The sequence below is a fragment of the Ramlibacter sp. genome (assembly GCF_029866045.1).
Taxonomy (GTDB): Bacteria; Pseudomonadota; Gammaproteobacteria; order Burkholderiales; family Burkholderiaceae_C; genus Ramlibacter.
Map to the genome: position 1 here is coordinate 1 of NZ_JARXAB010000057.1, position 54,817 is coordinate 54,817.

Annotated in this window: 53 protein-coding genes and 1 pseudogene (1 of these 54 cut by a window edge); 22 read left to right on the forward strand and 32 right to left on the reverse strand. The window is 66.3% G+C overall.

Annotated features, from left to right (window positions below; all coding sequences use genetic code 11):
* The 4 genes and pseudogenes from QE494_RS06670 to QE494_RS06685 all read right to left on the reverse strand — a co-directional run.
* Positions 1–286, reverse strand: a pseudogene (locus QE494_RS06670) (hypothetical protein); the annotation flags it as partial.
* Positions 287–528: 242 nt separating this feature from the next.
* Positions 529–2,643 (reverse strand): acetate--CoA ligase family protein, encoded by a 2,115-nt coding sequence (locus tag QE494_RS06675; RefSeq protein ID WP_300042206.1) that lies wholly within the window; start codon positions 2,641–2,643, stop codon positions 529–531.
* A 14-nt stretch (positions 2,644–2,657) separates the two neighbouring features.
* Positions 2,658–3,446 (reverse strand): enoyl-CoA hydratase/isomerase family protein, encoded by a 789-nt coding sequence (locus QE494_RS06680; RefSeq protein WP_300042133.1) that lies wholly within the window; start codon positions 3,444–3,446, stop codon positions 2,658–2,660.
* 86 nt (positions 3,447–3,532) lie between these two features.
* Positions 3,533–4,561 carry a tripartite tricarboxylate transporter substrate binding protein gene (locus QE494_RS06685; RefSeq protein ID WP_300042134.1) on the reverse strand — a complete coding sequence of 343 codons (1,029 nt, stop codon included), beginning with the start codon at positions 4,559–4,561 and terminating at the stop codon, positions 3,533–3,535.
* 150 nt (positions 4,562–4,711) lie between these two features.
* Between QE494_RS06685 and QE494_RS06690 the strand changes: the two genes are divergently transcribed.
* A complete protein-coding gene (locus QE494_RS06690) occupies positions 4,712–5,497 on the forward strand; it encodes an IclR family transcriptional regulator (protein ID WP_300042135.1) in 786 nt (261 codons plus the stop codon).
* A gap of 39 nt (positions 5,498–5,536) precedes the next feature.
* Here QE494_RS06690 and QE494_RS06695 read toward each other — a convergent pair whose 3' ends face one another.
* The 12 genes from QE494_RS06695 to QE494_RS06750 all read right to left on the reverse strand — a co-directional run bounded on the left by QE494_RS06695 (position 5,537) and on the right by QE494_RS06750 (position 15,674).
* Positions 5,537–6,661, reverse strand: a complete 1,125-nt coding sequence (locus QE494_RS06695; protein WP_300042136.1) for a Fic family protein — start codon at positions 6,659–6,661, stop codon at positions 5,537–5,539.
* Positions 6,662–6,784: 123 nt separating this feature from the next.
* Complete coding sequence (locus tag QE494_RS06700) at positions 6,785–7,693, reverse strand: amidohydrolase (protein WP_300042137.1); 909 nt, start codon at positions 7,691–7,693, stop codon at positions 6,785–6,787.
* A gap of 23 nt (positions 7,694–7,716) precedes the next feature.
* Positions 7,717–8,361 carry a 3-oxoacid CoA-transferase subunit B gene (locus QE494_RS06705; protein ID WP_300042138.1) on the reverse strand — a complete coding sequence of 215 codons (645 nt, stop codon included), beginning with the start codon at positions 8,359–8,361 and terminating at the stop codon, positions 7,717–7,719.
* A complete protein-coding gene (locus QE494_RS06710; protein ID WP_300042139.1) occupies positions 8,358–9,053 on the reverse strand; it encodes a 3-oxoacid CoA-transferase subunit A in 696 nt (231 codons plus the stop codon). The genes QE494_RS06705 and QE494_RS06710 overlap by 4 nt, the downstream gene beginning before the upstream one ends.
* Positions 9,050–9,565, reverse strand: coding sequence for a DUF4286 family protein (locus QE494_RS06715; protein WP_300042140.1), 516 nt, complete (start codon positions 9,563–9,565; stop codon positions 9,050–9,052). The genes QE494_RS06710 and QE494_RS06715 overlap by 4 nt, the downstream gene beginning before the upstream one ends.
* 7 nt (positions 9,566–9,572) lie before the next feature.
* Positions 9,573–10,100 (reverse strand): carboxymuconolactone decarboxylase family protein, encoded by a 528-nt coding sequence (locus tag QE494_RS06720; RefSeq protein ID WP_300042141.1) that lies wholly within the window; start codon positions 10,098–10,100, stop codon positions 9,573–9,575.
* Positions 10,097–11,062, reverse strand: coding sequence for a tripartite tricarboxylate transporter substrate binding protein (locus QE494_RS06725; RefSeq protein WP_300042143.1), 966 nt, complete (start codon positions 11,060–11,062; stop codon positions 10,097–10,099). Before QE494_RS06725 ends, QE494_RS06720 begins: the two co-directional genes overlap by 4 nt.
* A gap of 33 nt (positions 11,063–11,095) precedes the next feature.
* Positions 11,096–11,893, reverse strand: coding sequence for an SDR family NAD(P)-dependent oxidoreductase (locus tag QE494_RS06730; protein WP_300042144.1), 798 nt, complete (start codon positions 11,891–11,893; stop codon positions 11,096–11,098).
* A 138-nt stretch (positions 11,894–12,031) separates the two neighbouring features.
* Positions 12,032–12,862 (reverse strand): urease accessory protein UreD, encoded by an 831-nt coding sequence (locus QE494_RS06735; RefSeq protein ID WP_300042145.1) that lies wholly within the window; start codon positions 12,860–12,862, stop codon positions 12,032–12,034.
* A gap of 17 nt (positions 12,863–12,879) precedes the next feature.
* Entirely contained in the window at positions 12,880–13,650 is a 771-nt protein-coding gene (locus tag QE494_RS06740) for an ABC transporter permease (protein ID WP_300042146.1), read from the reverse strand.
* Between the two features lie 168 nt (positions 13,651–13,818).
* Positions 13,819–14,637, reverse strand: a complete 819-nt coding sequence (locus QE494_RS06745) for an ABC transporter ATP-binding protein (RefSeq protein WP_300042147.1) — start codon at positions 14,635–14,637, stop codon at positions 13,819–13,821.
* Complete coding sequence (locus QE494_RS06750; RefSeq protein ID WP_300042148.1) at positions 14,637–15,674, reverse strand: ABC transporter substrate-binding protein; 1,038 nt, start codon at positions 15,672–15,674, stop codon at positions 14,637–14,639. Before QE494_RS06750 ends, QE494_RS06745 begins: the two co-directional genes overlap by 1 nt.
* A gap of 284 nt (positions 15,675–15,958) precedes the next feature.
* Here QE494_RS06750 and QE494_RS06755 point away from each other — a divergent pair, with 284 nt between their 5' ends.
* Positions 15,959–16,225 carry a GlsB/YeaQ/YmgE family stress response membrane protein gene (locus QE494_RS06755; RefSeq protein WP_300042149.1) on the forward strand — a complete coding sequence of 89 codons (267 nt, stop codon included), beginning with the start codon at positions 15,959–15,961 and terminating at the stop codon, positions 16,223–16,225.
* A gap of 73 nt (positions 16,226–16,298) precedes the next feature.
* Here QE494_RS06755 and QE494_RS06760 read toward each other — a convergent pair whose 3' ends face one another.
* The 4 genes from QE494_RS06760 to puuE all read right to left on the reverse strand — a co-directional run bounded on the left by QE494_RS06760 (position 16,299) and on the right by puuE (position 21,348).
* A complete protein-coding gene (locus QE494_RS06760) occupies positions 16,299–17,039 on the reverse strand; it encodes a GntR family transcriptional regulator (RefSeq protein ID WP_300042150.1) in 741 nt (246 codons plus the stop codon).
* Between the two features lie 250 nt (positions 17,040–17,289).
* Positions 17,290–18,525 carry a M20/M25/M40 family metallo-hydrolase gene (locus QE494_RS06765; RefSeq protein WP_300042151.1) on the reverse strand — a complete coding sequence of 412 codons (1,236 nt, stop codon included), beginning with the start codon at positions 18,523–18,525 and terminating at the stop codon, positions 17,290–17,292.
* Positions 18,526–18,620: 95 nt separating this feature from the next.
* Positions 18,621–20,408 (reverse strand): 2-oxo-4-hydroxy-4-carboxy-5-ureidoimidazoline decarboxylase, encoded by a 1,788-nt coding sequence (gene uraD / locus QE494_RS06770; protein WP_300042152.1) that lies wholly within the window; start codon positions 20,406–20,408, stop codon positions 18,621–18,623.
* A 4-nt stretch (positions 20,409–20,412) separates the two neighbouring features.
* Positions 20,413–21,348 (reverse strand): allantoinase PuuE, encoded by a 936-nt coding sequence (gene puuE, locus QE494_RS06775; RefSeq protein ID WP_300042207.1) that lies wholly within the window; start codon positions 21,346–21,348, stop codon positions 20,413–20,415.
* 133 nt (positions 21,349–21,481) lie between these two features.
* On the opposite strand from puuE, the gene uraH reads away from it, so the two are divergent.
* From uraH to QE494_RS06790, 3 genes are all read left to right on the forward strand, one after another.
* Positions 21,482–21,835, forward strand: coding sequence for a hydroxyisourate hydrolase (gene uraH, locus QE494_RS06780; protein WP_300042153.1), 354 nt, complete (start codon positions 21,482–21,484; stop codon positions 21,833–21,835).
* Between the two features lie 85 nt (positions 21,836–21,920).
* A complete protein-coding gene (vapB, locus tag QE494_RS06785; protein WP_300042154.1) occupies positions 21,921–22,154 on the forward strand; it encodes a type II toxin-antitoxin system VapB family antitoxin in 234 nt (77 codons plus the stop codon).
* Positions 22,154–22,603 carry a type II toxin-antitoxin system VapC family toxin gene (locus QE494_RS06790; RefSeq protein ID WP_300042155.1) on the forward strand — a complete coding sequence of 150 codons (450 nt, stop codon included), beginning with the start codon at positions 22,154–22,156 and terminating at the stop codon, positions 22,601–22,603. Before vapB ends, QE494_RS06790 begins: the two co-directional genes overlap by 1 nt.
* 58 nt (positions 22,604–22,661) lie before the next feature.
* Here the strand turns inward: QE494_RS06790 and QE494_RS06795 are convergent, their stop codons facing one another.
* Entirely contained in the window at positions 22,662–23,096 is a 435-nt protein-coding gene (locus tag QE494_RS06795) for a hypothetical protein (RefSeq protein WP_300042208.1), read from the reverse strand.
* A 611-nt stretch (positions 23,097–23,707) separates the two neighbouring features.
* Here QE494_RS06795 and xdhC point away from each other — a divergent pair.
* Both xdhC and QE494_RS06805 read left to right on the forward strand, forming a co-directional pair.
* Positions 23,708–24,601, forward strand: coding sequence for a xanthine dehydrogenase accessory protein XdhC (gene xdhC / locus QE494_RS06800; protein ID WP_300042156.1), 894 nt, complete (start codon positions 23,708–23,710; stop codon positions 24,599–24,601).
* A 169-nt stretch (positions 24,602–24,770) separates the two neighbouring features.
* Positions 24,771–25,979 carry a urate hydroxylase PuuD gene (locus QE494_RS06805; RefSeq protein ID WP_300042157.1) on the forward strand — a complete coding sequence of 403 codons (1,209 nt, stop codon included), beginning with the start codon at positions 24,771–24,773 and terminating at the stop codon, positions 25,977–25,979.
* A gap of 17 nt (positions 25,980–25,996) precedes the next feature.
* Here the strand turns inward: QE494_RS06805 and QE494_RS06810 are convergent, their stop codons facing one another.
* Positions 25,997–27,313 (reverse strand): hypothetical protein, encoded by a 1,317-nt coding sequence (locus QE494_RS06810; protein WP_300042158.1) that lies wholly within the window; start codon positions 27,311–27,313, stop codon positions 25,997–25,999.
* A gap of 66 nt (positions 27,314–27,379) precedes the next feature.
* Here QE494_RS06810 and QE494_RS06815 point away from each other — a divergent pair, with 66 nt between their 5' ends.
* Positions 27,380–27,610, forward strand: a complete 231-nt coding sequence (locus QE494_RS06815) for a hypothetical protein (protein ID WP_300042159.1) — start codon at positions 27,380–27,382, stop codon at positions 27,608–27,610.
* Between the two features lie 319 nt (positions 27,611–27,929).
* On the opposite strand, the gene xdhB is transcribed toward QE494_RS06815, so the two are convergent.
* A complete protein-coding gene (xdhB, locus tag QE494_RS06820) occupies positions 27,930–30,311 on the reverse strand; it encodes a xanthine dehydrogenase molybdopterin binding subunit (protein ID WP_300042160.1) in 2,382 nt (793 codons plus the stop codon).
* Positions 30,308–31,867 (reverse strand): xanthine dehydrogenase small subunit, encoded by a 1,560-nt coding sequence (gene xdhA, locus QE494_RS06825; RefSeq protein WP_300042161.1) that lies wholly within the window; start codon positions 31,865–31,867, stop codon positions 30,308–30,310. Before xdhA ends, xdhB begins: the two co-directional genes overlap by 4 nt.
* A 295-nt stretch (positions 31,868–32,162) precedes the next feature.
* Here xdhA and QE494_RS06830 point away from each other — a divergent pair, with 295 nt between their 5' ends.
* From QE494_RS06830 to QE494_RS06845, 4 genes are read left to right on the forward strand one after another with little or no spacing between them, the layout of a single operon-like run.
* A complete protein-coding gene (locus QE494_RS06830; protein WP_300042209.1) occupies positions 32,163–33,683 on the forward strand; it encodes an ABC transporter ATP-binding protein in 1,521 nt (506 codons plus the stop codon).
* Positions 33,670–34,755, forward strand: a complete 1,086-nt coding sequence (locus tag QE494_RS06835) for an ABC transporter permease (RefSeq protein ID WP_300042162.1) — start codon at positions 33,670–33,672, stop codon at positions 34,753–34,755. Before QE494_RS06830 ends, QE494_RS06835 begins: the two co-directional genes overlap by 14 nt.
* Positions 34,755–35,675: an ABC transporter permease gene (locus QE494_RS06840; protein WP_300042163.1), complete on the forward strand. Its 921-nt coding sequence runs from the start codon at positions 34,755–34,757 to the stop codon at positions 35,673–35,675. The genes QE494_RS06835 and QE494_RS06840 overlap by 1 nt, the downstream gene beginning before the upstream one ends.
* A 53-nt stretch (positions 35,676–35,728) precedes the next feature.
* Positions 35,729–36,877: a BMP family ABC transporter substrate-binding protein gene (locus QE494_RS06845; protein ID WP_300042164.1), complete on the forward strand. Its 1,149-nt coding sequence runs from the start codon at positions 35,729–35,731 to the stop codon at positions 36,875–36,877.
* Positions 36,878–37,003: 126 nt separating this feature from the next.
* Here QE494_RS06845 and dmpG read toward each other — a convergent pair whose 3' ends face one another.
* Genes dmpG through QE494_RS06880 form a run of 7 tightly spaced genes read right to left on the reverse strand, consistent with a single transcriptional unit; the run spans position 37,004 to position 44,236 of the window.
* Positions 37,004–38,044 carry a 4-hydroxy-2-oxovalerate aldolase gene (gene dmpG, locus QE494_RS06850; protein ID WP_300042165.1) on the reverse strand — a complete coding sequence of 347 codons (1,041 nt, stop codon included), beginning with the start codon at positions 38,042–38,044 and terminating at the stop codon, positions 37,004–37,006.
* Between the two features lie 10 nt (positions 38,045–38,054).
* Positions 38,055–38,996 (reverse strand): acetaldehyde dehydrogenase (acetylating), encoded by a 942-nt coding sequence (locus tag QE494_RS06855; RefSeq protein ID WP_300042166.1) that lies wholly within the window; start codon positions 38,994–38,996, stop codon positions 38,055–38,057.
* A 10-nt stretch (positions 38,997–39,006) separates the two neighbouring features.
* Complete coding sequence (locus tag QE494_RS06860) at positions 39,007–39,792, reverse strand: 2-keto-4-pentenoate hydratase (protein ID WP_300042167.1); 786 nt, start codon at positions 39,790–39,792, stop codon at positions 39,007–39,009.
* Between the two features lie 39 nt (positions 39,793–39,831).
* Positions 39,832–40,851 (reverse strand): amidohydrolase family protein, encoded by a 1,020-nt coding sequence (locus QE494_RS06865; protein ID WP_300042168.1) that lies wholly within the window; start codon positions 40,849–40,851, stop codon positions 39,832–39,834.
* A complete protein-coding gene (locus tag QE494_RS06870) occupies positions 40,848–42,524 on the reverse strand; it encodes an FAD-dependent oxidoreductase (protein ID WP_300042169.1) in 1,677 nt (558 codons plus the stop codon). Before QE494_RS06870 ends, QE494_RS06865 begins: the two co-directional genes overlap by 4 nt.
* A 2-nt stretch (positions 42,525–42,526) precedes the next feature.
* On the reverse strand, positions 42,527–43,594 hold the full coding sequence (locus tag QE494_RS06875) for a hypothetical protein (RefSeq protein ID WP_300042170.1): 1,068 nt from the start codon (positions 43,592–43,594) through the stop codon (positions 42,527–42,529).
* 24 nt (positions 43,595–43,618) lie between these two features.
* Positions 43,619–44,236 carry a MarR family winged helix-turn-helix transcriptional regulator gene (locus QE494_RS06880; protein WP_300042171.1) on the reverse strand — a complete coding sequence of 206 codons (618 nt, stop codon included), beginning with the start codon at positions 44,234–44,236 and terminating at the stop codon, positions 43,619–43,621.
* A gap of 213 nt (positions 44,237–44,449) precedes the next feature.
* Here QE494_RS06880 and QE494_RS06885 point away from each other — a divergent pair, with 213 nt between their 5' ends.
* From QE494_RS06885 to QE494_RS06915, 7 genes are read left to right on the forward strand one after another with little or no spacing between them, the layout of a single operon-like run.
* Positions 44,450–45,430 (forward strand): tripartite tricarboxylate transporter substrate binding protein, encoded by a 981-nt coding sequence (locus QE494_RS06885; protein WP_300042172.1) that lies wholly within the window; start codon positions 44,450–44,452, stop codon positions 45,428–45,430.
* Positions 45,427–46,770 (forward strand): aromatic ring-hydroxylating dioxygenase subunit alpha, encoded by a 1,344-nt coding sequence (locus tag QE494_RS06890; RefSeq protein ID WP_300042173.1) that lies wholly within the window; start codon positions 45,427–45,429, stop codon positions 46,768–46,770. The genes QE494_RS06885 and QE494_RS06890 overlap by 4 nt, the downstream gene beginning before the upstream one ends.
* Positions 46,767–47,291 (forward strand): aromatic-ring-hydroxylating dioxygenase subunit beta, encoded by a 525-nt coding sequence (locus QE494_RS06895; RefSeq protein ID WP_300042174.1) that lies wholly within the window; start codon positions 46,767–46,769, stop codon positions 47,289–47,291. Before QE494_RS06890 ends, QE494_RS06895 begins: the two co-directional genes overlap by 4 nt.
* Before the next feature lie 25 nt (positions 47,292–47,316).
* Complete coding sequence (locus QE494_RS06900) at positions 47,317–48,141, forward strand: alpha/beta fold hydrolase (protein ID WP_300042175.1); 825 nt, start codon at positions 47,317–47,319, stop codon at positions 48,139–48,141.
* A gap of 7 nt (positions 48,142–48,148) precedes the next feature.
* Complete coding sequence (locus tag QE494_RS06905) at positions 48,149–49,126, forward strand: PdxA family protein (protein ID WP_300042176.1); 978 nt, start codon at positions 48,149–48,151, stop codon at positions 49,124–49,126.
* 18 nt (positions 49,127–49,144) lie between these two features.
* On the forward strand, positions 49,145–49,885 hold the full coding sequence (locus QE494_RS06910) for an SDR family NAD(P)-dependent oxidoreductase (protein WP_300042177.1): 741 nt from the start codon (positions 49,145–49,147) through the stop codon (positions 49,883–49,885).
* 7 nt (positions 49,886–49,892) lie between these two features.
* Positions 49,893–50,867, forward strand: coding sequence for a DMT family transporter (locus QE494_RS06915; RefSeq protein WP_300042178.1), 975 nt, complete (start codon positions 49,893–49,895; stop codon positions 50,865–50,867).
* A gap of 92 nt (positions 50,868–50,959) precedes the next feature.
* Here QE494_RS06915 and QE494_RS06920 read toward each other — a convergent pair whose 3' ends face one another.
* Positions 50,960–51,496: a DUF411 domain-containing protein gene (locus QE494_RS06920; RefSeq protein WP_300042179.1), complete on the reverse strand. Its 537-nt coding sequence runs from the start codon at positions 51,494–51,496 to the stop codon at positions 50,960–50,962.
* Positions 51,497–52,201: 705 nt separating this feature from the next.
* Here QE494_RS06920 and QE494_RS06925 point away from each other — a divergent pair.
* From QE494_RS06925 to guaD, 3 genes are all read left to right on the forward strand, one after another.
* Positions 52,202–53,269: an adenosine deaminase gene (locus QE494_RS06925; protein WP_300042180.1), complete on the forward strand. Its 1,068-nt coding sequence runs from the start codon at positions 52,202–52,204 to the stop codon at positions 53,267–53,269.
* Positions 53,270–53,359: 90 nt separating this feature from the next.
* Positions 53,360–54,469, forward strand: a complete 1,110-nt coding sequence (locus QE494_RS06930) for a BMP family ABC transporter substrate-binding protein (RefSeq protein ID WP_300042181.1) — start codon at positions 53,360–53,362, stop codon at positions 54,467–54,469.
* A gap of 4 nt (positions 54,470–54,473) precedes the next feature.
* Positions 54,474–54,817, forward strand: the beginning of a protein-coding gene (guaD, locus tag QE494_RS06935; protein ID WP_300042182.1) for a guanine deaminase. It continues 1,000 nt past the right edge of the window; only the first 344 of its 1,344 coding nucleotides appear in the window; the start codon lies at positions 54,474–54,476; the stop codon falls past the right edge of the window.

Here is a 54,817-nt window from a genome sequence, read left to right on the forward strand (position 1 = left end):
GTGCGAGTGCGTTCTGTTCGAAGTCGCCCGTGTTGGTGAGCCGACCGCGCTTGCGCTCGGCCTCGGCGGCGTGCGCCTCGCGCAGACAGGTGGACAGGTTCTCGGCGGTCTGGCCCTCACGGCAGGCGCGCAGCTCCTGGCGGTGGTTGCCGGAGTTGTCCAGGCGGGGCCCGGCGGTTTTCGCCGCTGCGCCTGAGGCTGCGCTCGGTTGACCCGTGGTGCTCGTGCTGCCGGCGCCTCCAGCCGCCTGCGCACTGCCGGCGCAGGCGGCCACAATTGCGGCCATCAGCAGCAGCCTGCGCGGCGATGCGCCAGGGTGGCGCGCAGAGCGGCGTGCAGGACGGAAGAATTCGGCGTGAACAAAACGAGAAGGGGACAGGACAATCCGGCGCATGCGCTCGCTCCCTAGGCTGGTGAGCCGGCCAGTCTAGGAAGCGCATGAATTCGCGCCTGTCGGAGGCCGCCCTATCACCCAGGCGGGTGCGGCGTCGGCGGGCTGTCAGCGTGTCTTGATCAGGCAGCGCTGTCTCAGCGCACCAGCACCGCCACGCCATCGGCCGCCCGTACCCCCTGGCCCCGGGGCAGCACGAACAGCGGGTTGATCTCGGCTTCGGCCAGTCGCTCGCCCAGCTGCGCCGCCATGTGCGAGAAGGCGACCACCGCGTCGGCCAGTGCCTCCACATCGGCTGGCGGCCGACCCCGGAAGCCATCGAGCAAGGGCCAGGTCTTGAGCGCATGCGCCATGGCCAGGGCCTCCTCGCGGTCCAGCCCGCCCTCGGGCGGCAGCAGCCGCAAGCTGGTGTCCTGGAACAGTTCTGCGGTCACGCCGCCCATGCCCAAGAGAATGGCCGTGCCCAGTGGGTCTCGGCGCAGGCCCAGAATCAGTTCGGTACCACCGACCACGCACTCCTGCACCAGGAAGCGGGTCGGGCGATCGCCGGTGTGGGTCTGCACCTCGTTGGCCATCCGGTCCAGGCGGTCGCCGATCTGCGCCGCGTCCACGCCCACCGCCACCCCTCCTACATCGCTTTTGTGCGTGATCTCGGACGAGAGGATCTTGAGCACTACCCGGCCTCCAAGTTCAGTCGCGGCCGCCTGTGCCTCTTGCGCCGAGTGCACCACCCGCTCGCGGGTACCGGTCACGCCGAAGGCGGCAAAGAGTTGTTTGGCCTGCGCTTCGTCAAGTGCGCCGGCAGGCAGCGAAGGGAGCAGGGTAGGCGCTGACGCCGCGGCTGTGCCATCGCCCGAGGCGCGCAAGGCTTGCTTGTGCTGGTCTTGTAGGGCGTGGACCAGCCGCATGCCGTTCAAGGCGGCGGCGCAGCTCTCCGCTGCCGCATAAGCGGGCACGCCGCGCTCGGTGAGAAGCGCCGCCACATGGGGCGCGTGCGGGCTGACAAAGGCCAGGATCGGTTTGTCCGACAGCGGCAAGCAGTCCTGGATCGCACCCGCCATCAGCTCCGGCATGGCCAGGGCCGACGAGCCCACGATGATCACCAGCGCGTCGTAGCTGGGGCTGGCCTGCAGGGCCCGGATTGCGCCGCGCAGCAGGTCTGGCTGCAGGCCGGCCAAGGTGACGTCGATGGGGTTGCGGTCCAGTGCGGCATGGTCGCCCGTTTGCAGTGCGCGCAGGGCGGCTGCGGTGGCCTCGTCGGGGGCAGGCGCCTCGAAGCCGGAGACGCCCAGCGCGTCGGAAACGAGCGTGCCCGCACCGCCGGTGGAGGTGAGGATGGCGACGCGTTTGCCGCGCAGGTGGCGGCCGGTGGCCAAAGCGGCTGGGACGTCGAGCAGGTCGGCAAAAGTCTGGGCGCGGATCACGCCGGTCTGGGCGAACAGCGCGTCGTACATGCGGTCGGCACCGGCCATCGCGCCGGTGTGCGAGACCGCGGCGCGTGCGCCCGCCTCGGAGCGGCCGATCTTGAAGGCGACGATGGGCTTGCCTGCCGCCGCCGCGCGCCGTGCCGCAGCGCGAAAGCGTGCCGGGTCGCGGATCGCCTCGACATAAAGCGCGATCACCCGCGTGGCCGGGTCGTCCACCAGGGTGTCGATGAAATCAGCCAGTTCCAGGTCGACCTCATTGCTGGTGGACACCAGCTTGGACAGGCCAATGCCGCGCGCCGCTGCGCGCGAGAGCAAGGCGCCCAGGATGCCGCCGCTTTGCGACACCACGCCGATATGGCCAACGGGAAAGTGGTCCATCTCCAGCGCGCCGGAGGCCGACAGTACGATGCGGTCGGTCAGATTGACCAGGCCAATGGTGTTGGGGCCGAGGATGCGCATGCGCCCCGCGGCTTCGCGCAGTTGGGCCTGCCGGCGCGCACCGGCCTCGCCGGTTTCGGTATAGCCGCTGGCCAGCACGATGGCGGCGGCGCAGCCGCGCGCCGCCAGCTCGCGCACCGCCCCCTGCGCCCGCTCGGCACCTAGCAAAACGATAGCGACATCCGGCACCTCGGGCAGGGCGCCGATATCTGGGTAACAGGGCAGCGCGCCGATGCGATCGAGCTTGGGGTTGACCGGGTAGATCGCTCCTGCAAAGCCGTGCTTGAGGAGGTAAGACACCGGCCGCCCCGCCGTCTTGGTGGGGTCGCCGGAGGCACCGATGACGGCGACGCTTCGGGGCTTGAGCAGCCTGTCGATCGCGTCCATGGTCGGCGCCTCGTTCATGCCTGGGCCGTCTTGGCCAGGAAGGCGGTCACCGACTCGCGGTGCTCGGTGCTGGTGTAGCAGATGCCCTGGGCCTGGCTGCCCAGCGCGAAGACCTGCTGCGCCATCGACTCAAAACTCTGGTTAAGGATGCTCTTGGTCAGGGCCAGGGCGGTGGCCGAGCCGCGGCTCATCTCGCGTGCCCAGGCCTGGGCGTCGGCCAGCAGGGTTTCGTGGGCGGTCTTGCGGTCGGCGATGCCCAGGGCGAGGGCCTCGTCGACTTCGACCTTGCGGCCGGTGAAGATCAGTTCCTTGGCCTTGACCAGTCCGACGCGGCGCGGCAGGAAGTACATGCCGCCGCCGTCGGGGACGATGCCCCGGTGGATGTAGGACCAGGTGAAGCTGGCGCGCTCGCTGGCGATGACGAAGTCGCAGGCCAGTGCGGTGTCGGCTCCCAGACCCGAGGCCGCGCCGTTGACGGCGGCGATCACCGGCTTGGGCATCGTATGCAACAGCGTCTGGGTGCGATGCACCCGCAACTGGCGGTGCCAGCCGTTGAAGGCGATCTCGCCGGTGGGCGCGCTCATGCGCTGCTCCATGCCGGCAATGTCGCCGCCGGCGGAGAAGCCTTTGCCGGCGCCGGTGAGCACCAGGGCGCGGATGCCCTTGTCGGCGGCGACCCGCTCGAGCCCCTCGATCAGCGCGGTGCGAAGTGCGTCGCTGATCGCGTTGCGCTTGTCGGGGCGGTTGAGGGTGAGGGTGGCGATGCCACCGTCGATCTGGAGGTCAATGAGGGAGTCGTTCATGGCAGGAAGGGGTGATTGGCTGGGGGTCGACGGGTGGCTGGGGCGTGTTGGAGTGGGCGCGGTTCATCCCGCCCGTTTCATGCGTTTCATTCGGGCTTGACGTTGTTTTCCTTGACGATGCTGCGCCAGCGGGCTTCCTCGCGGCGCACATAGGTGTCGAGTTCCTCAGGCGAGCCGGCGCTGACCACCAGGCCTTCTTGCTCGATCTTGCGGCGGAATTCCTCCGACTGCGCCGCTCTCTTTACCGCCGCATTGAGCTTGGCAATCACGTCGGCAGGCGTGCCTGCCGGTGCGTAGATGCCGTACCAGCTCTCGACCGAGTAGCCGGTGACGGATTCAGCCACTGCTGGCACGCCTTTGAGTGCGGGTGAGCGCTCGGGGGTGGTGACCGCCAGTGCGCGCAACTTGCCGCCGTCGATCAGCGCGCCGACCGCGGACGAAGTGGCGAACATCACGTCTACCTGGCCACCGACCACGTCGGTGAGTGCCGGTCCCGCGCCCTTGTAGGGGATGTGGGTCATCTTGACCTTGGCCAGGTTGGTGAACATCTCGCCGGCCAAGTGGGCAGAGGTGCCGTTGCCCTGGGAGGCGTAGGAGACCTTCTCCGGGTTAGCCGCAGCGGCGACCACCACGTCCCTGACCGTCTTGAAGGGGCTGTTGGTGCGCACCACCAGCACATTGGGCCCGCGGCCGATCAGGATGACGGGCGCGAAGGCTTTGTCCGAGGCGTAGGGCAGCTTAGGCACCAGGCTGGGGTTGACCGCGTGCGCAAAGGAGGCAACCACCAGGGTGTAGCCGTCGGGCGCGCTCTTGGCGACCAGATCGGTCCCGATGACCGTGCCCGCGCCGGGCTTGTTGTCGATGACCACCGGTTGGCCCAGGGCCTGGCTCATGCCCACCCCCAAGGTGCGAGCGATCAGGTCGGTGCCGCCGCCGGGGGCGAAAGGCACGACCAGGCGCAGCGGCTTTTCCGGATAGGCCGCGAGGGCGCTGCCCGCCACGGACAAGGCCAACACGGCACAAGCGCGTGCGACCAAGGGGGCGAGGAACGCGGCGCAGAGCCACTGGAGGGCTCGGGCCAATGGCCTGTCTGAGTGGCGGCGAATGGACGTCATGGTCATGTCTCCGAGTGGTTGTCGTTGAAGGGCGTTGCTCGCCAGTGAACGGGGTTTAGCGGCAGCTGCAATCCAGTCACGAGCTTAGGGCCGCACCCGGGACACGGGGGGCCGATGATTTCAAAGAATGGAATTGCCTACACTGGCGCCATGACCCGACTCACCGCCGCCAAGCCCGGCCGCTCGCCGGCCAATCGCTCACTGGAGCGGGGCATCGCCTTGCTGCTCGCCTTCCGGCCTGGCTCCACCCTGCTGGGCAATCTGGAGCTGGCCGAGCGCACCGGATTGCCGCGGGCCACCGTCACCCGGCTGGCCCAGACGCTGGTGGGTGCCGGCCTGCTGCAGGCCGATCCCCGCAGCCGCGCCTACCGCCTGGCGCCCGCTGTCTTGAGCCTGGCCCACGCCATGCGGGCGGGCTCCTCCCTGCTGGCGGTGGCCGCGCCCTTGATGCGCGCCGCCGCGCAGACGCACCGCATCAACGTCGGCCTGGCCGCGCCCGACGGCGACGAGATGGTCTACCTCGAGTCCATCCGCTACAACCCCCGGCCCTCGCTGCGTTCGGTGGTGTCGGGCCAACGGGTGCCGATGGAGCTCACCTCACTGGGCCGCGCCTGTCTGGCGGGCGTTGGTGATACGCGTCGGGCCGAACTGCTGGCGCATTTGCGCATCACGCGCAAGGCGCAGTGGCGGCAGTTGGGGGCTGCCGTACGGCAGTCGATCGACGATGTGCATTCGAAGGGGTGGTGTGCGGCCAGCTGGCAGCCCGAGGTGGTCGCCGTTGCCACGCCGCTGCAATTCCAGGGTGCGGACTATGCCTTGAACATGAGCGTGACCACCGCCGCGGGGCCGGACGCAGAGGCCGAGCGGCTGGCGTTGCTGCTGCTGCAGTTGAAGCGCGAGCTGGAAGTGGCGTTGGCGCTGTCCGCCGCGCTGTGAGCGCGACCCGGGCAGGCGAGCTTCGTCACAGCGCGGGCTTCAGGTGGGCAGCGCGTTCACCTCGTAGGCCGTGCTGCGCCCGCCGCCTTCCATCTTGCGCAGCACGCCTTGCGCCAGCAGGTCATTGATATCGCGCAGCGCCGTGTCGGGCGAACACTTGGCCAGCGTCGCCCACTTCTGGCTGGTCAGCTTGCCCTCGAAGCCGTCCAGCAGCTTGTTCAGGAGCTTGACCTGACGCTCGTTCATCGGCGTCATGGCCCAGTGCTGCCAGAAGCGCGATGAGGTCAGCACCTTGTCCAGACTGGCGTGGGCCTGGTCGACCGCCCGATGCAGGGTGGCCAGAAACCAGGCCAGCCAGGCGGTCACGTCCATCCCCCCTTTTTGCGTCCGCTCGAGGATGGCGTAGTAGGCGCTGCGCTCACGCTGGATCTGGGCCGAGAGGCTGTAAAAGCGCTGCGGCGTACCGTCGGCGCGCGCCAGGAAAAGGTCGCCAATGGCACGGGCGATGCGGCCGTTGCCGTCGTCGAAGGGGTGAACCGTCACGAACCACAGGTGGGCCAAGGCCGCCTTGATCAGGGGGGGCTCGCCGCTGCCGCTATTGGCCCAGGCGAGAAAGCGCTGCATCTCGGCCTCGAGGCCTGGGGCGGGTGGGGCCTGGAAATGAACCCGTGGATGGCCATAGGCCCCCGACACCACCTGCATCGGCCCGCTGGCGTCGTCACGCCACGCGCCCACGCCAATCGGTGACAGGCCTGAGAACCCGGTAGGGAACAGCGCCGCATGCCAGCCAAACAGTCGCAGGGTGGTGAGGGGGTTGTCGCACCGCGCCGTGGCGTCAAGCACCATGTCCACCACGCCCTCCACATGACGATCAACCGGCGCCAGGGCGCCGATGTCGACCCCCAGGCGCCTGGCAATGGACGAACGCACCGACGCCACGTTGAGAAGCTCGCCTTCGATCTCACTCGTTTTGACCACATCGGCGGTCAAGTTGTCGAGGCTGGCCTGCTCCCTCAGGCCCATGCCGACATGGGCCAGGCGCCCGAGCAGCAGGCCCTGGGCGTGCCTGACTTCGGCCAAGGGGCCGGCCAGGGCTGCGAGGTCGAAGCGCCAAGCCGGCCAGTCTTGCGTCTGCCAGATATAGGCTTTATTTCCGCGAATCATGCGGAGATTTTGCTGGCTAATCCGGCCGTATGCAACTTATTCACCGTAGTAAATGCAGCGAATAAGAGGCTATTCACCGCAGCCACTGGCTCTGCGCTGTTGCCGCGCCCGCTGAGCGCGTTCTCAGACAGCGAAGCGGTACAAGGCCTGCGGGTTGTGGACCAGAAGCTTTTCCAGAGCGGCTGCGGAAGGCGCAATGCGCGCCAATGCATCCACCAGTTCGCCGTCGTCCGGCACATGGGTGTGGTTGGGATGGGGCCAGTCCAAGCCCCACAGGCACTGGTCGGGGAAGCGCTCCACAAGGCGAGCAGCCAGCAGGACGCCCGCCGGGTAGCCTTGCCCCGCCCGGCAAGTTGCGTCGATGCGGTCAATGCCGCTGACCTTCACGTGAAAGCCAGGTTGCTCGAGCAGCCCCATCAGGGCCTGGAAGTCCGTGTGCGACTCGCCCAGGCGCGCGTCGACGCGGCCCATGTGGTCGATCACCACCGGAACCCGGCTGGCCCGCAGCGCCTGGCCCACGGTGTGGACCAGCTCGCTCTCAAAGTGCACCTGCAGGTGCAGGCCCCTAGCGGCCAGACGCTCTGTCAGTGCCACCACCTCCTGCGGCGACTCGCCACCCACCAGGTGGCGCATGAAGTTGAAGCGCACGCCCCGAAAGCCCCGGTCGGCCAGGCGCTGGAGTTCGCGGTCGGTGACATCCAGCGTTACCCGGGCGATGCCGAGATAGCGCCCACCGCCGGCTTCGATCGCGTCTTCGACCACTCCGTTGTCATAGCCGTGATTGACCGTCTGCACGATGACGCAGCGCTCAATGCCCATGCGCTGATGCAGGGCGAAGAGGCGCTCTTTCGGCGCAGGCGCTGGCGCTGGGCCACGCTTCGGTCCATTCGCCTGCGCGTAGGGAAAGCGGTCGAGCGGTCCGAGCACGTGGACATGGGTGTCGCAACTGCCCGCAGGCAGCTTCAAGGCGGGAAGGCTGGGCGTGTCCAGATAGGTCTGGACGAAATCGGGCGCGTCGGATGCAGGGCTCATGGTCTGGGGGAGGAGGGTTGGCCTCAGGCCTGGATCTGCAGGCCGATCAGGCCTTGGAGTTCGGCAAGGTCCAGGCCCTCGGCGAGGTCGACCAGTTGCAGGCCCTGGGGGGTGCAGGCCAGTGTGGCCAGATCGGTGTAGACGCGCTTGACGCAGCCGACGCCAGTCAGCGGATACGTGCAGCGCTCGACGATTTTGCTGGCGCCTTGCTTGGTGAGCAGGTCCATCATGACCCAGGTCTGGCGGGCGCCAGTGGCCAGGTCCATCGCGCCGCCGACCGCGGGGATGGCGCCGGGCTCGCCGGTGCTCCAGTTGGCGAGGTCACCCGTGGCCGAGACCTGGAAGGCCCCAAGCACACAGATGTCGATATGCCCGCCGCGCATCATCGCGAAGCTGTCGGCATGGTGGAAGAACGCGCCACCGGGCAGCAGCGAGACGGGCTGCTTGCCGGCGTTGATCAGGTCATAGTCCTCGAGCCCCGGGGCTGGCGCAGGCCCCACGCCCAGGATGCCGTTCTCGCTTTGGAGGATCACCTCCCGGCCTGCCGGGATGTGGTTGGCCACCCGTGTGGGTTGGCCGATGCCCAGGTTCACGATGGCGCCGTCATGAATGTCGGCAGCCACGCGGCGGGCCAGTTCATCGGGGCCGCGGCGGCGGTAGGCGGTCATGGGCGCACCCCTCCGGCCTGCGTGGCCTTGCGTTCAACCCGGACCACCTGCTTGACGAAGATGCCCGGTGTCACGATGTGCTCGGGGTCTAGCGCGCCGAGTTCGACAATTTCGTGCACCGAGGCGACCGTCTTGCGTGCTGCCATGGCCATCACCGGTCCGAAGTTGCGTGCCGCCTTGCGGTAGGTGAGGTTGCCCCAACGGTCGCCGCGCTCGGCCTTGATCAGCGCGAGGTCGGCGTGGATCGGGTACTCGAGCACATAGTGACGGCCATTGATCTCGCGGGTCTCCTTGCCGCGGGACAGCTCGGTCCCGTAGGCGGTGGGGCAGAAGAAGGCGCCAATGCCTGCGCCCGCCGCCCGGATCCGCTCGGCCAGATTGCCCTGGGGCACCAACTCCAGTTCCACCTCTCCGCTGCGGTACAGGCTGTCAAAGACATGGCTGTCTGCCTGCCGGGGGAAGCTGCAGATCACCTTGCGCACCCGTCCGGCACGCAGCAAGGCGGCCAGACCCGCCTCGCCATTGCCGGCGTTGTTGTTCACCAGGGTCAGGTCCCTTGCGCCTTGTTCGATCAGTCCATCGATCAACTCGTTGGGAATGCCGGCGGTGCCAAAGCCCCCCACCATGACGGTGGCGCCATCCGGGACGCCTGAAAGCGCCTCGGCGACCGAGTTCGCTATCTTGTTGATCATGCCTTTGCGAAAGGGATGGCCTGGTGCATGGTGCGGATCGGTCCCTGGAACATCAGGCGCACGCGGTCGCTCCAGGGCGACCCGCGAACCGCCAGCCACTCGGGTCGCTCGAACGCAGCCAGCTCTCGCAGGTCGTAGCAGGCGAGAAAGCGCGTCGGCGAGCCCGGGAGCGCAAAGCGCCGCGCCCGGATCGTGCCGGGGACTCGTGCGAGGCCCGGGGCATGCTCGGTGTTGTACCAGGCGGTGAACTCCTCGAGGTTCTGATCGGCCACCCCGGTCTCCACCACGAAGTGATGGCTGGCGATGGCTGTGGGTGCGGCGCCGGGCACATCGAGCAGCAGGGTGAGCGCCCGCCACTGCAGGCCCGCGACGGGGGGCGGCTCGCCGTAGGCGTAGACGCGCCAGGCACTGTCATCCAAGGCGCGCCAGGCGGCCAGCCGGCCTGCAAGACTGGCAGGGAGAACGGGGGAGGGGCCTGTGCCCTGCGCCAGCCAGAAAGAGTCGGTGTTCATAGAAGGTTCAATGCTCCACGTTGAGTGCGACAAGAAAGCGCGAGACCATGTTGTAGGCAGCGACCGTGGCCACCAGTTCCACCAGCGTCTGGGCGTCGTAATGGCGCTGCAGTTGCTGCATGAGCGCGTCGGGGACACGAACGTCCCGGGTCATGGCATCGGTCAAGGCCAGCACCTGCGCCTCGTCGGGCGAGAAGGGGCCGGGCAGAGCCAGCTCCCGCACCGCCTCGATCTTGTCGTCCGGCACGCCCGCGCGCTGCGCATGCGGCACATGGGAGTCGAACTCGAAGGGAGCCTCGTTCAGCACGGCCACGCGCAGGATGATCAGCTCCCGCAGGTCGGCGGGGACCGAGGTGCGGTTGCGGACGGCGGTGAGCATGGCCTCCCAGCCCTGCGCGATCGGCGCGCTGTTCAGGAGCACTTGATACAGCAGTGAAATGCGGCCCCGCTCCTTGAGGATGCCGGCCTCGATGTCTGCCAGCTCCGGGCGGGTGCCCGGCACGACTGGAGGGACGCGGATGTCGGGATGGGTCATTGGTCCGCCGTGATGTTGCGGCTCTTGATCAGCCGGGCCCATTTCTCCGTGTCGGACTTGACCAGCGCGGCCAGCTCCTGCGGGGAGCTCGAGCGCGGCTCTGCCCCAGCCTGAAGCAGCTTCGCGGCTGCGGCCGGATCGGCCATGGCCTGCTGGACGGCCTTGCTCAGGGCGTCGAGTACCGCGGGCGGCGTCTTGGCTGAGGCGAACAGGCCATACCAGTTGTTGGTGTCCATCGCCCGTATGCCTTGCTCCTCGAATGTCTTGACATCGGGCAGGCCGGGATGGCGCTGGGGCGCGGCAATGCCCAGAGCCTTCAGGCGTCCGCCTTTGATCTGGCCCATGACGGCGGCGACGTCGGCGAAGGTGCCGGCCACCTGGCCCCCGAGCAGGTCATTGAGTGCCGGGGCCATGCCGTTGTAGGGGACGTGGATGAAGTCAATTCCTACCGCTGACTCCATCTGCGCGAGCGCCAGGTGGGGGATGCTGCCGCGCCCGGAGGACGCGATGGGCAGGCTCTCCTTGCGGCCCTTGGCTGCGGCCAAGAATTCGGTGATGTCCCGGGCGGGGTCCTTCATCGCGGTGACGAAGACCTCGACGTTGTTGGTCACCAGGGAGACGGGCGCGAAATCGCGCTGCATGTTGTAGGGCAGCTTCTCGTAGAGCGATTGGTTGATCGCCGCGGCACCCACACTCGTGATCCAGAGCGTGGAGCCGTCCGGGTCTGCGCGCAGCACCTCCGCTGCGCCGATGGCGCCATTGGCGCCTGGCTTGTTGTCGATGACGACAGTGCGCCCCAGCGCGCGCCCCAAAGGCTCGGCGATGGTCCGCGCAGTGAAGTCCACCGGCCCGCCTGGCGCGAAGGACACGACGATGCGCAGCGGCTTGGACGCGCTTTGGGCATGCAGCGAGGTCGCCATGACAAGCGCGGCAGCGGCCGCCAGCAGATGTCTCTTTTTCATGGGGTAGTTCCTGGAAAGACGGGTTGGTGGCGGTCAGTCGCAGCGCGCGATCATGCCGCCGTCGACCACGATTTCGGTGCCTGTGACGAAGCGTGCGTCTTCGCTGGCGAGGTACAACGCGGCACCGGCGGTGTCGCGTCCGTCGCCCATGAAGCCTAGCGGAATGCGGGACTGGCGCTGTGCCAGCAGGCCTTCGACGTCGCCGCCGGTGCGTTGCTTGGCAAGCCGGACTTCGACCATCGGTGTGTGAAGTTGCCCCGGCACCACCGTGTTGACCCGGATGCCATCGGGCGCGTGCTGGACAGCCACCACACGCGAGAACTGGATCACGCCTGCCTTCGTGGCGGCGTAGGCCACCTGGGCACTGCCCGTCCAGCGCATTCCCGAGGTGGAGGAGACGTTGACGATGGCACCCGAGCGCTTGGCGATCATGGTGGGCAAGGCGTACTTGCAGGTGAGGAAGATGCTCTTGAGGTTGAAGTCGATCTGGCTGTCCCAGACCTCCTCGCTCATTTCCACCGGGCCGCCCTTGGCCGAGCCGCCCACGTTGTTGATCAGGATGTCGAGGGTGCCGAATCGCTCGAGGCAGGTGGCGACCATGGCCTCGACGCTGGCCGCCTGGGTGACGTCGCAGGTGCAGGTGACGATGGAGCTTGCGGCGTCGCCTGCGCGCGCCAGTGTCTCGGCCAGACGTTCGGGCTCCAGGTCGACGGCCAGGACCTTGGCCCCTTCTTGCGCAAGGCGAACCGCCATCGCGCGTCCATTGCCCCAGCCCTCGCCCACGCAGCCTGCGCCGGTGACGATCGCCACCTTGTTTTCAAAACGTCTCATTGCCTGCCTTCTCTGTCCATCATTCAAGTGGATGGGAGTCTCGGTCATCCACCCCTGACTATCCAATCGGTATCTTCCATACCCGCCATTGGGATTTCGTAGGGTCGAGAGGCAGTTTGACCGCTGGAGCGCGGTGCCCTAAAGCGCCCAGGTCCTGGGCGGATTGGGCGCCAATTCCCACAGCGCTGGCCGCCAGGCGTTGCGCACCGCCTTGAGCAGGTCCATCGCCGGCTCCACCACCGGCGCCAGCACCCGCAGCACCACCACCCGCGGATGTGGACTGGTGGCCCCGGCCTGGGCGCGCAAGGGGTGGGTCTCGATCTGCTCGCGCGCGAGAGTCAGCGCGGCTTCCCGCGTTTCGCGCGGCAGGTCTGTGCCTGCCAGCAGATACAGCGTGGCCATGCAGCGATGACCGGCCAGGCCCAGCGGGCCGTCCATCAGGCGGGCATCGGAGGCGGCGATGCGTCCGCGCTCGAGCCACACGCCTTCGAGTTCCAGATGCTGCTGCAACTGGCCTGCGACGAAAGGCTGATTGGCGGCGGGCAGGCCCAGGGCGGTGACGTCCCAGCCGATCACCTGTGACCCGGGGGCCAGTTGCAGTTGCAGCCGGTTCTCAGCCTGGCAGCCGCTGTAGCACAGGGCTTCCATGGGCAACCACTCAAGCCTTGCGTTCTCGGCCAGCACCAGGCGCGCGTCCTGCACTGCGCGGTCGCCCTCGCTGCGATAAAAGCGGGTCGCGCCGGGCGTGGTCACCAGGCCGTGGGCACCTGCATCGACCTGCACCGAAATGTCCAAGCGGTCCCCCGCCACCAGGCCCGAGGGGGGATGCACCACCACGTTGTGGCAGATGCCCGGCCCTTCCGGGTGCAGGCTCTGCAGGATGCGCAGCGGCCCCTCGTGTTGGAACCGGGCATTTGTCCGCCCCGCCTGGCGCTCATAGTGCAGCGCCAGGCGCGCGTGCCAGGCCATTCGTGGACCGCCTTCGCTCAGTGGTTTTGCGAACCGCGGTGAGCCCAGGCCGTGGTGTGCTTCTCGATGTAGGAGAAGAGCTCGTACATCACCATAGCCATCGCGCCCACCACCACCAGACCGGCAAATGCCAGGCCCATCTGCATGGCCGAGCCGGCGGAGATCAGCAGGTAGCCGATGCCCTCGTTGGAGGCTGTCATCTCCGACACGGTGGTGCCGACGAAGGCCAGGGTGATCGCCACCTTGAGCGAGCCGTAGAAGTAGGGCATGGAGCGCGGGAGGCCGACCTTGATCAGGACGTCCCACCGCTTGGCACCCAGCACCCTGAGCACATCTTCCAGTTCGGGCTCCAGTGTGGCCAGGCCCGTAGCGATATTGACCATGATGGGAAAGAAGCAGATCAGAAAGGCGGTAAGGATGGCCGGCCCGACGCCAATGCCGAACCAGACCACCAGAATCGGCACGAAGGCCGCCTTGGGTAGGGCGTTAAAGCCCGTCATCAGCGGGTAGACCGCGGTGTAGGCGAGGCGCGAGCTGCCGATCAGGAAGCCCAGAAGCACGCCCACCACGATGGCGATGCCAAAGCCAGCCAGCGTCACCCACAGGGTCCGCCACGCATGGCCCGCGATCACGCCGCGGAACTCGACCATCTGTGACCAGATGCGCGCCGGGCTGGGAAAGACGAACTCCGATACGTTGAAGGCGCTGCACAGGCCCTGCCAGATCAGCAGGGTGATGACCAGCAGGATCCAGGGGGACCAGCGTTCGACCATTTTTGGTTTGCTCATAGGACCCCCACGCTTGTCATTTCATGTACATCGCTGCCCCCCGAGGGGGTGCGAGCTTGCTTGAGGCGGCTCGGCGCTACGCTCATAGGACCCCCACGCTCGGCACTTCGTGTTCTTCGCTGCCCCCCGAGGGGGCGCGAGCTTGCTTGAGGCGGCTCGGCGCTACGCTCATTTCGCCACCTCCACGCCCGTCTTGCGGATGGCGCCGATGTGTCCGCGCAACTCGTGGACGATGTCGGTGAACTTGGGCGTGTAGGTGATCTCGAGGTCGCGCGGGCGCGGCAGGTCGATCTCGCGGCGGACCACGAAGCGACCGGGGCTCTTGCTCATGACGTACACGGTGTCCGCCAGGAAGACCGACTCACGCAGGTCGTGCGTCACCAGGATCACGTTGAACTTTTGCTCGGTCCACAGGTCACGCAGGATGCACCACAGCTCCTCACGCGTGAAGGCGTCCAGCGCCCCGAAAGGCTCGTCAAGCAGCAGCATCTGCGGCTCATGAATCAGTGCGCGGCAGATGCTCGCACGCTGTTGCATGCCGCCGGAGAGCTGCCAGGGGAACTGGTCCTCGTAGCCGCCCAGGCCCACCTTGCGCAGCAAGGCGCGAGCGCGCTCTTCGTACTCGGCGCGCTTTTGCTTGTAGTTGGAGCGGTAGGGCTCCACGATTTCCAGCGGCAGCAGCACGTTGTCCACCGTGGTGCGCCAGGGCAGCAACGAGGGCGCCTGGAAGGCCATGCCCGAGATTTTCAGCGGGCCCGTCACAGGCGCACCAGCGATGTTCACCGTGCCCTTGGAGGGCATGCGAAGGCCGGTGGCCAGCTTCATGAAGGTCGACTTGCCGCAGCCCGAGGGCCCCACGATGGCGATGAACTCACCCTGGCGCACCTGCAGGTCGATGGCCTCGACCGCATAGTGCCCCTGGGCGAGCAATTCGTCGTTATAGGCGAGCCAGACGTCCTTGAAGTCGACGAAGTTCGCGGAACTCATTACTTCTTGGGAGCGGTCAGAATATTCAACTCGGCCTTCGTCGGCAGGAAGCCTCCGTTCCAGACGGCGTCGGCGTTGACACGGGTCTTGGTGGCAAAGGCATCGGAGACCTGAGACGCCATCAGCGACAGGCGGCCCTGGTTCAGGGCGCCAAACCCTTCGGCACGGGCGTCAGCGCTGTTGATGACCGTGTCGATGGCCAGTTGCAGACGACGGGTTTCAAGTTCAACGTTGATGATGCCGTCACGCTGCTTGACGAACTCGATCGCGGCAGCCGGGTTGGCCATCACGTCCTTGGCACCCTTGGTGAATGCCGACAGGAAAGCCTTCACCGCAGCCGGGTTCTCCCTGAGGATCTTGGGCGTGGCGATGATCACGTTGCCGTAGAGCTTCACGCCAAAGTCGGAGTAGGGGAGGATGGCCACGTCCTCGGCCTTCACGCCGCGTGCTTCCAGGTTGAGGAGCGAGGTGAAGGTGAAGCCGGTGATGGCATCGACATCACCGCGTGCCAGCATGGTCTCGCGCAGCGGCGGGTCCATCGAGATCCAGTTGACAGCGCCAACACTATTGGCCTTCTGGAAGATAGGGAAGGCGCGGCGACCGGCGTCGAACACCGGTGCGCCCAGCTTCTTGCCCGCCAGGTCCGCTGGGGTCTTGATGCCGGTCTTTTTGATCGACATCACCGAGGCCGGGGTGTTGTTGTAGACCACCATGATGGCGACCGGCTTGTTGGGTGCGTCAGGGTTGTTGGCGTGGAACTCCATCAAGGCTGCCAAATCGGCAAACCCCAGGTCGTAGGTGCCGGAGGCCACACGGGTGACCGCGCCGCCCGAGCCGTTGCCGGAGTCCACCGTCACGTCGAGCTTGGCATCCTTAAAGTAGCCCTTGGCCACCGGGAGCAGGAAGAAGGCTGCCGGGCCTTCAAAGCGCCAGTCAAGTTGGAACTTGATCGGAGTCAGGGCTTGGGCAGAAGCGCCCATGGCGGAGGCAGCCAGCGCCAGGGCGGCGGTGGCACGAAGGAAGAAGCGCTTGTTCATGGTGGACTCCTAAAGGCTTGGATGTGATAACGCGGGGAAGATAGCAAGAAAGATGCCGAAAACCCATCCGTGGAACCCCGAGCCAGGGATAGAGGGCCCACGTCCCACAGCCGGGCGAGGCCGCCGCGCACGGCCCACCTCATCGCAGGACTACGAGGTATGGCTTGGATTTTTTCGATAGTGGTCGCTCGCCTTGCCCCTGTGGGGCGAGGTCTGATGCCGGTGGTTCCTGGGCGGTCCGGGCGCCCGGCGCAAGCGGCCCTTCGCGGCCAAGGAGCATCAAAATGAACTTCCTGATCTGGCTCATCGTGGGTGGCATCGTTGGCTGGCTGGCCAGCCTCATCATGCGCACCGACGCGCAGCAGGGCATCTTGCTCAATGTGGCGGTGGGCATCGTCGGTGCCGTTGTCGGCGGCTGGGTGGTCTCGCCCCTGGTGGGCGTGGGCACCATCAACGAAAGCCTCAGCATTGGCTCGGTTCTGGTGTCCCTGGCCGGCGCGGTGCTCTTGCTGGCGGTCGTCAACCTGTTTCGTCGCGGTCGCATGCGCTGAACGACGAGACGCGGGCGCTTCGGCGCCGGCGGCCCGTCTGCGGTAATTTGCCATCTGCAGATATCCGGCCATTTCAGTCCCCTGCCTGCGGCTTGAGGATGGCAGCCAAGTCTGGCGCGCGCGGATCGAGGCGCAGATTGAGCTCGACGCTGGCCAGGTGCTGCTCCGTCAGCCGGGCAGCCGCCCGGGCGTCGTGCCGTTCGAGCGCGGCGACGATTTCTTCATGCTCGGCCTGGGAGTGCTCGGCCGAGTGGGACGACTGGTACATCAGCGCGATCAGCTGTGAGCGCGAGAGCAGGTCCGCGACCAGTTCGGCCAGCACTTCGTTGCCCTGCATGCGGGCCAGCACCACATGGAAGTCGGCCAGCAGGCGGGTGCGACCGGACACGTCCGAGCGCGCCACCGCGGCTCGCTCCTCTTGCAGGTGCGCGCGCAGCTGGGCCAACTGGACGTCGGTGATGCGGCTGGCCAGCTGCCGCACCAGGCTGCCCTCGACCATGCGCCTCACCTCAAACACTTGCCGCGCCTCTTCCACGCTGGGCGTCGCCACAAAGGCGCCGCGCGCGGGCTCCAGTGTGACCAGACGGTCCCGACTGAGCTGATTGAGGGCCTGCCGCACCACGGTGCGCGAAACCGAGAACACGTCCGCGATCTGCTGCTCCACCAATTTGGTGCCTGGCGCCAGCCTGCGCTCCACAATGGCCATCGTGATCGAAGTGACGATGCGGGCCGTGCTGCTGCCCTGCCCGCCGGCGGCGCGCGGGGCAGCGCCTGCAGAGACGGGGCGGGTGGAAGGGGCGGCGCGGGAGCTCATGGCGGGGTCGTGCTTGCGCGAAGTGTATACAAAATCTCAGGGCTCGATTACCTGGGCGTATCTCTGCCCCAGCGTCGACGGCCCCCTGTGAGATGCTCACTTCAGCGCATTCAGCTCTGTATACGATCACTCTGGGTGTGGACGCGCCCCACGTCGGTGCGCGTGCGCGACGGCCAACTTGCTCTCTTTGACGGGTTTGCCTGGTGATCAGGATCCCGCGGCGGATTTCGAGCACCGAGGGCGCCCCGCCTCACTGCAGCAAATCCCGCAGCGTCCGGGCAATGACCTTGGTCGCCCGGCGCAGGTCTTCCAGGTCCAGGCGCTCGTCGGCCCGTTTGGCGTGCGACTCCAGCACGGAGCGCGGCCCGGCGCCATAGATCACGCCCGGGATGCCGGCCTCGCCGTACAGGCGCACGTCGGTGTACAGGGGGGTGCCCATGGCGGGGATCGGCTGGCCAAACAGGGCCTGGCCGTGCTTCTGGATGGCGTCCACCAGCGGCTGGTTGCCCGCCAGGGGCTTGAGTGACCGTGCCAGTAGGATGCGGCGAATGTCCACCGTGATACCGGGGAAGGAGGCGGCCGCCTCCGCGATCACGCGGCGGATGTCCGCGTCCACTGCCACCGGGTCTTCTTCGGGGATCATCCGGCGATCGAGCTTGATCGCGACCTTGCCGGGCACCACGTTGGTGTTGGTGCCGCCCTCGATGCGGCCGACGTTGAGGTAGGGGTGCTCGATCCCGGCTACCTTCGAGGTGACCTGCTTGTACTTCAGGTTCTGTGCGTACAGGGCATTGAGGATGGTCACCGCGCCTTGCAGCGCGTCGATGCCGGTGTCGGGAATAGCGGCGTGGGCCATCTTGCCGTGCACCGTCACTTCCATTTGCAGGCAGCCGTTGTGGGCTGTCACCACCTCGTAGCTAAAGCCAGCGGCGATCATCAGGTCAGGTTTGGTGAGGCCGTTTTTCAGCAGCCAGCCCGGGCCCATCTCACCACCAAACTCTTCGTCGTAGGTGAAGTGCATTTCGACATTGCCTTTGAGCGGCGCGCCCGCGGCCTGCAGGGCCTCGAGCGCGCGTACCGCAAAGGTGAAGCTGGCGAAGTCGCCCTTGCTCACCGCTGTGGCGCGCCCGTAGATCTTGCCGTCCACGATCTCGCCGCCATAGGGGTCGTGGGTCCAGCCCTCGCCAGGCGGCACCACGTCGCCGTGGGCGTTGAGGGCGATGGTGCGACCGCCTGCTGCATAGGCGCGGCGCACGATCAGGTTGGTGATGGACTGCAGGCCGGCGGCCTTCACCTCGGCCTCGGGCACGGCGTGCTTTTCAGCCTGCAGGCCAAAGCCGGCGAGCAGTTCGGCGGTGCGCTCGGCGTGCGGCGCGTTGTTGCCCGGCGGCGTGTCGGTCGGCACCTGCACCAGCGCCTGCAGGAAGCGCACCTCTTCGTCGAAATGCTGGTCGATCCAGGCGTCGAGCTGGTCGTAGTCGGTCATTCTTCTTGTGCCTTGTGTGATCGGGTGATCGGGTGATCGGGTAATCAGGTGATCGGATATGGGCGATGGGCGTTGGGCGTTGGGCGTCCTGCGCCTCAAGCCATGTCCGTCGCCAGTTGGTCGAGCAGCCCTTGGAAGGCGTCTACCGCCAGTTGCATGTCGTCGCTGGTACTGCTCTCGAGCGGGTTGTGGCTGATGCCTGCGTTTTGCCCGCGTACGAAGAGCATGGCCTGGGGCATCAGCTCGTGCAGCTTCATCGCGTCGTGACCGGCGCCGGAGGGCAGCCGGTGCAGGGGCACACCCAGCGCGTCGACCGCGCGCTCCCAGCGTGCCTGCCACGCGGGGTGGCTGGGGGCGGCAGCGGCGCGCACGGTTTCCTCGAGGGAGTACCGCACACCCCGGCGTTCGCAAATCGCCTGCAGCTCGGCCAGTACATCGGCCACCAGCGCATCACGCTGGACGTCGGTGGGCGCACGCAGGTCCAGGGTGAACTGGCAGCGGCCCGGCACCACATTGGTCGAGCCATGGGGTACCTGCAAATAGCCCACGGTGCCCACCGAGTCGCCGTCTTGGGCGGCGCGCTGCTCGACGAAGAGCAGCAACTCGGCCACCGCGGCGGCGGCGTCGCGGCGGCGGTCCATCGGGGTGGTGCCAGCGTGGCTGGCCATGCCCTGCACCTCGCCGAGATAGCGCACGCTGCCGTTGATCGAGGTGACGATGCCCAGGGGCAGGTTCAGCTCATTGAGCACCGGGCCTTGTTCAATATGCACTTCGATAAAGCCGAGGTACTGGGTGGGGTCACGGCGAAGCTTCGCAATGTCTTCGATATGCAGGCCAGCCTGCTGCATGGCCTCGCGCATGGTCACGCCATAGGCGTCTTTCTGCTCCAGCCACGCCAAGTCGAACTGGCCCACCAGCGCGCCCGAGGCGAGGAAGGTGGCCTTGTAACGCTGGCCTTCTTCCTCGGCAAAGGCGACGAGCTCCAGGTCATAGGGCAGGCGCCGGCCTTGTGCAGCGAGTTCGGCCACGCAGGCGATGGGCACATAGATACCCAGGCGACCGTCGTACTTGCCGCCGTTGCGCACCGTGTCGTAGTGGCTGCCCGTCATCAAGGTCTTGGCGCCGGTCATGGCGCTGGTTTTCGCGGCGCGGTAGCGGCCCACCACATTGCCCACCGCGTCGATGTGCACCTCGTCGAAGCCTGCGTCAAGCATGTCCTGAGACAGTTGCTGGGCGCAGGCGCGGTGCGCCTCGGTGAGGTAGGTGACGGTGAGCTGGCCCTTCTCGGCAAAGCCCGGGTCGCTGTGCTGGGCGAGCTTTTCTTGCCAGTCCCACACGCGGTGGCCGAGCGTGGGCTCCACGCCGAACTTGTCGTTCAAACGAATCTCGGCAATGCGGTGGATGTTGCGCAAGCACTCCTCGCGCTCGTAGGCCACCGGGTGGGCCAGACGCCGCTCGAAGGTGGCGATGATCTCGGCGCGCGGCAGGCCCATGCCGCGAGGCCCGCGCACCGCGAGGATGAAGGGAAAGCCGAACTTGGCGTTGTAGTCGGCGTTGAGTTGCTGCAGCTGCGCGAACTCCGCCGGGCTGCAGTCGGTGAGGCCGGCCTTGCTCTGTTCGTTCGTGGATTCGGCGGTGAGGCTTTTGCTCACCATGGCCTTTCCGGCAAGTTCCGGGTGGGCGCGGATCAGGGCCAGTTGCTTGTCCAGGCCGCCTTCGCTGACCGCCTGGGCGCAGGCGTGTTTGAGGTGGGCCAGGGACCGGAGGGGGCGCTGCGCCATCGCCGCCTCGACCACCCAGGGCGAATGCTCGTAAAGCCCGTCCAGCAGCGCGGCGGCCTCGGCCGGCGTGGCAGCGTTGAGTTGATCGAGGGTGAGGGGCATGGTGTCAGGCCTTGTACGGATGCACCTGTTTCCAGTGCCGCGCGATGTCCAGGCGCTGGCACACCCAGACGCGGTCGTGCTTTTCGATGTGGTCCAAAAACTTCTGCAGCGCCACGATGCGGCCCGGGCGCCCGAGCAGCCGGCAGTGCATCCCGATGGACATCATCTTGGGCGCCTCGTCGCCTTCGGCGTAAAGGGCGTCGAAGCTGTCCTTCATGTACTGGAAGAAGGGGTCGGCGTGCGAGTAGCCCTGGGGCAGGGCGAAGCGCATGTCGTTGCAGTCAAGCGTGTAGGGCACTATCAATTGGCCAGCGTCGCTGCCATCGGTCTTTTTGACCTTCATCCAGAAGGGCAGGTCGTCGCCGTAGTAGTCGCTGTCGTACTCGAAGCCGCCGTAATCGGCCACCAGGCGATGCGTGTTGGGGCTGTCGCGGCCGGTGTACCAGCCCAGGGGCCGGTGGCCAGTGAGCTTTTTGAGGATCTCCATGGCCTCTGCCATGTGCGCGCGCTCCACCGCCTCGTCCACATGCTGGTAGTGGATCCACTTGAGGCCGTGGCAGGCGATCTCGTGGCCCAACTCCAGAAAGGCGGCGGTCACGTCGGGCGAGCGTTGCAGCGCGGTGCTCACGCCAAAGACGGTGAGCGGCAACTTGCGCTTCTCAAACTCGCGCAGGATGCGCCAGACGCCGGCGCGCGAGCCGTACTCGTAGATGCCGTCCATGCTCATATGCCGGTCGGGAAAGCTCGCCGGGTTGAACATTTCGGAGAGAAACTGTTCGCTGCCCGGGTCACCATGCAGGACGTTGTTCTCGCCGCCCTCCTCGTAATTGAGGACAAACTGGACGGCGATGCGGGCCCGGCCTGGCCACTGGGCGTGGGGCGGGTTGCGGCCGTAGCCGGCCAGGTCACGAGGGTAGGGGGCGGTGCTGTCGTAAATCATGATCGGGTCGGGGCTGGCACGTGGGTTGCGGCCAAGAATCAAGGAGGCTCCCCTCCTTTAGCAGCTTCCGGGCCATCATAAAGGAGACCTTCAAAGTGTATACACTTCTGTCCACCGCACTCGGAGAAACACCATGGGCCTGAGCACCCACGTCCTGGACACTATGCATGGCACGCCGGCCGCAGGCATGGGCGTGACCCTGTACCGCATGGGCCCGAGCGGCCCGGAACTCGTCAAGCACCTGGTGCTCAATGCCGACGGCCGCAACCCCGACGGCCCCTTGTACGACAACGCCACCTTGCGCGCTGGCCGCTACCGCCTCGTGTTCGAGGTGGCAGCCTATTTCCGCGCCCGGGGTGTGCAGCTGCCAGAGCCGCCTTTCCTGGAAGAGGTTCCGCTGGACTTCGGTGTGGCCGACGAGAAAGCCCACTACCATGTGCCGCTTTTGTGCAGCCCCTGGAGCTATTCGACGTACCGGGGGTCTTGAGCAGTTCGGGTACCGCCGGAGTCCTCTTACCGGGCGAGGAGGGGTGCCATATACTGTTGCCATATACGCATCTGCGGAGGGCAGCATGGTCATTTCTTCGGTGTTCACCAACAACCGCTCTCAGGCGGTTCGACTTCCCGCTGAGCTGCGTCTGCCCGATGGCGTCAAGCGCGTTCAGGTGCGCGCCGTCGGCCCTGACCGGGTGATCGCGCCGCTCAACCAGGTGTGGGACAGTTTCTTCCAGCAAACGTCAAAGGTCAGCGATGACTTCTTGGCGGAGCGTGCCGGGCAGGAGCAGTCTGACCGGGAGCCGCTCTAATGATCCGGTATCTGCTGGATACCAACATCGTCATCTACGTGATCAAGCGTCGGCCGCCGGAGGTTCTCGACACTTTCAACCGTCACGCCGCCCACATGGCGATGTCCGCCGTTACGCTGGCCGAACTGATGCATGGGGCGGAGAAGAGCGTCCGCACCGAGGAAAACCTCCTCGTCGTAGAAGATTTCGCCAGCCGGCTGGAAGTCTTGCCCTATGGCGCTCGCGCTGCGCAGCACTACGGACAGATCCGGGCCCGCCTAGAGCAATCGGGCCAGCCAATCGGCGTGAATGACCTGCATATCGCCGCCCACGCGCGCAGTGAGGGCCTCACCCTGGTGACCAACAACCTAGGCGAATTCAGCCGTGTGCCTGGTTTGCTGGTCGAGAACTGGGTGGTCGCCCCGTCACCTCCCAGCAGCACGGTGGCAAAGCGAGCTCGTAAGCGCTGACTCATAGGACCAAGCCCGCGTTTGCCACCCAGGTCAGCTCACCTCAAGCCGCCCCAGTTCAGTACTGCCCCTCACTGAGGGTGTCGAGTTGGAAGCGGCCGCTTTTGTCCCATAGCCAGACATCGGTATAGACCACCCCACCCATCCGGGTCGGCGCCGGATAAGGTGCGGCGGCGCGGACGGTGCGCTCGATCTCGGCGATGACTTCGGGCGCATGCCGGGGGGCGCGTTGCCAGCTCAAGGCCTGCACCTCGCCGCGGCCGTCCACTTCGACATCAAGCACGCCAATCGCGTAGAGCAGCGGCGGCAGCTTGCCTGCATAAATCCGGTGCTGGTTGCTGGCGTAAAGGTGCCGGGCCGCGTCTTTCCGGTAAGCCCTCGGCTCGGCGGCCTGGGAGGGGCTTGGCCGGACGATCTCGATCGGGGGGGGCAAGGAGGGCCGGAAGGGGGACGGGAAGGCGAGCGCATTGCCGGGTGCCACAGGGGACGCGATAGGGGGTGCGGCAGGGAGCGCGATGGCGGCTTCGGCAGGAGACTCTGTTTCGGGTTCGTCCGGGGCCTCTGCAAGGGGGGCTTTGGGGGGCTCTGTGGGGGGCTCTGTGGGGGGCTCTGTGGGGGGCGCGATCGTGGACGCGCTGGGGGGGACGATAGGCGGTGTGATGACGGGTGCGGTGGCGGGCGCGATAGGCGGCGCGACAGGCGGCGCGATGGGTGCGATGGGCGTTTCAGGCGCTGCAGGTGCTGCCTGAGCCGGCGGCACCGAGGGGGGCTGCGTGGTGGGCGCAGGCCTCGCCGCCCGCTCCGGTGCCGGTGCCGGTGCCGGAACCGTCTCGATGGGAGGCGCAGCCCCAGGGCTGGGCGCAGGGCTGGGCACGGGGGCTCGCAGGCTGGAGCAACCGGCGAGCAGGGCGCTTGCGGCCAGTGCCAAGCCAGCCAATACGCGGCTTCGGCGCTGTCCGGAGTAGGAAAGGGCAAGTGCAGACATCAGGACTCCAGGGGCGTGGCGGTCTGGCTCGGGCCGGCTTGGCAGCGGGTGGGGGGCCGACGGCGGGCGGACCGGGTTGCGGGTCAGAGCATACTTGGGCTCCCGTCCCGAACCTCTCCATGATTGCCCTGATCGACGCAATTACCGCACTCGCGCGTGGTTTGGCCTACGCTCCAGCCGTGTTGGTGCGCGTGCAAGCCACCGAGGGCTCGGTGCCACGCGAGGCCGGGGCCTGGATGGCGGTGTTCGCAGACCAGGTGGTGGGCACCATCGGCGGCGGCCACCTGGAGTTCGATGCCATCGCGCACGCCCGATCGCGCTGGCTGGCCGCCCCGGGCAGTTGGGCGCGGGAAAAGGCTGCCTTGTCGGCGCCCGCCGAAACCATCCCCGCCGACCCTGCCCCTTTTGAAACCCGCCGCTATCCCCTGGGCCCGACCCTGGGCCAATGCTGTGGCGGCGTGGTGCACCTCAGCTTCGAGGTTCTGGGCCCGCAGGACATTCCCGGCCTGCAGGCCCGGCTCACGCCCGCGCGCTGGCCATTGGCGCTGTTTGGTGGCGGTCATGTGGGCTGCGCTCTGGTGCGGGTGCTGACCACTCTGCCCTGCGCGCTCACCTGGGTCGACAGCCGCGAGGGCGTCTTCCCGGACGACCTGCCCGCTGGCGTGCGCTGCGAGCAGTCGGAGCCGGTGCAGGCAGCGGTCGACGATCTGGCTCCAGGCAGCGCAATACTGATCATGAGCTTCAGCCACGCCGAGGACCTGGACATCGTCGCCGCCTGCCTGCGCCGCCAGCGGGCGCGCTCAGACCTGGACTTCATTGGCCTCATTGGCAGCCGCACCAAATGGGCGACCTTTCGGCACCGATTGAGTGCCCGGGGCTTTACCGAAGCCGAGCTCGCGGGCGTGACCTGCCCGATCGGCCTGCCCGGGCTGCGTGGCAAGGAGCCCGAGGTGATTGCGGTCAGCGTGGCGGCGCAACTCCTGATGCGCCGCTCGGCCCCACCGCCGGCGTGATTTTGTGATGTCACCCGGGCCCGGCTCCCCTTAAACTCAGCCACATAAGTTCGGGTCGCAGCGGCGCCCGGTCTGTCCGGCTCGTCCGGCAGGCCTTTTGGTTCGCGGCCCTTTTTCTTCTGCTCAGAGCGCCCGCGGTGGTGAGCAGTCCTGAAGGCAACCTGCGTCCATGGAAAGCTACCTTCTCGACTGGGCCAACCTGCTGTTGCGGTGGCTGCATGTCATCACCGCCGTCGCCTGGGTCGGCTCCTCGTTTTACTTCGTCTTTCTCGACTCTTCCCTCACCGCGCCGGAGGACGAAGACCTCAAGCGCCAGGGCGTCTCCGGCGAGTTGTGGGCGGTGCACGGCGGGGGCTTCTACCACCCGGTGAAGTTTGCTGGCGCGCCGCCCAAGCTGCCTGGCCACCTGCACTGGTTCTACTGGGAGAGCTACACCACCTGGATGTCGGGCTTCGCGCTGCTGACCGTGTCCTACCTGTGGAACGCGCGCGCCTACCTGATCGACCCGGCCCGCATGGACTGGTCGCCTGCCGCGGCGGTGTCGGTGACGCTGGGCTTTCTGGTGGTGTTTTGGATCCTGTATGACCTGATCTGCCGCATCGTCGGCCAGCGCAAGAACGGTGATGCGATCGTGGGTGCGCTGGTTGCGGTGCTGGTGGTGGCAGCTTCCTGGCTGGCCTGCCAGTGGTTCGCTGGCCGCGCCGCCTTCCTGATCGTGGGCGCGATGATCGCCACCACCATGAGCGCCAACGTGGCGATGTGGATCATTCCCGGCCAGCGCAAGATGGTGGCGTCGATCAAGGCGGGCCAGCCGATCGACCCGATCCACGGCAAGATCGGTAAGCAGCGTAGCGTGCACAACACCTACTTCACCCTGCCGGTGCTGTTTGCGATGCTGTCCAACCACTACAGCTTCACCTGGAGCCACCCGCACAACTGGTTGGTGCTGGTGGGCATGATGTTCGCCGGCGCCGCCATTCGCCAGTTCTTCGTGCTGCGCCACGGCTGGAAGCTGGGCCGCAACAAGCACCCGGCGCCCCATGCGGCGGTGGGGGTGGTGGTCATTCTGGCCTTGCTCGCCTGGATGGCACCTTCGCCCTCGAAAGCCCCCGCCGCGCCGGCTTTAGCAGCCCCGGCTGCCGCGCCCACGATTGCCGAGGTGCGCGCCATCGTCGACCAGCGCTGCCTGCAATGCCACGGCGCGCAGGTGCAAATGAAGAACGTGCGGCTCGACTCCGACGATTCCCTGCGCCAGCACGCGCAGGCGGTCTACCAGCAGGTGGTGGTGACCCGACTCATGCCGATGAACAACAGCACTGGCCTGACCGAGGACGAGCGCGCCCGCATCGGCGCCTGGTTCAGCGCTGGGGCGCGTTGACGGGTCGGGGCGCTGGGTCAGCGATCGCGGCCGGGGTTCTGGACGCCCTCGAGCTGCCCGCGTTCCAGGCCTGTATCCGTTGGCCCAATCGCGATCGTGCCTAGGTTTTCGCCGGTGCTGGTACGGTCGTCCGTGCTTGTGTCGAGTGGTTGGGCCGTGTCCAGAAATTCGATGAGCGCCGCGGTATCCGCCCTGACCGAGGCAGCCTGCGCCGCTGCGTCGGTGGCGATGGTCCCGGTCTCTTCACCTGTGTCTTCGTCTTCTCCCAGCTCGCGTGTCTTTTTCCAATCCGTTCCCTGGGCCGATGTGGTCGAAGAGCTCGTGCTGGACGGCACGTAGGGCTCGTGCTTGATATAGAAGCGGCGCATCAGCACCACCGCTTCCATCTGGGCCACCAGATCGGTGTTTTTCTTGCCGCTCAGGCCCGGTAAGGCCATTTCCATGCGCAGCAGCCAGTGCTTGCCCTCGGACTGCCCGTGGCTCATCACCTTGAGAAGGTTGTTGAAATTCTCGGACTTGTCTGGCACGGCTTCGGCGTACTGCTTGATGAGGTCCATGCCCTTCCAGGCCATGCCCAGGCCCAGGCCCTCGGCGACGGTGCTGTTCTGCTTCTGGTTGCTCTGCTGTCGTATGGCATCCAGTTCCCGCTCTGCTTTTGGCTTTGTGCTCCCCTCTTCTGATTGGGGAAAGGCGACGCCATCCTGCGCTTTATTGAGCAAATGGAGCGCGACCTCGGCGCTGACCTGAGGGTCCCAGACCGCCACCATCCCGGCCACCACCATGCGCAGCAGGTCGGGCTGGAGGCAGTGCTCGTTTGTCGGGTCTCCGGCCTGCGCGCACAGGGTCTCGAGCAGGGCGATGGCTTGCTTGGGGGTGATGTGCTGGGAGCCGTTGCGCAGGGCCAGTTCGATGCCGGCCTGCATGTAGGGCCGCATGTCCTTACCCAGGGTCTCAATCCTGCCTTCCTTGGCATGCAGGTGCTTGAGGGCGACGTCGACCTTGCCCTTGAAGTCGCTGGCGCCCCAGAAGGCATGGTGCTTGAGGCTGAAGTTCATGCGGAACTCATGCGGCGTCTCATGCTTGTGGTTGGAGGCGAGGGCGTTGTTGTGCGTTTCATGCCAGGCGCCGATTTCGGTGGCCTTGCCGAGTTTTCGGGTCGTGTGGCGCGTCGTCGCGCTTGCGACTGTGGCCTCCAGCTGCTTCTGGCTGAGGACCGCCTGCCTGCCCTGGGCAACGCCCGCCCGCAGCGCCGTGATTTGGCCCGGGCGTTGGCCGAACGGGGCGCCCCGCGACACGATCTTCATGCAATCCTTGAGGAGGCGGTCGTGTTGCACTTTTGCCTCCGCGATGGCCTCTCTCTCCTTGTGTGCTGGCAGATTCCTGGACTGGATAGCCTGGATATGCCTCTCGAGTTCTTCGCCGAGCGACTTGCCCAGCGCCATCGCCGCTTCGCGGCGCTGGGCGCGATCTGGCGCAGCGACTCCCTCTTCGGTGGGGGAATTGACCGCTCTTGCGGCTGCCCAAGTGGACCTCAGGTGAGCGAATTGATCCGGCTCGCCGTCATTTCGCTGCATGCCGGCCTGGCCCTCCATGGCTTCGAGGTCCCCAGCCGCTTGGCCCCCGCCCATTAGCAATTCGGGCGAGCGGTCCCTCAAGGCGAGGTCACTCCCGGGCTTGCTTGGGGCCGCGCGGAGCTCAGCTCTCACGCTGGCGCCCTGGGAGATTTCTACCTGCCCGGGCACCTGGCTGACCGGACGGTTGCCCAGTTTGCCAATCTGCTGCTGCCCAGACACCTGGCCCTGGCCTGCTACGTGCTGCGCAACGGGTGAATGCTTACCTGAAACGACGGACATGGGAACTCCAAGGTTCTCGCGAGGATGGCGGGTGAGTGATCCCCGCCTACCTTCGGTTCCCCCCAGCTTGGGCCAGCGCGCCGGCGCTTGGGCCCTGTCAGGCTGACAGGCCGCCCACCGCTCGCAGCACCCGCTCTGGCGTGGCCGGTGCATCCAGCGCGACCGGCTGCCCCGGCCGGCCCGCAGCCACCGCATCGCGCAGGGCCTCGAAGACCGAGAGCGCCAGCATGAAGGGTGGCTCGCCCACCGCCTTGCTGCCGGCCACGTTGTCTTCACGGTTGGGCTCTGGCCACAGGTCGATCCGCAGCCGGGCTGGCAGGTCGCCGGTGGCTGGAATCTTGTAGGTGCTCGGCGCATGCGTGGCCAGTTTGCCGTCGGCGTTCCAGACCAGCTCTTCGGTAGTGAGCCAGCCCATCCCCTGGATGAAGCCGCCCTCAATCTGGCCGATGTCCAGCGCCGGGTTGATGCTGGTGCCCACGTCGTGCAGGATGTCGACCGCCAGCACCCGGCTCTCTCCGGTGAGGGTGTCGATCGCCACCTCGGTGCAGGCCGCGCCGTAGCTGAAGTAGTAGAAGGGCCGGCCGGTGAGGGTGGTCTTGTCGTAGTGGATCTTGGGCGTGCGGTAGAAGCCGTCGCTCCACAGCTGGATGCGGTTGGCGTAGGCCAGCTTCACCACCTCGTCGAAGGGCCGGCTGTTCTTGGGAGACAAGATCTTCCCGCCGCGAAAGCTCACCGCACCCGCGCCGCAGCCGTCGAGCCCCGCCACGAAGGCGGCGAGGTTGTCACGGATGTTGCGTGCCGCAAACTGGGCCGCGCGGCCATTGAGGTCGGTGCCGCTGGATGCTGCGGTGGCCGAGGCATTGGGCACCTTGCCGGTGTCGGTGGCGGTGATGCGCACCCGCTCGAAGGGCACACCCAGTTCGTCGGCCACCACCTGCATGATTTTGGTGTGCAGGCCCTGGCCCATCTCGGTGCCGCCGTGGTTGATCTGCACGCTGCCGTCGGTGAACACGTTCACCAGTGCGCCGGCCTGGTTGAACAGGGTGGCGGTGAAGCTGATGCCGAACTTCACCGGTGTCAGGGCGATACCGCGCTTGATCACCGGGCTTTGCGCGTTCCAGGCGGCCAGCGTGGCTCGGCGTTCGGTGTAGTGCGAATCGGCCTCGAGCCGCGCGAGCAGGGGCGCGAGGATGTTGTCCTCGACCTTCATCTGGTAGTGGGTCACGTCCCGCTCGCCAATGCCGTACAGGTTGCGCTGGCGCACCGCCAGCGGGTCGAGGCCGAGCGCGCGTGCCACATCGCCCAGAATGGTCTCGATGGCAATCATCCCCTGCGGCCCGCCAAAGCCGCGGAAGGCGGTTTGGCTTTGCTTGTTGGTGCGGCAGCGGAAGGACTCGATGACCACGTCCGACAGAAAGTAGGCGTTGTCGCTGTGAAAGATGGCGCGGTCGGCCACCGGCCCGGAGAGGTCGGCACTGAAGCCACAGTCGGCCAGTTGGATCATGTGCAGACCGGTCACGAGGCCCGTGTCGTCGAAGCCCACCTCCCAGTCGTAGGCGAAGGGATGGCGCTTGCCGGTGACCATGAAGTCGTCGTCGCGGTCCAGACGCAGCTTGACCGCGCAGCCGAACTTGCGCGCGGCCAGCGCCGCCCACACCGCCATCTGGCCGGCCTGGGTCTCCTTGCCGCCAAAGCCGCCGCCCATGCGGCGGCACTCCACGTCGACGGCGTGGCTGGCAATGCCCAGGGCATGCGCCACCCAGTGCTGCACCTCGCCCGGGTGCTGGGTGCTCGAATGGATACGCCACTGGTCTTGCTCCAGCGGCATGGCGTAGGCAATTTGCCCTTCGAGGTAGAAATGCTCCTGGCCGCCCACTTCCAGGCTGCCACGCAGGCGGTGCGGGGCGCGGGCCAGGGCGCCCACCGGGTCGCCACGCCGCACCGTCACCCGCGGCAGCACATAGCTTTGCTTCTCATGCGCCTCGCGGGGTGTGAGCACCGGCGGCAGCGGCGCTATGTCGGGCTTGGCCAAGCGCGCCGCGCGGCGTGCCTGCATCGCGCTGTTTGCCACCACCAGGCCGATCACTTGGCCGACGTGCTGGACGGTGTCGCGGGCGAAGATGGGTTCGTCGTGCGAGAAGGTGGCCAGCACCGGGTCGCCGGGAATGTCGGCAGCCAGCACCACGCCGCGCACGCCGGGCGCGGCCAGGGCCGCAGACACATCCACCCCGCGCAGCTGGCCGTGGGCCACCGGCGAGAGGATGGGCGCGGCGTGCAGGGTGCCGCGCAGCTCGGGCAGGTCGTCGATGTAGCGGGCAGCGCCGGCCACCTGGGCCCGGGCGCTTTCGTGGATGCGTGACTGGCCGACGGCGGCGCCTGCTCCGGTGCCAGTGCGCGCACCCAAGGGGGGCAGGGCGCTCTCGTCAGGCTCACCCACGCTGCCGGTGGTGGTGGCCATGGTGTTGCGGGCTTGCGTCATGCGCTTGCCTCCTCACCCAGCAGGCGCCGGGCCGAGCCCGGGTGGTCCAGATGAATCTCTGCAAGGCCCTGGCTTTCCAGCCAAAGCCGCTGCATCAGGTTGGCCAGCACCTGGCGCCGGTAGGCCGCGCTGGCGCGCATGTCCGAGATGGGCTGGAACTGCGCCTGCAGCGCTGCGCCGGCAGCGCGGGCGTTCGCCTCGCTCCAGGCCTGGCCGGCGAGCACCGCCTCCGCTTGCGTGGCGCGCGCCGGCGTGGCCGCCACGCCGCCGGCGCCGATCCGGGCGCTGCGCACATGGGTGCCGTTCTCCAAGTGCAGGGCCACCACCAGGCACACCGCCGAGATATCGTCGTCGTAGCGTTTGGAGAGCTTGTAGGCGCGCAGAAACTCGCCCGGTGCGGGATGCGGCACCTCGATGCGCACCACCACCTCGTCGGCGGCCAGCGCGGTCTTGCGGTAGCCCAGGTAGAAGTCTTCCAGCGCCAGCGACCGCTCACCGCGCAGGCTGGCCAGAACCACCCGCGCGTCCAGGGCCATCAGCAGCGGCATCGAGTCGCCAATCGGCGAGCCATTGGCCACATTGCCGCCCAGGGTGCCGGAGTTGCGCACCGGCAGCCCGGCAAAGCGGTTGGCGAAAGTGGCCAGGCCCGGGCGGCGCGCCACCAGGCCGGCGAAGGCATCCGCCAGGGGCACCGCGGCGCCGATGGACAGGTGGTGGCCCTTGTCTTCCAGCGCGCGCAGCTCCTGCGTCCGGGTCAGGTCCAGCACCTGGGTGTAGCGGCGGTGCTGTTTGGTGATCCACAGGCCGACGTCGGTGCAGCCGGCCACCACTTGGGCCTGGGGCCGCGCGGCACGCAAGGCCAGCAGCTCGGGCAGGGTGGTGGGGGCGAGGTAGGCTGGGCTCTCGGTGTCTGTATCGGTGCCGAGTGCCGGCGTCTCTGGATGCTGCTCCCGCAACGCCCGCAGCCGCTTGGCCAGCGCCGCTTCGTCGGCCGCAGGACCCGAGGCAGTGGCTACCCCAGGCAGGGCCGGCGCTGCGGGCAGTTCGGCCATCTGGCAGGCGGCCTCGAGGATGGGGCGGTAGCCGGTGCAGCGGCAGAGGTTGCCCGAGAGCGCAGACTGGGCCAACTCGGGCGAGATCGCTTCCCCTTGGCGCACATGGGTCTGGTACAGGCCGAACAGGCTCATCACGAAGCCGGGGGTGCAAAAGCCGCATTGCGAGCCGTGGCATTGCACCATCGCCTCCTGGGCCGGGTGCAGGGCGCCACCCTCGGCGGCCAGGTCCTCCACGGTCCACAGGGCCAGGCCGTCGACCGAGTGCGCCAGCCGGATGCAGCTGTTGATGGCACGCCAGGCTAGGGGCCGTGGTGCGCCCTCGGGCGTTGGCTCGGCGACCACCACGGTGCAGGCGCCGCAGTCGCCCTCGCCGCAGCCCTCTTTGGTGCCGCAGGCATGCAGGTCTTCCCGTAACAGGTCCAGCAAGGTGCGGTCGGGTGGCACCCCGTGCAGGGTGACGGTTTCGCCGCGGCGGATAAATCGGAGGGGCTTGGCGTCCATGACGCCAGTATGGCCTGTTCTGGGCGCCACTCGCATCCGGACAGCCCCGAAGGCATGAGCCTTGCATGGGGCATCGGGAGAACCACCCGGGTGACTGTCGGGCGGGTAGCCCCACCGACTGTTTAAGGGGCAACCCCTTCACGGCAGCCCGCGCGGGGCGGTCACAATGGCGGCTGAAGTGATGCCAGACTTTGCCCCAGGATGGCGCGCCCGCGATCCCAATGAGACAAGCCCCGAGCCCACCGAAGTGAACGAACCCGCTGCGAACCCCACCCGGCCGCCACCGCGGCTTGAAATGGCTGGCATCACCAAGCGCTATCCGGCGGTGGTGGCCAACGACCAGGTCTCCCTCACCGTTGCCCCCGGCCAGATCCATGCCGTGCTCGGCGAAAACGGCGCCGGCAAGTCCACCCTGATGAAGATCATTTACGGCAGCGTCAAGCCCGACGCCGGCCGCATGCTCTGGAACGGTCAGCCGGTCACCATCCGCAACCCGCAGGAGGCGCGCGCGCTGGGCATCGCGATGGTGTTCCAGCACTTCAGCCTGTTCGACACCCTCACCGTGGCCGAGAACGTCTGGCTGGGGCTGGACAAATCTCTGCCGCTGGCCGAGGTCACCCGCCAGATCACTGAGACCGCCGCCGCTTACGGTCTGGACGTCGACCCAACCCGGCCGGTGCACACCCTCTCGGTGGGTGAGATGCAGCGGGTGGAAATCATCCGCGCCCTCCTGACCCACCCCCAGCTGCTCATTCTGGATGAGCCCACTTCAGTGCTCACGCCCCAAGCGGTCGAACGCCTGTTCGTGGTGCTACGCCAGCTTGCGGCGCAGGGCTGCTCCATCCTCTACATCAGCCACAAGCTGCACGAGATCCGCGCCTTGTGCGAGGCCTGCACCGTGCTGCGTGGCGGCCGCGTGAGCGGCACCTGCGACCCGCGCCTGGAGAGCAATGCCTCGCTGTCGCGCCTGATGATCGGCGCCGAGCCGCCGCAACTGCAGCACCGCCCGGCCCAAGTCGGTGCGCCGGTGCTGCAGGTGCAGGCTTTGTCGCTGGAGCGCGAATCGCCTTTCGGCACCGACCTGCATGGCGTCACCCTGCAGGTGCGTGCTGGCGAGGTGGTGGGCATTGCCGGGGTGTCCGGCAATGGCCAGCGCGAACTGCTCTATGCCCTTTCGGGCGAGGACACCCGCGCCGAGCCGGCCATGGTGCAGGTTGCCGGCCAAGACGCCGGGCGCCTGGGCCCGGGGCAGCGGCGCGCACTGGGTCTGCACTTTGTGCCCGAGGAGCGCTTGGGTCGCGGCGCCGTCCCCTCGCTGGGGCTGGCCCACAACCTCATGCTCACGCGCGGTGAGGCGGTTGGCCGCGGCGGCTGGATTCGCATACGGGCTTTGCGCCAGCAGACCCGGAACATCATCGAGCGGTTCAATGTGCGCGCCGGAGGGCCGGACGCTGCTGCCCGCTCGCTCTCTGGCGGCAACCTGCAGAAATTCATTGTTGGCCGCGAGATCGACGCCCGCCCCCGCCTGCTGGTGGTCTCGCAGCCCACCTGGGGCGTCGACGTGGGCGCGGCGGCCCAGATCCGCGCCGAGATTCTGGCCCTGCGCGACGCGGGCTGCGCGGTGCTGGTGGTCAGCGAAGAACTGGACGAACTGTTCGAGTTGAGCGACCGCCTGCACGTGATCGCCAAGGGCCGCCTGTCGCCCTCGCTGGCCCGCGGCGAGGCCACTGTTGAACGCATTGGCGAGTGGATGAGTGGTCTCTGGGACCACGAACCCGCCGAAGCCACCCCGGAGGCTGCCCGTGTTGAAGCTTGAATTGCGTCCCCAGGCCTCGCCCGTCTGGAGCGTGGCCTCGCCCCTGCTGGCTCTGGCCATCACCGTCGTTCTGGGTTCGCTGCTCTTTATTGCCCTGGGCAAGGACCCGGTGCGCGGCCTGCAGATGTTCTTCTGGGAGCCGATCAAGTCCAACTATGCCCTGGGCGAGCTGATGGTCAAGGCCACGCCCCTGCTCCTGATCGCCCTCGGGCTCGCCGTGTGTTTCCGCTCCAACGTCTGGAACATTGGCGCCGAGGGGCAGTTTGTCCTGGGGGCTATCTGCGCCGGCGGCGTGGCCCTGCTGGCCGACAAGGAGTCCTCCCGCTGGATCGTCCTGGGTATTTTGCTGGCGGGCATCGCTGGGGGCATGGCCTGGGCCGGGATCACCGCCTTTTTGCGTGACCGCTTCAACGCCAACGAAATTCTCGTGAGCCTGATGCTGGTCTACGTGGCGGTGCAACTGCTGGTGTGGCTGGTGTTTGGCCCCTGGAAGGACCCGGGCGGCTACAACTTTCCCCAGTCCAAGACCTTCGACGCGGTCACCCAGGTGCCTCGCCTGATGAAGGGCTCGCGCGTGAGCATCGGCCTGCTGATCGCACTGGCCGGTGCCGCGGCCTTGTGGATCTTCCTGTTTCGTACCCGCGCCGGCTTCGCGCAGCAGGTGGGTGGTTTGGCGCCAGCAGCGGCGCGCTACGCAGGTTTTTCCTCGCGCAAGGCGCTGTGGGTGGCCCTGCTGGTCTCGGGTGGCGCGGCGGGCCTCGCCGGCGCCCTGGAAGTCGCCGGCCCGGTGGGCCAGCTCACGCCCTACATTCCGGTGGGCTACGGCTTCGCGGCCATCATCGTCGCCTTCGTGGGCCGTCTGCATCCGGTCGGCATGGTGTTCTCGGCCATTCTTATGAGCATGTTCTACATCGGGGGCGAACTCGCCCAGTCCCGCATGGGCCTGCCCAAGTCCATCACCGGCTTGTTCCAGGGGTTGCTGCTGTTTGCGCTGCTCGCCTGCGACACGCTGATGGTGTACCGGGTACGCTGGGGCAAGACTGCGGATGCAGGCCGAAAGGCGGTGGCGTGATGGAAACCTACGCGCTGCTCCTGGCCTCGACGCTGAACGCCGGCACCGTGCTGGCGATCGCGGCGCTGGGCCTGCTCATCAGCGAGAAGGCCGGCATCGTGAACCTCGGGGCTGAGGGCATGATGCTGTGCGCCGCCCTTGCGGGCTTCGCCGCCGTGGTACACACCGGCAGCGACCTGGCGGGCTTCGCCGCAGGCGCTGCGGCCGGCGCCGCGCTGGCGCTCATCTTTGGCGTGCTGGTCATCTGGCTCAATACCAACCAGTACGCCACCGGTCTGGCCCTGAGTCTGTTCGGGGCGGGTTTCTCGGCATTCGTCGGCGTCGGCTACGTGCAGGAGAAGCTGCCCGAGCGCCCCCGTTTCTCGATTCCTGCGCTGGGCGACGTGCCTCTGCTGGGGCCTGCACTGTTCCAGCACCACCCGGTTGTCTACCTCACCATCGCGCTCGTGGCGGGTCTGGTGTGGTTCCTGTATCGCTCCCGTGCCGGCCTGGTGCTGCGATCGGTGGGCGAGTCGCCCGAGTCGGCCCATGCCCTGGGCTACCGGGTGCGCCGCATCCGCCTGGCCGCGGTGGTGACTGGCGGCGCCCTGTGCGGGCTTTCCGGGGCCTACCTGTCGGTGATCTACACCCCGCTGTGGGTGGAGGGCATGGTGGCGGGCAAGGGCTGGATCGCTCTGGCGTTGACCACTTTTGCGACCTGGCGGCCAGCCCGTGTACTGCTTGGGGCTTACCTGTTTGGCGGCGTGACCATGCTGCAGTTCCACTTTCAAGCGGTGGGCATCGAGGTGGCCAGCGAGTTCCTGAACATGCTGCCTTACCTGGCCACGATCGTGGTGCTGGCTCTGATTTCGCGCAATCCCGCCTGGATCCGGCTGAACATGCCCGCATCCCTCGGTAAGCCTTTTTATCCGGGTTCATAATTCGCCCTTTCCGACTCACCCAACCCTTCCTACCCTTCCAACCAGAGGATTTCATGACCGACCTGAACAAACGTTCGATGCTGAAAGTCGCGGCCCTGACCGCCGTGGCCGCTGCCGCCCTCGTGGGCTGCGGCAAGAAAGAGGCCGCTGCCCCGGCCGCGGCCCCCGCCGCATCGGCTGCCAAGCCCGAGCCGCTGAAGATCGCGTTTGCCTACGTCGGCCCGGTGGGCGATGGCGGCTGGACCTTCGCCCATGACAACGCCCGCAAGGCTGTCGAGAAGGAATTCGGCGACAAGGTCGCCACCAGCTTTGTGGAGAAGGTCGCCGAGTCGGCCGACGCCGAGCGCAACTTCCGTGAACTGGTCTCCCAGGGCAACAAGCTGATCTTCGGCACCACCTTCGGTTACATGGAGCCCATGCTCAAGGTGGCCGCCGACCACAAGGACGTGAAGTTCGAGCACGCCACCGGCTTCAAGCAAGCCGAGAACATGCGTACCTACGACAGCCGCACCTACGAAGGCGCCTACATGGCCGGCGTGATCGCCGGCAAGATGACCAAGACCAATGTGCTGGGCGTGGTCGGATCCATCCCAATCCCCGAGGTGGTTCGCAACATCAACAGCTTCACGCTCGGCGCTCAGTCGGTGAACCCCAAGATCAAGACCAAGGTGGTCTGGGTCGGCGAGTGGTTCAACATCCCCAAGGAAGGTGAAGCCGCCACCGCCCTGATCAACGGTGGTGCCGACGTGCTGATGCAAAACACCGATTCGTCCGCCGTGTTGCAGACCGCCGAGAAGATGGGCAAGCGCGCCTTCGGCTGGGACTCCGACATGAGCAGCTACGGCCCCAAGGCCCACCTGGGTTCGGCCATCATCAACTGGGCGCCGTACTACATCAAGACCACCCGTGAGGCCCTCGAGGGCAAGTGGACTGGTAACAGCGGCATCTGGTGGGGCGTGAAGGAAGGCGCGATCGACATGGTCTCGGTTGCCGCCGACGTGCCGGAAGACACCAAAAAGCGCATCGAGGAAATCAAGGCCGGCCTGAAGGACGGCACCTTCTCGATCTGGAAGGGCCCGATCGTCGGTCAGGACGGCAAGACCGTCCTCGCCAAGGACACCGTCGCCGACGACAAGTTCATGAGCGGCATCATGTTCTACGTCAAGGGCGTCGAGGGCAAGGTGCCCAGCGGCAAGAAGTAATTCTTCTTTCCCGCAATGAAAAGGCCGCCCTCGGGCGGCCTTTTTCGTTGGCGGCAGGTGACTGCTTCAGGGTGCCGGGCCCGGGCGGTGCGAGGGTCACCCGGGCCCCGGGCCCCGGGCGCAGGTTCAGGGCTTCGGTGCGCTCGCCCCGTCCCGCTGTTTGGCAAGAAGGTCAAGGGCGACGTCCACGATCATGTCTTCCTGCCCGCCCACCATGCGCCGCTTACCCAGCTCGACGAGGATATCGACCGTTTTGAGGTCGTATTTTTTCGCCGCGGCTTCGGCATGGCGCAGGAAGCTGGAGTAAACCCCCGCATAGCCCAGCGCCAGCGTCTCGCGGTCCACGCGCACCGGCCGGTCTTGCAGCGGCCGCACGATGTCGTCTGCGGCGTCCATCAGCGTCATGAGGTCACAGCCGTGGTTCCAACCCAGGCGCGCCGCCGCCGCAATGAAGACCTCCAGCGGGGCATTGCCCGCCCCCGCGCCCATGCCGGCGAGACTGGCGTCGACCCGGTCGCAGCCTTCTTCCACCGCGACGATGCTGTTGGCCACGCCCAGACTCAGGTTGTGGTGCGCGTGCATGCCGGTCTCGGTCTCGGGCTTGAGCACGTCTTTGAAGGCTCGGAACCGCTCGCGCACATCGTTCATGGACAGTGCGCCGCCCGAGTCGACCACGTAGCAGCAGGTGGCGCCGTAGCTTTCCATGAGCTTGGCTTGTTGGGCCAGCCCTTGCGGCGTGTTCATGTGGCTCATCATCAAGAAGCCGACCGCCTCCATCCCCAGGTGGCGTGCGTACTCGATGTGCTGCTTGGAAATGTCGGCCTCGGTGCAGTGGGTGGCCACCCGCACGATGCGGGCGCCTGCCTGGTAGGCCGCCTTCAGGTCGTGGACGGTGCCGATGCCAGGCAGCAGCAGCGTGGCGATCTTGGCGTGCTTGACTTCACTGGCGACCGCCTCGATCCACTCGAGGTCGGTGTGGGCACCGAAGCCGTAGTTGAAGCTGCCGCCCTGCAGGCCGTCACCATGGGCCACCTCGATCGAGTCGACCCGGGCGTCGTCCAGTGCGCGCGCGATCTGCCGCGCCTGGCCCACGGTGTATTGATGGCGAATGGCGTGGCTGCCATCGCGCAGTGTCACGTCGGAGATGTAGACCTTTTTTCCGTTCATCGTCAACTCCTCACACAGGGGCAGTGCCACGCAGCATGCGGGCGGCCATACGCTCTGCGGTTTGCAGGGCGGCACTGGTCATGATGTCCAGATTGCCGGCGTAAGCGGGCAGGTAGTGGGCGGCGCCCTCCACCTCCAGGAAGATGGACGTCTTGATGCCCGACAGACGCTCGCCAACCCCGGGGATTTTCAGATCGGCCACCCGGTCGAACTGCACCTTCTGCTTGAGGCGGTAGCCAGGGACATAGCTCTGAACGGCCGTGGCCATTTCCTCGACGGACCGGGCAATGTCGTCCTCGTTGGCTGTCTCGCTCAGGGTGTAGACGGTGTCGCGCATGATGAGCGGCGGTTCGGCCGGATTGAGCACGATGATGGCCTTGCCTTTGGTGGCGCCGCCGAGGGTCTCGATAGCGCGCGAGGTGGTTTCAGTGAACTCGTCGATGTTGGCGCGCGTGCCCGGACCCGCGCTCTTGCTGGAGATGCTGGCCACGATCTCGCCGTAATGCACCTTGGCGACGCGGTTGACGGCGGCCACCATCGGAATCGTGGCCTGCCCGCCGCAGGTCACCATGTTCACATTGGGCGCGTCCAGGTGCGCGTTTCCGTTCACGACCGGAATGCAGTAGGGCCCGATGGCCGCTGGTGTGAGGTCGATCATGCGGATGCCGGGCTTCACCTGGCGCAGCAGGGCATCGTTTTTCACGTGCGCGGCGGCGCTGGTCGCGTCGAAGACGATGTCGATGTCTTTGAAAATCGGCAGTTGAAGGAGCCCCTCCACCCCGCCGGCGGTGGTGGCCACGCCCAAGCGCTCGGCGCGCGCTAGACCGTCGGAAGTTGGGTCGATGCCGACCATGGCCGCTATCTCGAGATTTGCGCCATGGCGCAAGATCTTGATCATCAAGTCGGTGCCGATGTTGCCGCTCCCGACGATCGCGGCTTTGAGTTTTTTCATGCGTGCCTCCTCAGGCCATGCGGCAAGAGACATTGCCGAGCGCGCCAATGTGCGCGGTGACCAGGTCGCCGGCGGTGACAGGAACCATCGGCCCCAGGGCGCCAGAGAGGATCACCTGTCCGGCGCGAAGGGTGCTGCCGCGTGCGGCCATCGTGCGCGCCAGCCAGTAAGCGGCCCGCAGGGGGTGGCCCAGGCAAGCGGCGCCAGTGCCGATTGACACGGTCTCACCGTTCTTGTCCATCTGCATCCCGATCTCGCCCAGCGCCAGTTGGCCGATCGACACGGGCTGGTCGCCCAGCACGTACAGGCCGCTCGAGGCGTTGTCGGCGACGGTGTCGACCAGGGTGATTTTCCAGTCGGTGATGACGCTGTCCACCACTTCAATGGCGGGCAAGGCATACGCGAGGCACGCCAAAAACTCCGCATAGGTCGGCGTGCCTTCGGGCAGGTCACGCGCCATCACGAAAGCGACCTCGGCCTCCACCTTCGGCTGGATAAGCCTTGCCATCGGGATGGACTGGCCGCTGAGGAACTCCATGTCGTCAAAAAGAATCCCGAAGTCCGGCTGGTCAACCCCGAGTTGTTGCTGCACGGCGCGCGACGTCAGTCCGACCTTCATGCCCACGATCCGGGCGCCCTGCTCGAGGCGGACGCGGGTATTGATCTCCGCCACCGCGTAGGCGGCGTCTATTCCTGCGATGCCGTGACTTTCCGAGATCCGGCCGATGGTGTGGCGGCTTTGGCGCGCATTCAACAAGGCGCTTGCTGCCGCAATGTGATGGGTGTCGAGGCTCATGTGTCTCCTTCGGTTTTTGTGTGTGGCCTGCCAGCAGGCTTATTCGTCGAGGCTTGTGCGCGCCAGCCAGCGCAAGGCGTTGTCTTGGCGCAAAAGGCGGGTGGTGGCCTCGTCCAGCGACAGGTCTTCGATTCGCTTGGCGGGCTCTTTGTCGAGGATGGCAAAGGGGTAGTCGGTGCCAGCCATCACCTGCCCTTCGCCGTAGGTCGCCAGCAGGAACTGGATGGTTTGCCGGTCGTACACCAGGTCATCGACGAATAGCTTGCGGGCCATGTCGCGTGGCGACATGTTCATCAGCTTGCGCACCGGGGGCATCTGGGTCCAGGCATGCTGCAGGCGCGGCAGCATCATGGGCAGCGCGCCGCCGCCGTGGCTGAAGGCGATTCGCAAGCCGGGGTGCCGCGCCATGAGCCCCGAGGTCAGGAGCGACGTGGCCGAGAGACCAACCTCCCCGGGAAACGCCACCACCTGTTCGAGCCCGTCACCGACCAGCCGGTCCATGCCCGCCGGCCGCAACGCGTGCACGAAGATGGCCGCGCCCAGAGATTCGGCCGCTGCGAAGAAGGGCTGGAAATCGGGGTGCCCTAGGGGCTTGCCGTTGACGTTTGTTCCGAGTTCAACGCCTGCCAGTCCCAGGTCGCCCACCGCGCGCTCGAGTTCACGAATCGCCAAGTCGACATCTTGCAGGGGCACCGCGCCCAGGCAGGTCAGTTGCTTGCGGTGACGCGCTTGCAGGCTTGCCAACTCCTCATTCATGAAGCGCGTGAGCATCAGCGCGTCTTCGGCGGCGAGCCAGTAGGACAGCAGCTCCGGCATCGGGCTGACCACCTGGTGCGTCACGCCCATCTGCGCCATTTCCTTGGCGCGCTTGTCCGGGTCCCACGAGGTGTCGGGCACCGTGCGGTACACCTTCCCCTCGATCATCACGTGGCGGTCGCAGGCGTGACTGGCCGGCGCCATCGAGGGCCAGGCGACGCCTTTGCGAGCCCCGACATAGGCCGGGAACTGCTCCGGGATCCAGTGGGTGTGGACGTCGATCAGGCCGCAGCAGTGGTTCATGGGCTAGGTTCGATGGGTTGAGTGGCGATCCAGATCGTGCCATTGCGCACCTGGGCCGGGTAGCTGCGGATCGCCTTGGTGCATGGGGTAGACACCGGCTTGCCGGTGCGCACGTCGAAGCTGCCCAGGTGCAGGCCGCATTCGATCAGATGCCCCTCCAGGGATCCCTCGTCGCAGAGCGAAGATGATCCGTGGCTGCACTTGTCGTCTGTTGCGAAGACCTCTTCGCCCCGGATACGGTAGATGGCGATGCGAGTGCCGTCGGGCAAGCTGGTGCTGCCGATGGCGCCCTCTTCAATGTCTTCAAGCGGGCAAGCTGCCAGGTCGGGTGCGGTGGCCTGTGCGGCGGGAGGCGGCGGTGGGGGAAGCGTTGAAGGCACCTGCGCCAAAGGCGCTGAAGGTGCCAGTGCGGCCGGCCCATCGGACGGCGTCACGGTGACTGGCACCGGCTCAGCCGGCCCCTCCGGGGTGTGGTTCGGTGGCGATCGCAGCTCGGTCAAAGAGGCAAACGCCTCCGGCGTCATGCTTTGCCCGGCGTCGAGGATCCGGCGCAGCAGGTTGAAATCCTGCGGTGCGTTGATGGCTGCTACGCCCACCAGCCTTCCGGCCGACCACTGGCCGACCACGAGGCCAGTGGCCGGGTCGCCCCGGCGAACCTCCTGGTCCCCCTGTGGGAGGCCTGCGCATTGCAGCCGCAGGCTGCCTTGATCTGACCAGAACCAGGGGGCCGCAGCGCCGGTCACCACGCGGGGCGCGCCGTTGGTCCCGCCGCACAGTTGGCGGGCCAGGGCCTGCGCTTGCCCCCGCGCATTCGACCAGGTCTCGATGCGCTCGAACCGACCGCTGATCGGATTGCGTTGGCGCGTCACATCGCCAATGGCGTACACATCGGGTTGGGTGGTCCTGAAGTTTGCGTCGACGAAGATCCCGTCGTCTGTGGCAATGCCTGCGGCATGCGCGAGGTCGTCGTTGGCGACAACGCCGATCCCGACCACGACGACATCAGCTTCAACCCGGCGCCCGTCTGCCAGTTCGACCCCACCGCGGTGGATGGCTTTCACCTGGGCGCCGAGCAGCACCTGCGCGCCGCTGGCGCGGTGGTGCCCCAGCAAAACCTCGGCGATGGTCGCCGGCACAGTCCGCGCCATCAGGCGTGGAGCGGCTTCCAGCACGGTGACGCGGGCGCCGAGTTGCCCGGCGGAGGCGGCCAGCTCCAGACCAATGGGGCCGCCCCCAATGACGGCCAGCTTCAATCCGTCGCGCAGCTTGGCCCGAATGGCCCGCGCATCATCCAAGGTGCGCAGGAAATGCACTGGCGCTTGGGGGTCGCTGCCCGCCAAGGGCCTTGGCCTCGCGCCGGTTGCCAGCACCAGGCAGTCCCAGGGCAGTTGGCGCCCGTCACTCAGCGCCAGCGCGCGGCGATCGGTGTCGATGGCCACAGCCTTGCAGCCTGAGATGACCTGCACCCCTGCAAGCCCGTCGGCCTGCAGCATCAGGGTCGACTCGTCCCCGCGCTGGAATTCCTTGGAAAGGGGAGGGCGGTCATAGGGCGCGTGATGCTCCTCGCCCAACAGCGTCACCGAGCCTGCATAGCCGAGGCTGGCAAGCGAGCGGGCCAGGGTGTGGCCGGCCAAGCCACTCCCCACGATCACAAGGGCGGGTGAAGCGGACATCCTCAGACGACGCTGTATTCTGCGAACACCTTGTTCGAGTTGAAGATATGGGTTTCGGTGAAGGAGCTCCACTTCAGCGGTGCCTTCAGCTCCTGCATGGCGCCCAGCAGGGGACACCAATTGAGCAGTTCCTGTTGGCCCGCCGCCTCAAAATCTTCAGTGGACTGGCTGTGCCAATAGCCGTAGTCCGCCTCGTTGAGCGCTTTGAACAAGGCACGGTCAGCCGGGGTGTCTGGCCGCATGTGGAAGGTGCGGTCGCACAAGAAGGCATGCGACCAGCTCGAAGAGGCGACCATCGCCACGCGCCAGGGTGAATCGCGCAGGACGCGCGCCGTCGCGGCGCCCATGTCCATGCAACGAGCCGGTGACGGCCCCGGCGGATCAAGGTCCAGCTCGGCGTTCATGTTCGACAGGAAGCCGCGCGCCGAAATGACCTTGCGCCCGTAGCAATTGATCGGCATGGCGAGGGTCGGGTAGTCCCAGCCCATGCGGTCGTAATCGAGGTAGAGGATGGCGTTGGTGAACGCGTGCGCCAGGCTTTCGTGGTGCAGCGGCTTGTACGCATAGGCGACGTCGAAGTTCTGCTCGAGCAAGCCTGTGGTGAGGTGCTTGCCGATGTCCCGGCGTCCCTTGAGGCGGTACATCTTGTCCGGGCCTTCGCCCCAGGCGTTGGGCTTGCCGGTCATCATCGACGAACTCTGCGCGTGGCGCCATGGGTACAAGTCCATGTCGTCATAGGCGCAGACCGTGAACGGAGGAATGATGTCCTCCTTGAAATTCTCGTACTGGTCGTCGCCCCAGATCAGCACCACGTCCGGATTGAAGTCGTCAATCGCCCGGCGCACGCGGCGGAACTGCTCCACCAGCGCGGCGCGATGGCGTCCTGCCGCAGCGGTGCCTTGGTCATCGCCCCATTCTTCACGCATGGCAGCGGGCCAGTTCTCAGGGGACTTCAATGCGTCCGAGATGCCTGGGTCCTTCAGCGTGAGCCGCAGGATGCCACTCATCATTTCATCGGGGGTGCACAGGGGGGGGTAATGGGACAAGCCCACGCCGAGGATTTCTGCCATATCTGTCTCCGAATCTGCGAGGGATCAGTTGATCACTTCAGACGTCTCGTGATGCGCTTTTGTCCGCGCCTTCTTGCGCGAAGCAGCGGCTGCCGCTTCGTTTTCTTGTTCCTGCGCGCGTGCGATGGAAGTCGTCAATTGGGTCAGGAGGGTGACCAGGTGCAGGCGCTCCTGGCGGGTGAGTCCCGCCATCAGGCGCTCGAGCCTTTTCCAGTGCGCTGGAAGATTCGCCTTCAGGAAGGTCTCTCCCTCCGGCGTCAGCACGGCCAGCAGCGATCGCTGGTCTGATGCGTTGAGCTCGCGGCGGATCAATCCCTTTTCGGCCAAGGTGTTGATGTTGCCGGACAGGTTGTTGGGTTTGACCACCAGCATGCCAGCCAGCGCGCCCATCGTGGTGGGCTGTCGCGTCCGTTGCAAGGTGGTGAGGATGTTGAACTGCAGCGGCGACAGACCCATGGTTCCGACCTCGTCGGCCTGGTCGCGGTCGAGGGTGGCGAAAGTGCGGTAAACCGCCAGAAGCACCCACAGCGCCGACCCATCGAGCGCCTTGTCCAGTGCCGCGCTCACGGCCACCTGATCGCTCAGGGGAAGGACTGGCAACGCTGCTCCGGCACGGGCGTTCTTTGGTTTGCGTGGTTGCATGGAGATTCGAATATTTCGATATCTGAACAATTTTTATTATGACAGCCTGCGTCCGATTTCGAGCCATTCCGACCTAGGGTTTTCCATCATTCACTGGACAATGTGTATCTTGAATAGTTCAAAAAATGAAATGGGATGCTAGACTTTATCAGTGCCGGCAAACCAAGCCGAGCAAGCCGAGCGGGCTCAATTCAAAACTTTGAGGAGACATGCATGAAACGTCGTGAAGTACTCGGTCACCTGGTCGGCGCAGCCGCCACAGCAGGGGTCGCAATGCCAGCCTGGGCGCAGGAGTACCCGGTGCGCCCCATCAAGATCATCGTGCCCTACGCGCCCGGAGGCTCACCCGACACGGTGGTCCGAATCCTTTCGCAGCCGCTGGCGGCGGTCTTGGGCCAGCCCGTTGTGGTTGAAAACATTGCAGGCTCGAGCGGCGTGGCCGCGATCGAGCAACTCAAGCGCTCGGCGCCCGATGGCTACACGCTGATCGACTGCGATGCAGGCCACTGGGCGGTCAACCTCTTTACCAAGAAGCAGCTTTCCTACAACTTCGAGAAAGACTTGGCGCCGGTTTCCATTCTTTCCACATCTGCACTGTTCTTGACGGTGCACGAGTCCTTCCCGGCCACGAACCTGCAGGAAATGGTCGCCGCCGTCAAAGCCAAGCCGGGCTTTTACAGCTACGGCTCGTCCGGCATTGGCAGCCTGCATCACCTGACCATGGAAGCCTTCAAGGCGGGCCTGGGCCTGGACATCCTGCACGTCCCGTTCAAGGGTACGGGCCAGTCGGTGCCGGCACTGGCGGCGGGGCAGGTCTCGATGGCTGTCGCGGCATTCAATTCCGTCGGGCAATTCGCCAAGACGGGTCGGGTGCGCGTGCTGGCAGCCAATACGCGTGAACGCGCCAGCATCCTGAGCGAGTACCCCCCGATGGGTGACGCCGGCTTGCGCGACTTCCACTTCCCCGGCGAGAACGCCCTGTTCGCACCGGCGGGTACGCCCAAGCCGGTCATTGACAAGCTGTCGGCGGCCATTGCCCGCGTGGTTCGCGATCCGGCGACCATCAGCAGACTGCATGCCGCGGGTGTGGAGCCCCCGGCCGCTGCAACGCCTGCCGCACTGGCTGAGACCATCCGGCGCGACGTCCCGCGCTACCAGGCCGCTGTGAAAGCATCGAGGATCGAGGCGGAATGAGTCAGTGCCAGAACGAGCCTTGCGCAACGGAGTCGCCCGTCGTCTGGCACCGCCCATCCCCCTCCAATGAGGCCATTGCCTCCTTGGTGCAAGACGGCAGGGTTCACTCGCGCATCTATACCGACCAGGCGATCTTCGACCTGGAGATGGAGCGCATCTTCCACAGGTCGTGGATCTATATCGGTCACGAAAGTGAAGTTCCGCGTGCCGGCGACTTCCAGGCGCGTCGGATGGGCCGCACGCCCGTGCTGATGGTCCGCGGCAGGGACGCGCAGGTGCGTGTGCTGATCAACCGCTGCCGGCATCGCGGCGCCACCGTGGTGGAGACTGAATCCGGCAACACCAAGATGCTCCGGTGCTGGTACCACGGTTGGGTCTATGACCTGACCGGCGCGCTGCGCGAGGTGACCGAGCCGGGCGGCTACGGTCCCGACTTCAAGCCCGAGGAGATGGGCCTGACCCAGGTGCCCCGGGTGGCGTCCCACCGCGGATTCTTGTTCGCCAGCCTGCAGCCGGAGGGTGAGACGCTGGCCGAGTTTCTGGGCGGCGCCGCGTCTCAGTTCGACATGCTGGTGGATGCGTCTCCAACGGGCGAAATCTTCCTGGATGCGGGCTTCAACAAGACCGAGTACCTGGGCAACTGGAAGCTCGTCGGCATGGACGGCTACCACCCCAACTTCGTGCACGCCTCGGTGGTGGCGGGTTGGGCGCGAAACTCGGAGTCAGGCATTGGGTCGATGCATCGTGAAGACCCCTTCAGCGACGCAGCGCTTACGCTCACCCGCGACTATGGTCACGGCCATGCGATGCTCGACTTCCGCGCCCAGCGCCTCAAGAGCTACAGCAAGCACGCCGCCTTTCTTGCCAAAGTCCCGGGCGGCGAGAAGTATGTCGAGGACATGCACAAGGCCTACGGAAAGGACCGAGCCGAGATACTGATCAGCCTTTCTGGCGACCCGCACCTCGGCTTGTTTCCCAATCTGCAGTTGATTGGCAATCAGGTGCGCATCATCGTCCCGATCGCTCCGGGCGTGACCCAGGTTCTGATGTCGATGGTGCGGTTCGGTGGCGTGAGCGACGAAATCAATACCATGCGTGTTCGTCAGCACGAGTCCTTCTATGGACCAGCCGGCTCGGGCTCACCGGACGACGCCGAGATCTTCGAGCGGGTGCAGCGCGGCATGCAGGCCGAGTTCAACCCCTGGATCGAAATTTCACGGGGCATGCATCGGGAGTACATCGATACCGATGGCAGCGTGGTGGGACGGATCACTGACGAAGTGCCGCAGCGAGGCCAGATGAAATACTGGCTTCAACTCATGACAAATGGCGCGGCATGACGCTGGAGACCAACGTGACAGACGCTTCAAACGGTCTGAGTGAATGGATCACCTATCGGGAGGTGGAGCTATTCCTTTTCAAGGAAGCCGAGCTCGCAGACACCCACCAGTTCCAGGCCTGGTTCTCGCTCTTCACCCAGGACCTTCTTTATTGGGTGCCTTGCAACAACGATGATGCCGAGATCGGCAAGCAGATTGCGCTGATCAACGACAACCGTGCCGAACTGGATGAGCGCCTGTTCCGTCTGGGGACCAAGCATGCGCATGCGCAGTCTCCTAGGTCGCGCCTCTCGCGTATCGTGAGCAATATCGTGCTCGCCGACGACTATCGCCGTGAAACCGGCGGTCAGGTGACCTCGCGTGTGCTTGTCACCGAGGTGCGAAACGGCAAAACCGAGCATTGGGCCGGGAGGGTCACCCATCTTCTGGTGCGCCAGGACGGTGTGCTGCGAATGCGCGAAAAGCGCGTGTACCTCGCAGCAAACGACCAAGTGCTCCCCAACCTCACCTTCATCATTTAATCCGTCATCGGAAAAAGGCAAACGCATGTCCACGAGCGATCCCGAAATCGGCAAGAGCGTGATGGCCGCCGGCCTCAAGACCAACTACCTCGAGGCCGGTGAGGGCGATCCTGTGATCCTGATCCACGGCTCCGGCCCGGGCGTCACTGCTTACGCCAACTGGCGATTGACCATTCCGGTCCTGGCGCAGAAGTTCCGGGTGCTCGCGCCGGATATCGCCGGCTTCGGCTACACCGAGCGCAAGCCCGACCAGCAGTACAACCTTGATTTCTGGGTGCGTCACTTGACCGAGTGGATGGACGCGGTCGGTGTCAAGAAGGCGCGGTTCGTCGGCAACTCCTTCGGCGGCGCGCTAACGGTCGCCATCGCCTCGCGCTACCCTGAGCGGGTGGAGAGCTTTGTGCTGATGGGAGCGGCCGGCGTGGAGTTTGAAGTGACTCCCGCGCTGGACGCTGTCTGGGGCTATGAGCCGTCCATCGAGAACATGCGCAAGATCGTGATGTCTTTTGCCTATGACACGGGCATGATGACCGACGATCTGGTTCGCTCGCGTTACGAAGCCAGCGTCCGCCCCGGCTATCAGGAGTCGTTCTCCCGGATGTTCGCTGTGCCCCGGCAACGCCACGTCAAGGCACTGGCCACGCCCGAGGATGACATCCGCAAGATCCAGCAGCGCGCACTGATCATCCATGGTCGGGACGACGCCGTGGTTCCGCCGGCCAACAGCCTGAAGTTCCACTCCCTTTTGAAGAACTCCGACCTGCACATGTTTGGCAAGTGCGGCCATTGGACGCAGATCGAGCGCAAAGACGACTTCACCAGGCTCGTCCTGGAATTCTTTGGCGCCTGAGCCCGCCGTGTCCCGCAGCCAGCTGCCCGTGGTTGGGGTGATGATCGGAGACCCCGCTGGGATCGGCCCCGAGGTCTGCGTGCGCGCAGCAGCCAGCCCCGAACTGAAATCTCAATGCCGCTTGGTGCTGATTGGCGACCGCGCCATTCTTGAGCGGGCGGCGGATATCTGCGGCATCGCCCTGAATCTGGTGTCGGTGACCGATCCGCAAGACGCCCTCGAGGGAGATGCCGTTGGCGTGCTGGATCCGGGCACCTTCGATCCGGCCAGCAATCGCTTCGGTGTCGCATCGGCGCAGGCCGGTGAGGCGGTCCTCGAATGGTTGCGGCTTGGCGAGCGGCTGGGCCGGGAAGGCAAGCTGCAGGGCTTCGTGCTCGGGCCGATGGAAACCGCTTCCATGAAGGCGACTGGCAAGGTCCACGACATGGACGACCTCCAGCCTGCCGGGACATTCATGCTTCGAATGAGCGGCAACTTGCGCGCCGTTCCACTCAGCGAGCACGTCCCCTTGTCCAAGGCGATCGAGCTCGTCACGCCCGAGCGCGTTGAGCATGTGGTCCGCCTCGTTGACCGCACACTCAAAAGCTGGGGTTTCAAGCAGCCCCGGATCGCCGTGGCCGGAATCAACCCCCACGCGATGTTCCCGGAAGATCAAGACAAGATCGGGCCGGCCGTTGCCGCCGCCTGTGCCGACGGCATTGATGTTCAGGGCCCTCTGGTTCCGGACACGGTGTTTCGGCAGACCCTCGAAGGTCGGCATGACGTAGTGGTGACCATGTTCCACGACCAGGGGCAGATCCCGATCAAGACGGCAGCCTTCGAAGGCGCTTGCACCGTGTATGTCGGCTTGCCATTTGTGATGCTCAATGTGCCGCACGGCACGGCGTATGACATTGCTGGCCAGGGCGTGGCGCAGCACCAGAGCATGCTGTCTGCCATTCGCACGGCCGCCAGCCTGGCTGCCGGCAGGCCTATCGCCGCCTGAGTCCACCGAGATAAATGCATGGCCACAGAAAAAATCGCTCTCGTCACCGGGGGCAGCGCCGGGCTGGGTGAGGACATCGCGCTCCACCTGCAGCGTGAAGGCTATAAGGTGTTGGTGTGCGGCCGACGCGCAGACAAGCTCGACGCGATGAAGGCGCGCGGGGTCGAGGCCTTTCAGTGCGACATCAGCAGCCGCGATGACATCGCACGCATGCACCAGTGGGTTGTGCAGGCCTATGGCGGGCTTGACGTGCTCGTGAACTGCGCCGGTATTGCGGTGCAGAGAAGCCCGTTTGTCGAGGCCTCGGTCGAAGACATCGAGCGCCTGGTCCAGACCAACGTCCTGGGCACGATGTTCGTGACCCAAGCCTTCTTGCCGCTCGTGATCGCGCGCAAGGGATCAGTCGTCAATTTCAGCAGCACCCTGGCCCAGCGGCCGCGCGCTGGATCGATTGCTTACTCGGCCACCAAGGGTGCGATTGAGGCCTTCACGCGGGCCTTGGCCATTGAGGCGGCCGAGCATGGCGTGCGGGTCAACTGCATCGCCCCCGCTCTGGTGCGCAGCGAAATCTACCTGGCGGCGGGCATGTCGGCCGCTGACTACGAAAAGCTGCTGGCTGCACGGGCCAAGGAGTTTCCGCTGCGCCGGGTGGGCGAGCCCGAGGATGTCACGGGCATGCTGTCCTACCTGGTGTCCGATTCAGCAGGGTGGATCACTGGCCTTTGCCTTCCCGTGGACGGCGGGGCGATGCTGCGCTAAGCGCCGTATGGGCGCGTTACCCGTCATCTCGCCAGACGTAGTCCTTGGCGGCGCCTTGGCGCTGCTGTCTTTGCTGACCTATGGCATCTGCATGGTGCTGGTGTCGGTGTGCGTACGTACCTTTCGCAGCGAGCCAGGGTCGCTGATTGCCGCTGCGGCCTGCATACCCGCAGGCATCTTGATTTCATGCTGGCAACTGGCATTTGGCGAGGTTCAAGTAGGGATCAGCGCGTGGGCCGTGGTGGCTTTTGCACTGGCCGGCATTTTTTCGACCTATCTGGGCCGGTGGCTGGTCTTCAAGTCGATTGAACTCAATGGACCTTCCGGGGCGTCGGCTCTGCAAAGCACCAGCCCCCTGCTCACCGCGGTTTTCGCGTGGGTGTTCCTCGGTGAAGTGATCGGCTGGGTGGGCATGCTGGGCATCACCATGGCGATCGTAGGTCTGGTGTCCATGAGCTTCGGCTTGCAGCGGCGTGCCGCTACCCACAAGACAGCGGCCGCGGCCTTGGCCTCTGCCAGTAGCGGGCGCTCGATGGTGTGGGCGAGCCTGGTAGTTGGCGTCGGTTCTTCCGTCGCGTATTCGGGCAGCCACATCTTTCGCGGCTCTGCCGTGCGGATCTGGAATGAGCCGCTCCTGGGTGCCACGATCGGCGCCGGTGCGGCACTCGTGGCCCTGCTTCTGGCGAGCCGGAGCAAGTGGCCCGAGTACAAGCAGGAAATCCTTGCCAACCGCAAGGGGGCCTGGCAGTTTGCAGGCATTGGCGTGCTTCAGTTTCTGGCGCAGACCCTGGTGATCGCGTCGATGAAGTACATCCCCGTTAGCGTGGCGGCCTTGGTTTCCATGTGCACCCCTCTGGTTGTGGTACCGATCAGCTACTTCATTCTGCGAAACGAGGAGAGGCTCAACGGGGTCATGTTCATTGGCATTCTCATCACCCTGTGCGGTACCTTGACCTCACTGGTTTTTGCGGGGCGTGCCTGACGGGTCTTCTACGCTTTGAGGCATGTCTTCGGCGTCTGTCCCCAACGCTTTTTGCGCCTGGTGCCAGTTGGCGAGATTCATGGCGTGCCCCCTCAGGTCCGTGCGGGTTTGGCAGCAGCGCGGGCTGCCGGATAGGACGCGAAGACGCTGTCCTGCCCGCGCCGGTCGATCAGCAGCACTTGGAAGGCATCTCGCCGGCTGCCATCTTCCATGCCTGGTGAGCCCACCGGCATACCCGGTACCGCCAGACCCAGGGCAACTGGCCGGGTAGCGAGCAGGCGCTTGATGTCCTGCGCAGGGACGTGTCCCTCGACGACATAGCCGCCCACCCGCGCGGTATGGCAACTTCCGAATTTTTCTGGCATCCCTAGCTGCTTGCGTGAGATTGCCGTGTCCGCGACATCGTTCACCTTGACCTGGAACCCATTGGCCTTCAGGTGATCTACCCAGGCGCCGCAGCAGCCGCAAGTGGCAGTCTTGAACACCTCGATCAGGTGTGGCTGGCTGCTGGTGGCCAGGGCCGACCGGGTGGCGGCGCCGGCGGCTAATGCGCCAGTGAGCGCCAAAACAAAGCTGCGGCGGCTCGGCGCTGTTGCCCAAGCCGTTTGCTCCTCGGGGGTGTGCTTCATTTGGATTCCTCGTAAATTCATGTTCGTTGAGGCGCCTCGGGGCACCCATACGGGTTCTGCCAGCGGGGTGCGCAAAGGCTCGGAGGCATGACCCTGGGCCTGCTGCGCACGCCCAGGCCCGGTCAGAACTTACGGGGAGGGCGTTCTAGGCCGTCGAGAACGACGCTGGCAACGGGGGAGGCCGAAGAAGGGAACCTCACCGGTCCTGCCGGGGCCTGAACCAGCAGGACCGTGGCAAGCGGGCTGGCCGCTGGCCCACCGGCGCAGCAACTGGCGCAGGCGCTGCATTGGCCCTGAGCCTTGACGTCGTGGTGGCTGCCTGGCTCGGCGGCGAAGCCCGCGGTGGCCAGGCCATTCAGGCCTGTGTCGGGCGACGGGGCGTGTCCATGAGAATGGACTGGGGGGTGGGCATTTGAATGTCCCTGCGCTTGGCCCTTCAAATAGGCCCAGCAGGTGGGCTGCGAACCCGGGGATCCAGCGACCCGGTCCCGCGCAAGCGAGGCCCGCGCCTGTCCTGTGGATGTATGGGCTGCCTCAGCGCCATGACCGCCCGCGCAGGTCGGCACCTGAGCCAGCGCGCCGCGCAGCGGCAGCAGCAGGGCGAGCAGGAGCAGAAGGCACAGGCGCGCAGAATTCATGCTGGAAAGATTAGCAGATCCCCTGCGCCTCGAAAGGCATGCCCCTCGCTCTGCTACGCTTTCAGGCATGACCTCGACGCCTGCCCCCGCCGACTTTCCCCGTCTTCCCCCGGTCGCCGCCGACCGCCTGCCCGCCCTCCTGCAAGCCATGCCCAAGGCGGAGCTGCATATGCACATCGAGGGCTCGCTCGAGCCCGAGCTTATTTTTCAGATCGCCCGTCGTAACGGCGTGGCCTTGCCCTACGCCAGCGTCGAAGACTTGCGCCGCGCGTATGCCTTCACCAACCTCCAGAGCTTTCTGGATATCTATTACGCCGGCGCCAGCGTGCTGCTGAAAGAGCAGGACTTCTACGACATGGCCTGGGCTTACTTGGAGCGCGCCCAGGCCGACAACGTCATTCACACCGAGATCTTCTTCGACCCCCAGACCCATACGGCCCGCGGCGTGCCGATGCAGACCGTGATCGATGGCCTGCACCGCGCCTGCCAGGACGCGCTGCCCAAGCTGGGCGTGAGCGCCAGTCTGATCCTCTGCTTTCTGCGTCACCTGAGTGAAGAGGAAGCCTTCCAGACCCTGGAGGAGGCGCTGCCCTTCATGGGTCGCTTCATCGGCGTGGGCCTCGATTCCAGCGAGGTCGGCCACCCGCCGGAAAACTTTGCCCGCGTCTTTGCACGCTGCCGCGAACTGGGCCTGCGCCTGGTGGCCCATGCCGGTGAGGAGGGGCCGCCGGCCTATATCTGGTCGGCCCTGGACGTGCTGCGGGTCGAGCGCATCGACCACGGCGTGCAGTCGATGCGGGACCCGGAGCTGGTCAAGCGGCTGGCCCGCGACCGCATGCCCCTCACGGTGTGCCCGCTGTCGAACCAGAAGCTGTGTGTCTTTCCGAACCTGGCGGACCACAACCTGGGTCGGCTGCTCGATGCCGGCGTGATGGCCACCGTCAACTCCGACGACCCGGCCTATTTCGGCGGTTACATGAACCAGAACTTCACCGAGACCTTTGCGGCGCTGGGGCTGGGTGCGCCGGCGGCCTACCGGCTGGCGCGCAACAGCTTCGAGGCAAGCTTTGCGAGCGCCGAGGCCAAGGTCGGCTGGATTGCGCGGCTGGACGACACCTTCGCCCGCTTCGCCTGAGGTCGCAAGCCCCGCCCTTACAATTCGCCCCGCGCCGCTGTGCCCCGCAGCGGCGCTTTTCTTTGTCCCGGGGCCATGTCGAGGAACACCATGTACAAAAACCTCGCTGCCGCCGCATTGGCGGCCGCCAGCGTCTTTCTTCCCACCGCTGCGTTGTACGCGCAATCCCCAGCCAAGGCACCCGCCGCCCCGACCTCTGCGCCGCTCAAGGTCGGCTTTGTCTATGTCACGCCCGTCACCCCCGCGGGTTGGGTCCGCCAGCACGAGGAGGGCCGCCAGGCCCTGCAAAAGGCATTGGGCCCGAAGGTGCAGACGCAATTCGTGGAGAACGTGGCCGAAGGCCCGGATGCCGAGCGCGTCATCCGCGACCTGGCGCGACAGGGCTACGGTCTCATCTTCACCCCCAGCTTTGGCTATATGGAGCCCACCATGGCGGTGGCGCGTGAGTTTCCGGAGGTGAAGTTCGAGTCCATCACCGGCTACAAAACCGCGCCCAACGTGGCCGCCGCCAACGCCCGCTACTACGAGGGTCGCTACCTTGCCGGTATCGCGGCCGGCCGAATGAGCAAGACCGGCGTGGCTGGTTATGTGGCGGGCTTTCCCATCCCCGAAGTGATACAGGGCATCAACGCCTTCACCCTGGGCATGCGCTCGGTCAACCCCAATGCCCAGGTCCGTGTGGTCTGGATCAACGAATGGTTCGATCCGCCGAAGGAGCGCGAGGCCGCCATGAGCCTCTTTGACCTTCAGGCCGATGTCGTTGCCTTTCACACCGCCTCTACTGCGGTCATGGCCGCAGCCCAGGAAAGAGGCCGGATGGCAGTGGCCTATCACTCCGACATGCGAAAGATCGGGCCCGACGCGCAGATCGTCGCCGTCACCCACCACTGGGGCGGCTACTACACCCGGCGCGCCCGCGAGGTGCTGGACGGCCGGTGGACCTCGAGCAATGTCTGGGGCGGAGTGAAGGAGGGCATGGTCCGCGTGGAGGGCTTTGGCACCAAGGTGCCCAAGGCGGTGCAGACCGAGGTGCTGGCGCGCCAGAGAGACATTGCCGACGGCCGCCTGAAGCCTTTTGCCGGCCCGCTCACCGACAACGACGGCCGAGCCCGGCTTCCGGCCGGCCAGGCGCTTTCCGACGAGCAGATTCTGGGCATGGACTGGCTGGTCGCCGGCGTGGTGGGCAAGGCTTCAAAATGAGGGCATGAGAGCCTACCGCGCCGCCCTGCTTCGATTTGACGACGAAGGACGCCCCGTCTACGACCCGGACGGTCTGCTGGTCGTCGGGCCGTCACCGGGCGCGTCAGGCGCGCCGGGGCCGCGCTCCGCAACAACCGCATCGGGCGTTCGCGTGGTCCGGGCCGCCGGGGCCTGGTCGGATCTCAAGGACCGCTTTCCCGGCGTGGTGGTGGAGCACTTGCCCGGTCGGCTGATCGCACCGGGCTTCATCGACCTGCATGTGCACTACCCGCAGACCGATGTGATCGGCTCCCCGGCCGAGGGCCTGCTGCCCTGGCTGGAGAACTACACCTTCCCGCACGAGTCACG

Bases quoted from the DNA above. Each gene is read 5' to 3' on its own strand.
- QE494_RS06675 (WP_300042206.1), bottom strand. From the start codon at position 2,643: ATGGACGCGATCGACAGGCTGCTCAAGCCCCGAAGCGTCGCCGTCATC.
- QE494_RS06680 (WP_300042133.1), bottom strand. From the start codon at position 3,446: ATGAACGACTCCCTCATTGACCTCCAGATCGACGGTGGCATCGCCACC.
- QE494_RS06685 (WP_300042134.1), bottom strand. From the start codon at position 4,561: ATGACGTCCATTCGCCGCCACTCAGACAGGCCATTGGCCCGAGCCCTC.
- QE494_RS06690 (WP_300042135.1), top strand. From the start codon at position 4,712: ATGACCCGACTCACCGCCGCCAAGCCCGGCCGCTCGCCGGCCAATCGC.
- QE494_RS06695 (WP_300042136.1), bottom strand. From the start codon at position 6,661: ATGATTCGCGGAAATAAAGCCTATATCTGGCAGACGCAAGACTGGCCG.
- QE494_RS06700 (WP_300042137.1), bottom strand. From the start codon at position 7,693: ATGAGCCCTGCATCCGACGCGCCCGATTTCGTCCAGACCTATCTGGAC.
- QE494_RS06705 (WP_300042138.1), bottom strand. From the start codon at position 8,361: ATGACCGCCTACCGCCGCCGCGGCCCCGATGAACTGGCCCGCCGCGTG.
- QE494_RS06710 (WP_300042139.1), bottom strand. From the start codon at position 9,053: ATGATCAACAAGATAGCGAACTCGGTCGCCGAGGCGCTTTCAGGCGTC.
- QE494_RS06715 (WP_300042140.1), bottom strand. From the start codon at position 9,565: ATGAACACCGACTCTTTCTGGCTGGCGCAGGGCACAGGCCCCTCCCCC.
- QE494_RS06720 (WP_300042141.1), bottom strand. From the start codon at position 10,100: ATGACCCATCCCGACATCCGCGTCCCTCCAGTCGTGCCGGGCACCCGC.
- QE494_RS06725 (WP_300042143.1), bottom strand. From the start codon at position 11,062: ATGAAAAAGAGACATCTGCTGGCGGCCGCTGCCGCGCTTGTCATGGCG.
- QE494_RS06730 (WP_300042144.1), bottom strand. From the start codon at position 11,893: ATGAGACGTTTTGAAAACAAGGTGGCGATCGTCACCGGCGCAGGCTGC.
- QE494_RS06735 (WP_300042145.1), bottom strand. From the start codon at position 12,862: ATGGCCTGGCACGCGCGCCTGGCGCTGCACTATGAGCGCCAGGCGGGG.
- QE494_RS06740 (WP_300042146.1), bottom strand. From the start codon at position 13,650: ATGAGCAAACCAAAAATGGTCGAACGCTGGTCCCCCTGGATCCTGCTG.
- QE494_RS06745 (WP_300042147.1), bottom strand. From the start codon at position 14,637: ATGAGTTCCGCGAACTTCGTCGACTTCAAGGACGTCTGGCTCGCCTAT.
- QE494_RS06750 (WP_300042148.1), bottom strand. From the start codon at position 15,674: ATGAACAAGCGCTTCTTCCTTCGTGCCACCGCCGCCCTGGCGCTGGCT.
- QE494_RS06755 (WP_300042149.1), top strand. From the start codon at position 15,959: ATGAACTTCCTGATCTGGCTCATCGTGGGTGGCATCGTTGGCTGGCTG.
- QE494_RS06760 (WP_300042150.1), bottom strand. From the start codon at position 17,039: ATGAGCTCCCGCGCCGCCCCTTCCACCCGCCCCGTCTCTGCAGGCGCT.
- QE494_RS06765 (WP_300042151.1), bottom strand. From the start codon at position 18,525: ATGACCGACTACGACCAGCTCGACGCCTGGATCGACCAGCATTTCGAC.
- uraD (WP_300042152.1), bottom strand. From the start codon at position 20,408: ATGCCCCTCACCCTCGATCAACTCAACGCTGCCACGCCGGCCGAGGCC.
- puuE (WP_300042207.1), bottom strand. From the start codon at position 21,348: ATGATTTACGACAGCACCGCCCCCTACCCTCGTGACCTGGCCGGCTAC.
- uraH (WP_300042153.1), top strand. From the start codon at position 21,482: ATGGGCCTGAGCACCCACGTCCTGGACACTATGCATGGCACGCCGGCC.
- vapB (WP_300042154.1), top strand. From the start codon at position 21,921: ATGGTCATTTCTTCGGTGTTCACCAACAACCGCTCTCAGGCGGTTCGA.
- QE494_RS06790 (WP_300042155.1), top strand. From the start codon at position 22,154: ATGATCCGGTATCTGCTGGATACCAACATCGTCATCTACGTGATCAAG.
- xdhC (WP_300042156.1), top strand. From the start codon at position 23,708: ATGATTGCCCTGATCGACGCAATTACCGCACTCGCGCGTGGTTTGGCC.
- QE494_RS06805 (WP_300042157.1), top strand. From the start codon at position 24,771: ATGGAAAGCTACCTTCTCGACTGGGCCAACCTGCTGTTGCGGTGGCTG.
- QE494_RS06815 (WP_300042159.1), top strand. From the start codon at position 27,380: ATGCCTCTCGAGTTCTTCGCCGAGCGACTTGCCCAGCGCCATCGCCGC.
- xdhB (WP_300042160.1), bottom strand. From the start codon at position 30,311: ATGACGCAAGCCCGCAACACCATGGCCACCACCACCGGCAGCGTGGGT.
- xdhA (WP_300042161.1), bottom strand. From the start codon at position 31,867: ATGGACGCCAAGCCCCTCCGATTTATCCGCCGCGGCGAAACCGTCACC.
- QE494_RS06830 (WP_300042209.1), top strand. From the start codon at position 32,163: ATGGCTGGCATCACCAAGCGCTATCCGGCGGTGGTGGCCAACGACCAG.
- QE494_RS06840 (WP_300042163.1), top strand. From the start codon at position 34,755: ATGGAAACCTACGCGCTGCTCCTGGCCTCGACGCTGAACGCCGGCACC.
- QE494_RS06845 (WP_300042164.1), top strand. From the start codon at position 35,729: ATGACCGACCTGAACAAACGTTCGATGCTGAAAGTCGCGGCCCTGACC.
- dmpG (WP_300042165.1), bottom strand. From the start codon at position 38,044: ATGAACGGAAAAAAGGTCTACATCTCCGACGTGACACTGCGCGATGGC.
- QE494_RS06855 (WP_300042166.1), bottom strand. From the start codon at position 38,996: ATGAAAAAACTCAAAGCCGCGATCGTCGGGAGCGGCAACATCGGCACC.
- QE494_RS06860 (WP_300042167.1), bottom strand. From the start codon at position 39,792: ATGAGCCTCGACACCCATCACATTGCGGCAGCAAGCGCCTTGTTGAAT.
- QE494_RS06865 (WP_300042168.1), bottom strand. From the start codon at position 40,851: ATGAACCACTGCTGCGGCCTGATCGACGTCCACACCCACTGGATCCCG.
- QE494_RS06870 (WP_300042169.1), bottom strand. From the start codon at position 42,524: ATGTCCGCTTCACCCGCCCTTGTGATCGTGGGGAGTGGCTTGGCCGGC.
- QE494_RS06875 (WP_300042170.1), bottom strand. From the start codon at position 43,594: ATGGCAGAAATCCTCGGCGTGGGCTTGTCCCATTACCCCCCCCTGTGC.
- QE494_RS06880 (WP_300042171.1), bottom strand. From the start codon at position 44,236: ATGCAACCACGCAAACCAAAGAACGCCCGTGCCGGAGCAGCGTTGCCA.
- QE494_RS06885 (WP_300042172.1), top strand. From the start codon at position 44,450: ATGAAACGTCGTGAAGTACTCGGTCACCTGGTCGGCGCAGCCGCCACA.
- QE494_RS06890 (WP_300042173.1), top strand. From the start codon at position 45,427: ATGAGTCAGTGCCAGAACGAGCCTTGCGCAACGGAGTCGCCCGTCGTC.
- QE494_RS06895 (WP_300042174.1), top strand. From the start codon at position 46,767: ATGACGCTGGAGACCAACGTGACAGACGCTTCAAACGGTCTGAGTGAA.
- QE494_RS06900 (WP_300042175.1), top strand. From the start codon at position 47,317: ATGTCCACGAGCGATCCCGAAATCGGCAAGAGCGTGATGGCCGCCGGC.
- QE494_RS06910 (WP_300042177.1), top strand. From the start codon at position 49,145: ATGGCCACAGAAAAAATCGCTCTCGTCACCGGGGGCAGCGCCGGGCTG.
- QE494_RS06915 (WP_300042178.1), top strand. From the start codon at position 49,893: ATGGGCGCGTTACCCGTCATCTCGCCAGACGTAGTCCTTGGCGGCGCC.
- QE494_RS06920 (WP_300042179.1), bottom strand. From the start codon at position 51,496: ATGAAGCACACCCCCGAGGAGCAAACGGCTTGGGCAACAGCGCCGAGC.
- QE494_RS06925 (WP_300042180.1), top strand. From the start codon at position 52,202: ATGACCTCGACGCCTGCCCCCGCCGACTTTCCCCGTCTTCCCCCGGTC.
- QE494_RS06930 (WP_300042181.1), top strand. From the start codon at position 53,360: ATGTACAAAAACCTCGCTGCCGCCGCATTGGCGGCCGCCAGCGTCTTT.